Source organism: Undibacterium parvum (assembly GCF_003955735.1).
In the GTDB taxonomy this organism is placed as follows: domain Bacteria; phylum Pseudomonadota; class Gammaproteobacteria; order Burkholderiales; family Burkholderiaceae_D; genus Undibacterium; species Undibacterium parvum.
This window is the reverse complement of sequence record NZ_CP034464.1, coordinates 2,302,976-2,359,901: the sequence shown is the minus strand read 5'-3', so window position 1 is coordinate 2,359,901 and position 56,926 is coordinate 2,302,976. Positions and strand designations below refer to the sequence as shown.

Here is a 56,926-nt window from a genome sequence, read left to right as displayed (position 1 = left end):
TTGGTCTACATCGGCTACCAGACTTTTCATGCGCGTACGGTCAGCACAGCGGCGAGCGCGACCGAGGCCGCGCCCAGTAGCGCTGCATCTTTGCTCAACGGCTTCATGACCAATGCGTTCAATCCTAAAACGACCTTGTTCGTGCTCAGCACCTACACCCAAGTGTTGCATCTCGATAGCTCGATCACGCGGCAGTTGGCTTACGGCTTGTTCATCTCGTTCGCCCATTGGGCGTGGTTTAGTCTGGTGGCACTGTTCTTTTCATCGAACAGCTTGCGCGAGCGTATGCTCAGATGGCAGAGCATCTTGAATAAAATGATAGGTGTGGTGTTAGTTGCTCTAGGCATGATGTTGGCCTACCTACCGATGACACACTAAAGCTGAAGAAAATGCTGAGGGTTGTTTTAAAATTTCAGGCTTTTCAAAACCCAACACGCCATCTCCGTGCGCCAATCAAAAGCTTCAGCATCTGGATATTGCGCAGACGGTTTTTGATGGTCGACATCTCAGCTTGCTGAAGCAAGCGATAGAACCGGCCGCTATCAAGGCTTGAGCGGAGGCTTAGTTTTTCGAGTCTGCGTGCGGCAGTGCGCTTGTGTGGCGCGCATAAAACGCCTTATCATGATCAGCTCTTATGCCAAGGAAAATAGTATGAAAATTCCCAATAGTGCGCGTTTGCAGTTTGAATTGATGGACGATAATGATGCGCCATTATTGTTTGAATTGGACCAAGATCCTGTGGTCATGCGCTTTATCAATGGTGGCAGAGCCGCGACTATGGATGAAATTAAAAACGCAACCTTGCCACGTATGCGCGCGTATACCAATCCAGCGCAAGGCTGGGGTCTATGGAAGGTGACCACGCTGGCAAGCCAATTGGATAACCCGTCCTGCTTTATCGGTTGGATCTTAGTGCGCCCCATGGGCTTTTTTAGCGATACCCCTGCTTTGCATGATATAGAAATAGGCTGGCGCTTCAAGCAAATGACTTGGGGCAAAGGCTATGCCACAGAAGCGGCCAAAGCCGTTCTGCAGATGTTGGCGCAGCAAGCCGAGGTCAGCCATGTCTCGGCCATCGTCGACCCAGCGAATCTGTCATCGATTGGCGTCATGGAAAAACTCGGTATGCAATTTTTTAAACGCGATAGCTACCCTAGCCCAGACGGTCCAGAAGAAATGCTGTGCTATCAAATAGCGGTTTGACGAGCACGCGGCCTAAGCATCTCACCCAAAAGGAATTTGTATGACATTTCTATCTCGTGTACTTGGCGCGCTCGCATTGCTGCTGGCGACACTGTTACCCTCCCTGGCGAATGCTGAGAGTAAATTTATTTATGTCACCCGGCACGCCGAGAAGGCCGATGCCAGCACCGATCCGGCGCTCTCGCCTGCAGGTCTGATCAGGGCCCAGAATATTGCCGCGACACTGAAAGATGCTGGCATCGCCTACATCTTTACCACCACCTTTGAGCGCACCCGACAAACTGCCGCTCCGCTAGCCACGCTGCGCAATCTCACTACGCAAACTTACCATGCCAACACGCCCAGCGCGATGGCCGCCTTGGCCCAGCAATTGCGTGCGCTACCGGGCAACACGCTATTAGTCGGCCATTCGAATACCGTACCCGAATTGGTGCGTCTGCTCGGAGGCCAAGCTGTGCCAGCGATGGCCGAAACAGAATTCGACCGAGTGTATCAGATTGCGATCGGCACTAACGGCGATCTAAGCACCAGCTTGCTGCATTCGCTACCCATCAGTACACAGAGCAGCGCTGCGCACTAAATATTCAGTATTTTGAAACAGCTTGCGCATATCGGATGCGGCCTGCAGGCCAATATCCTGCCAGCAGCCGCATACAGCTTGCGCATACGAATTTGTGCAAGCTAAAAATCGTCAAAATTATGGCGTTTTGGATCGAGCGCTTAGCCAATAATCCAGGCTCAATATGCCAGGCTTAGCGACCATCAAGAGCGCCAGGATGATTCCCCATTCCAGATGGTCTTGCAGTGCGACAGGCATATCGCCCAGCACATGGTAGTAGGCAATCACGGCGACAATATTGAGTAAGAATAAGCCGGCAGCAGAGAGCCGGCTCATCAGGCCGAGCAACAATAAAATCGGCAGTAACAACTCGCAGCCGGTGGCCAGATAAGCCGCTAGCTCAGGTGCTAACAGCGGCACATGATATTCCTCTTCAAATAAGCCCAGCGTGCTAGCCCAGTCGCGCCATTTGCTTAAGCCCGACCAGAAAAATATTTTGGCAATATAGCCACGCGCCGCTAGTTGCACTAGTGGCGCAAGGCGGGCTTGCAGCACTGTCGCACATTTTTCAGCGTTTAAAATTGTCTCCATTATCAACATCGTGCTGCCCTCCCAGGCGTTGTGTTGTCAAGCCTATGTCAAACCTGCGCCAGCGGCTCTCGGTCATCCGATTAAAATTTATGCTGAGTCGGTGGGTGGCGCGCTCAAATGCGCTAAACCACCGGCTAGTTCGAGTGCATTCAGGTCATCGAATCCGCCTATATGCGTCTCGCCGATAAACAGTTGCGGCACGCTGCGCCTACCCGAGCGCTGCATCATTTTGCTCAATTCGCCAGGGTCACGGTCGACTAAAATTTTGTCGTAGGCGATGCCTTTTTGTTGCATCAACTGTTCTGCGCCTGCGCAGTAAGGACAGCTTAAAGTGCTGTACATGGTGATTTTGTTCATGATGCTATCTTCTTTAAAAATAGGACTTACGCAAAACCGCCCCAGCGTCGTTGTATCCGCCTTGCCGTACTGAAGTACTGTCTTCGGCGGCACGCCTAGCTGGGACAGTTTTGCGTAAGTCCTAAAATCAGTCTAGCGTGTTGCATACCAGACTGATCTTGCTTCGATAAAAGCTCTGCACTTACAGGCTATTTGGAGTTTTGTCTTTGATCGTTGGCCAGTTTCCCTGAGCGGTTTTCAGATTGCCTGGTACGTTTTCCAACCATTTTTTCTGTATGTCTTTATTCACATTCAGATACAGTTTGTTATCCACCACACGCCATGCTTGCGGGTCACCATCTAACTTTTTTTCCAAGGCGACACCCATGGCACAAAAGCCACCGAACTGCGGTGCGAAATGCTCAGGATTGGCGATAAATTTGGCACGATTTTCTGCATTCGCAAAATGGTAAGTTGCCGCACCGTGCTTAGCACTGAAGTGGGCATTGCCTAAAGTCGGTGCACCCACGCTGAAATAGGCAACTGCATCGTAACCCTTGAGCGCTATCTGTTTGGCGTCCAGGTTGATGGCGCTGGTCGACGCCTCATCATAAGCGAATGCGGTGAGTGGCACACTGGCGACAGCAGCGATCGATGCGGCAAAAACAGATAAAACCAAACGGCGAGTTAGAGAGATCTTCAACATGATGCTTCCTTTAAATTGAGTAAGAGGTTTGCGACTCCGATCCGCAATGCGTTTCGAATGAAGACACTTTAATCAATTTCAAATTAAAGGAGAATATTCTAAAATTACAATACGTTATTCCATTAATTGGAATAACGTATGCCCATCCAATAAGCTGAAAAAGACAGTCTTGATGAAAAGTGAGTCGATGCCAGCAATGATTAGTGTGACAATTTATGCATTCTGGAATACAGTCTTTAGCTGTTTGACTGACTCATCCATACACTAAAATTTAGGAGCATTCGATTGAAATTGAAAAAGCTTATTTGGACTAGCCTTGGCGTATTCGGGCTGGCAGGGCTGGCCGGTCTGGCTGCCTGGTTTAGCCTCGATATAGAAACCCAAGGGCTGCTGGCGAGCATGCCAACCAACCGCGATGTGCTGTTTTGGAGCCAGCCGCAGCGCGATGCCGCGTTTCGCGCCTTGGATCGCTTACCGATACTGGCCAAATCGCGGGTCGTCGCGGCTGCCAGCACGCCTTCTGCCCTGCCACTAGGCGCGCCCTTAAAGTTAGAGCTCGATATCGATGCGTATATGGCCATGCAGCGCAGCGCTGCGCTGATCGTGCTACAGGATGGCAAGTTACGCATGGAGCGCTATGGCTTGGGTTTTGACGCGGCCGGGCGCTGGACCAGTTTCTCGGTCGCCAAATCGTTTACTTCTACCCTACTCGGTGCCGCAATCAAGGATGGCTACATCAAGAGCATGGATGAGATGGTCAGCGCCTATGTGCCAGAGCTGAAAGGCTCGGCCTATGAGCAGGTCAGTATTCGCCAATTGCTGACCATGACATCGGGCGTCAAGTGGAATGAAGACTACGCCGACCCGAATTCCGATGTGGCGAAATTCAATAACCACAAGCCTGCCGACGGTAGCGATGCGCTGCTCAGTTATATGCGCCAATTGCCACGCGAAGTGGCGCCCGGCACGCGCTGGCACTACAGCACCGGCGAGACCAATCTAGTCGGTATTTTAATTAATCGCGCCACCAAAAAAAGTCTCGCCAGCTATCTATCTGAAAAAGTGTGGGTACCGGCCGGCATGCAGCAACCCGCCACCTGGATACTGAGTAAAACCGGGCAGGAAATAAGTGGCTGTTGCATCCAGGCTGCGGCGCGCGACTATGCGCGTTTCGGGCAATTTATTCTGAACGGTGCCATGAGTAATGGACACAGCATACTGCCAGAAGGCTGGCTGCAAGAAGCCACCAGCACGCGTATCGGCATCGGTAAGCCTGAGCGCGGTTATGGCTATCAATGGTGGACCAATAGCGATGGCAGTTTTGCTGCGCGCGGGATTTTTGGCCAAGGTATTTTCATCGACCCCCAACGCAAGCTGGTGATCGTCTCTAACGCCAACTGGGCCGGCGGCGCGCGCGATGCCACAGCGACGGCATCGCGTGATGACTTTTATCGTGCAGTACAAAAAGCGCTGGATGCGGAGGCAGGCTTAAGCGCGCAATGAGGCGTGACACAGAGCGCTGCACAGAGCGCTGCACTGCGGGCCTCTGTGTCGCACAGTCACAATGTCGTTTCCAGTCTTAAGGCGATCTTATGCATCCGCGCTTAGCCCCAGCTTTACAGGTAAGCCAGTGGTTTAATACCGAACATGCTTTGAGTCTGGAATCTTTGCGCGGCAAAGTCATCGTGCTGAGTGCCTTCCAAATGCTGTGTCCGGCTTGCGTCCATCACAGCGTGCCGCAGTTGCAGCGTATCTTTGATCTGTTTGATCCCCAAGATGTGGCGGTACTCGGTTTGCACACCGTGTTTGAAAATCATGCGCAGATGCAGCCTACGGCACTGGCTGGCTTTATCGCGCAACATCAACTCAGCATGCCAATCGCGGTCGATACACCAGACGGCCAGGCTGGTCTGCCACTCACCATGCGAGCCTACCAAATGCAGGGCACGCCCAGTTTCATGTTGATCGATAAAAATGGCCTGCTGCGCATGCATCGTTTCGGCCAAAAAGACGATCTCAGTATAGGCGCGGCGATTGGCCAGCTGTTATCCGAAGTGGCTGAAGGGCGATAAAAAACCAGCCTAAACTCTGACAGAGTATATTTTTCGGCATGCAAGCCAGCAGGCGCATAGCGCTTACACAGACCTGGCGCGCGGCGCAGAAAAAAGAGCCGCATCAATTAAAAATCGATGCGGCTCTTTTTTTGTCTACTACAAAAATAAATCTGTTCAGAGAAGCTTACTCGGAAGTCTCTAAGTCGGGAACGCTACGATCTATCTTGTTCAATCGTCCCACGCTGGTATCGAGCATGCTGATCATTTTTTTGCTGGCGCCATTAACCGCTTGCTCTAGCGTTTCTGCGGTTTCGGTAACCGACATAGGCTGTAGTCCGGAGAGGCGTACTTCGAGTAAGCAGCGCTTATCGTGAGGCCCAGGTTTTGCCGCACCATTGACGTCGCTCAGATGCGCTTCAACGCGGGTAATTCTATCGGCGAAACGATGCAGAGCGTGCTGTATGAGCGCTTCCACTTTGTGAGAGAGTGCTTCGTGGCCAGAGATATTTCTGTCGGTGTTGATCTGAATTTGCATGAGTACTTCCTCCTAGAAATCTTGTTTGAGATGGTTCGTTTGAACTTCACTTAAAACAAGTTGCTTCACGTCGGGGTGACGTTTTGTCGGGATTTTCGTCGCGAGAAATTGCTTAGCAGGGATGCTAGACAAGACTCACTTTCAGCTTAGGCTGTGCCTAATGAGAAATTAATTTATGCTGCTAAAAAAAATTTATAACAGCCAATCAATCTGGTTCCAGTATAACAAAATTTTGCAAGGATTACGAGCCTTCGCAGTTAGCGACCTTGGTAATCATGCTGGCAAAGCACAATAAAAACACACGACTACGATGGGATTTAAATTTTTTTTAAGTATGTCTTGGTACTCAAAAAAGCACAAAAAAATTCACTTATTTCTGGTATTTTTTTGCGCTTTTTTGGTTTCATCAGTACAGCCGTATGCTGCTGTCGAAGTACCAGGTTCTGCGGATTTCTATCACATCATAATCCTTGAGTAACGCCGCCGGAAATGCCGGGTAATTGACCTGACTGTAGACGATGCGGCGTATCGCTTCGTCTATCGCCGGCACGCCGCTGGAGACCGCAAAAGTGACCGACTCCACCGAGCCGTCGCTGCGCACCGCCACCATCACCATGGGATCGAGGTGCGGCTGTTTAAGCGCCTCGCGTACCATGTCTAAACTCATGCTGCGCTCTATCTTGTTGCCCCAGGTTTGCGCGTACGCGGCCAGCTCTGGGTTGGGATCGGTGCGTGCCAAAATTCTGCCGCGCCGCGCGCCGCTGGTCGAGGGTAACTTACGCAGGGCCGCAGCATCGCGCTGTGCCGCTTCTAAGTTCAACTGCCTACCGATGGCGCGCAGTTTTTCCTGACGTTGTTCGGCCTCGGCTTGCAAGGCCGCTAAGCGCTTCGCTTCCAACTCTAGCGCGAGGCGGCGGCTGCTCTCTTGTTGTGCGGCGACCTGACGAGCGCTCTCGGCTAGCGCTGCGGCTTGCCGTGCGGCGTCTTGCAATTTCGCGTCTTGCAGCTGCGCCAGTTGTTGGGCTGCGGCTTGCTCAGCGGCGAGCTTAGTTGCAAGCTTATCTGCAAGCCTGGCGGCTTCGGCACGCGCCGCTTCCTGACGGCTCGCTTCTTGCTGCGCCGCGGCCAGTTTTGCCGCTGATTGCTGGGCTAGTTGCTGGCGTTCAGTCTCTATTTTTGCGGCTTCTAAGCTTGCTGTTGCTAGCCGTGCCGCTTCGCTGCGGGCGGCTTCTAGTTGTGCCGTCTCTTGCAGCTTCGCCTGCTGTTGCGCGGCGACTTTTTTGGCTGCCTCTTGGCGCTCCGCGGCTTGCTCAGCGGCGAGCTTATCTGCAAGCCTGGCGGCTTCGACACGCGCCGCTTCCTGACGGCTAATTTCTTGCTGCGCCGCAGCCAGTTTTGCCGCTGATTGTTGGGCTAGTTGCTGGTGTTCAGTCTCTAATTTTGCGGCTGCTAAGTTTGCCGTGGCTAGCCGTGCCGCTTCGCTGCGGGCGGCCTCTAGTTGTGCCGCCTCTTGCAGCTTCGCCAGTTGTTGTGCAGCGACTTTTTTGGCTGCTTCTTGGCGCTCGGCGGCTTGCTCAGCGGCGAGCTTATCTGCAAGCTTATCTGCAAGCTTAGTTGCAAGCTTAGTTGCAAGCTTCTCTGCAAGCTTGGCGGCATCGGCACGCGCCGCTTCCTGACGGCTAATTTCTTGCTGCACCGCAGCCAGTTTTGCCGCTGTTTGCTGGGCTAGTTGCTGGCGCTCAGTTTCTATTCTCAGCGCTTCTAGCCGCGCATTTTCCTGGCGCACAGCCTCTTGTTGTGCGTCCGCCTGCTTTGCTATTTCCTGGGACTCAGCGACGCGTTTTTCAGCCTCATTTTGCGGATCTTGCGCTGGCTCGGTCAGTGCGACCGGTTCTGTTAGTGGCGGCGTGGCGACCGCACTGACAGCCGTTGGCAACTCGGGCCTAGCAGGCACGCGCCAGTTGGGTTGTTCAGCCTTCGCCAGCGCGATCAAGTCTGCGCTAGTCGTCGGTAAGCTGGGTTTTTTCAGCGCTGGCTGCTCGGCTGCTAAAGGCGCAAGCACGGCGGCACTCGCGGATGCGGCCCGCTGCTTGGCCTTGCGCGTTTTTTTCGGCGGACTCTGCGCGGCGATCGTGGCAGGCGGCAGCGCTGCGGGTGTGGCGCTGAATTGCGTGAGCGTGATCCCTTGCGGTGGCAGCGCTATTGGCGGTGCTAGCTCGGCACTCAGCAAGGGCGCAACGGGCGCAGCCAATGCTGCGGCAGGCGCAGTGAGAGCAATATGCAGAGCGGGGATTTCGTAGCGGCGCTCTGGCCAGACTGAGGCTAATCCAGCATGCCCCAGCCCCTGCGCATTGAAGGCCAGATTCAACAACAGCGCGTGTAGGCTCAGGGAGATCAGCAGCCCTAAGCTCAGGCGCTGCTGGTCAGACAGGGGCGAGATCTGGGCTGGCATGACAAGAATTTCTCATTTCCATTTAAAATCGAAACCCCTCATTTTGTGGTCGGACTGTCAGCTACTTAAGCAGAGTATTCCACGCCTAGCTTCTTGTTACAAGTAAGACTTAGGCAAAATCGCCCATCAGGCGCTGCGCTCTGCCAGCGCCTTTAGCCGGCTCAAAGTGATAGGCAGGCCAGCGTTGAGTTGCTTGCACAACATAGGGCCTAGCAGATACGACAGCAAACCTGAGAAGCTCACGCGATGGATCACCTCGGTGGCGCCGGCCAGCGGTTTTAACTCGTGCTCGAACAGCATGCCAAACAACGGTATTTTAGACACCACCGTAAAGCAGCGGTCGGGCTCCACTTGGGTCAGCAACATAGGCACCGTCATGCCCTTAGGCGGCGTGATACGGCCACGGCTACCGACCTGAAATGGGCCATCCAAAGTCGCCTGTTTGGTATCCGGATCCCAGGTATGCCAGTTCTGCACATCCTGATAAATACGGAACACCGTGGCAGGCGTGGCAGCGATGACGATACGGTGTTCAATCTGCATTTGGAGCTTTCAAAAAAGTGAAGAATGCGTATGAAATTGATTTGCTGATGGCTATATTTTTTTACTTCTAGAATTGTCCGGCGACTTAAAGTGTATCCACCAAAATAGCGGGAGCGATAGCATCCCAAAAAAAGCAAGAATCGCAATCCATGCAAATTTTTGATGTGGCAGAAAGTCTGTTGACTGAATCAGAAAAATCGAAAAAATAAGCAAGACTCCTACCCAAGTCAGCCATGCAGCTATCGCGAAGGGGAGTATGTTCAATCCATTGGCCAAAAAAAACGCGCTGTACAACAAATAAAAAGTAGATATAAGCGGCGTAAAACTCAAAACACCCAATAGATTGACTGCGCTCTTATCCATGTTTTTTGATAGCATAATTTTTCTAGGTAATGATTTTTAAGTTAGCGCTAACCGGCGCGGCTTTATCGCGCAGTGTTCAGCAACTGAACGGAGCGAGGTTGAGTGCCGAGTTAGGCATTTATCTTTATTTGGTGGCCAGTTATTTCATTTTGTGGGCCCATTTTCCACTTTTGAAATAGAAAACCAGAGTAACTAGCAACCATCCAAGCAACAAATCCCAGAATTGTTGAATAAAAATGATCGGCACGATTGGTGCGAGCAATACGATCCTCGTCCAGCCTGTGAGCGGAGCAAAACGAGATACAAAACTACCCGAAGGGCAAACTGCCGGGGAGTCAAAGCCTGGCGGCTTGCACCCCGCCATAGCAATCACTTTGTCAGAATTAACTGTACCTATGATGGGGGTTCCGAACGCGACTGAAAAAGCGATAAGACCAATAAGTGATGCCCAAAACAGTTTCAGGTAGATCTTGTCGAAGATCGGCGCAGATGCGTTGGCTAGTCCTGTGATTGAAAGCCCCCAGAGTCTGCGGATTACATTTAGGGAGTTTTGGGTTGCTGTGCCCTTAGCTAACTGTAACGGAGATGGAATTTTTTTCTTCAACAGGCCGACCATGACAAGCAGCCCTCCAAGGGGCAACGCTATGTCAAACAGTGCCACCTCAGACACATAAATCATATCGGAGGATTCTGTCCATTGGCCAAAGGCAAGAAGAGTTGCTGGGGCAACGGCTATGGCAAGTCCGATTGAGATGAGTCGGTTCATAAACGCCTATCGCAAAATTGAACGGCACGCGCTAGCGTGTCCGGCGGAACGGAGTGGAGCGATGTCGAATATCTTGTTATTCGACATACTAAATGACACCAAAGTGCTTTAAGAGTGCGAGCGAAACGAGCAATAAGAAAGTAGCCCCGAGCAAGCTTATTGTGAATGCACTAATCGTGTACGATTGCTTAATTTCTTTGCTTGATTCGTTTAAAAACATATTAAATGAAAACGTTTTTTTGAACATGTTTTGTAAACATAAAACACAGAACTGCGAGTATGACTAACAATGTTGAAATAAGGGTGATCGGTATTTTCATCTTGATGCATAAAAATTTAAGAGCAAGCTCTCAAAACCAAAGTTCAACTTGGCTTTCCAGCGATGTACTGTGAATGCGATTAGTACCAAAAAAATCGTGAAAAGCGCCATATTAACGGCTTTCATTCTACCAAAATATTGACATATTTGAAATCAAATTTCATATTTTATTAACCAGAAGTCTAGCCATTTTTACGCGCTACCAGCGGCGTCAGCGCAGCTTTCGATGCGCGTCTGGCTATGCATACTCCCCAGTGGTATTTTTAAAGTATGCAATAAATCTGTGCGAAAATGGCCTATTTTTTGAAAAAAATAGGGGAGTATCTGATTTTGAGGGATTTTTAGAAGGGACGTACTGGCTTGCTTAGGCGGCGTACAGTGGCCGCTTTGGCTTTAGTCTTGGTCACCATCAGGCGCGTTCAGACTGGCGATGCCCCAGGCTAGTAGCCATGCGATCAGCAGCCAAAAGCTGCATAGAAAAACCCAGCCGAAAACGGTGGGTGGGCACCAGCCCCAACCGCAGGCACCGTGATGTTGCAGCAGGCCGGGGATGCCTATGCTGTGGAACAAATAAATCGACAGATAGGGCAGCGCCACGATTAAACCTATCGGCGTATCCAGATACGCTGGCCACGCCAAGCCGGGCAAGGCCAGCAAAATCAGGCCGGCAATGATGGCCGCTAAAAATTTGAGTGTGCGTGGCTGTAACATGGTTTTGCCTCACTGTTGTGCGCCTGGCGCTAGCGCGGTGCAAGCCTAATCTAGTAATTTCTCATTTCCTGCGGCGCGTTCAATACAGCCGATTAAGCCGATTGTGCCCTAGGTTTGCGCTTACCTCGCTAGCTGCGGCATTTTGTATTGCTCGACCAAACCAAGTAGGAAGCACACGCCACAAAAAAACCAGACTGGGCTAGCCACCAGCTCCCATCTATCCAGATGCTGCGCCAATACTAAGTGCGCAATCCCTATGCCGCCACGCACCAGACAAAGTAAGGCGATGTTGGCGAGTGCCGATTTTAACAGGGGTATTTTACGAATTAAACCGGCAGCAGAAAATGCAAATACAGTACAGGACAAAAATAAAAGTCCAATCATAAAGGCACCTGCCGGCGCCAGTAAAGTTGCTTGTTTCACTGATTCCAAAATGATAGGCGGAGCATGGGCAAAAGCGTACCAGCTAAGACCGCCAATGATACAGAGCCAATGCCAAACTGCCGTAGCCGCGGCAATGATACCGGCGATAACTAAGAGCTTAGCTCGAATATTCATTTCCACCTTGATTCCATTTTCGTATGATGCCTAGCCAAAGCAGATCAGCCGGCCCTGCCTATAAATTGCGCAGCAAATGCGCTTATTGGAGCTGTGCAGCGACAAACAACAACACCTCAATTCGCCCCATCAAACCAAAACGGCCATGCATCGCGGTAGGTTCATCGTCTCTGCGTGGGCACAAAAATGTTCCCACCCTAGCAGGCTTGATGTTGCTTGTCCGTGTGGACCGAAAAGTTAGGTTGCAGATGCCTCATGACTCTCTCCGTACCACAATTGTTTCAATCTCCTTTTCTCGCCCCCTAAAGCCCGAACCGTCTGGCTGCTGATGAAACACCTGTTTTTCCATGAAGTGCAAGGTTATCTTTCGCACCGCCGGAATCTCCTTCATCGCGATTTCGGCAGCCTCCTTTAGCTTTCGCATGTCTTTCAGATCTGTCACTTCGTAGTAAGTGAAATGCGGGGACCCATTCACTCCAGGGCCGACATAGACTATATTTCCCGAGTGAGTTCTATCGGCATTTCGCGTGTCTGATGGTATTACTCCAGCAGCGTCTAGATACTTACCAACTCTCCCAGCAAGCTCAGAGTCCTCAGCGGAGGAAACGCAGCCGAGCCGGAGTACGGAAACAAGCGAAATGAAGAGGCGACGGATCATTCTGAAACCTAACGCCGAAATGACCGGGGCAAAGCGTCTGAGTCGATTATTGAGTTATGTGTTTTCACGTGAACATTTCTTAACTAAGCGAAATTCGTTTGGGAACATATACAGGCCACCAATGCCTACGCCGTCTGGTTCCTCCCATTGGATGGAAACGCTGACTTTCATTCCGCTTTCCACGATTTCATCAATTCGGTATTCGTTATTGATCATTGCCTCGTGATGCGGGCGCTCAACGTCTGTAAGGCAGTTCTTCAACAGATCTTCATTGATGGACAAAACACGCACAATGTCCCCGACTTCAACTTCGTTTCCATCAATATCATTCATCGTCATCACTACACATAACGTTTGAGTTGTGGGGCGCCACAGCCGTCCCACACGAACGACCAGTACGTAGGGTGGGCACAGCATCATCGTGCCCACGCGTAAGGCTTAAGCAGCAACACACCACCTTAAACCCATCAAACCAAAACGGCCATGCATAGCGGTAGGTTCATCTCTGCGTGGGCACAAAAACGTGCCCACCCTACCAGGCTAGAGAACTGATCGCTCATGAAACCATTGCCTGCGCAAATTCAGTTGGCGCTCTGAGACGCAGTTCAAGTCTAAAACTTTCGCCAGGCGAACGATCAATATTTAACAGAACCGAACTCCCAAGTAATCCAGACTTAATCTCAACGCTTCGCACGGCAGATCGAGGAACGACTATTTCAAGTCCATAAATTTCGGGAAGAAAAAACATAGTGAATGGGAAGTGCGGACGGACAATCAGTTCGTTCCGTGTAACAGCGACAAACAAGCAATTTCTTGCTCCCCCGAGGCGACTGACGAAGTTACGTAGAGATCGGCCAGACGTCCATCGCTCCATGAACAAGGAATTTTCTGGCTTCACAATACGCATTGGTTTGGATTTGATTTTGCGATATAAGACTGATGCAATAGCAACCAGAACAATCCAGCCAAAGGCAACCGTGTACAAGGCCCAGAAATTATCTTGCATAAATTGGAAGGGAAATGGCATGTATTGGTTCTCTAACTAGATATGTCCGTCACCCTGACGGGCGAAACGGACGGGTGTCGCATAAAAATTTAAGAGCAAGCTCTCAAAACCCAAATTCAGCATGGCTTTCCATCGACTTACGGTAAATGTGATCAGTAAAAAAATCGTGAAAAGCGTCATTGCTATAGTCTTTCATTTTATCAATAATATTGACACATTTGAAATTAATTTCAATATTTTATTTTCCAGAACGCTAGCCCTGTTGGTGCGCTGTCAGCTTAGCCCGCGTTGCCTTTTCGCTTCTTTCGAAACGCTGCGACTCGCGGCTTAAGCGCATACTCCCCATGGTATTTTCTAAATGCACAATAGCTATGTGGGCAAGCAGCCTGTTTTGCTTAAAAAACGGGGAGTATCTGTTTTTGCGGATTTTTTGCAGCCTGATGCGGGTGGCGCTTGCTGCGGCTTACAGTGCCACCGTGCGTAAGCCGGCGAAGATGTCCTGGCGTTGCGGCTGGAAGAAGTTGCGGTAGTGCGGATGGTGTAAGCGTGCGTGGGTGGCGAACGCGCCGCCGCGCAATTCGCTGTGCGTGCTAAACCAGGGTTGCGAGTAGTCGGCGTAGGGGCCGGCGACAAAGCCGGGGTAGGGCAGAAAGGCGTCGCTGGTCCACTCCCAGACGCTGTGCCCCCACAAAAAATCGGGCCGGGTGCTGGCTGCGTATTCCCATTCGGCAGCGGTGGGCAGGCGGCGCTTGGCCCACAGGCAATAGGCTTGTGCTTCGTAGGCATTCAGATGGATGGCGGCGGCTTGTGGCGCTAGCGGCAGCCATTCATCAAACCAGCGGGTTTGCCATGCGCCGGTTTTAGTTTTGCGCCAGTGCTTTGGATGCGTGGCGCCGCTTTGCTTGCGCCAGACTCCGGCTTGTGCTGGCCAGTAGTCGGCTTGGGTGTAGCCGCCTTGCTCGACAAAATCGGCAAACTTGCCCGCCGTCAGTGGCGCGCTATCGATCTCAAACGCGGCCAGCGTGACGCTGTGTGGCGCTTGCTCGTTATCGAAGGCAAAGCCGGGGGCATCGTGCCCGCTGCCGAGCTGGATCTGCGCGGCCGCCAGCTGCAGCGGCTGGCTAGTGGCCACCAGCGGTGGCGTGCAGCCATCGGGAGCTGGGTAGCCGAGCGCGGCGCGCATCCAGTAAAAAGCTTCGGCGTGCATGTCTTCATGCAGCAGGGCCAGTCTATGAAAATACAGGGCGGCGTCGGCGCTGCGGGCGTCCATGTTGGCGGTATCCGGGATGGCGGCCAGACAGGCGGCTAACTGCGCGGCCAAAATGTGAGCCAGTTCGGCGCGGCTAGGCATAGGCTCTTGCCAGCGTTGCGCGTGCGCTAGCCGGGCCGAATCAAACAAGCGATCCGGGCCAGCGTAGCACGGCGCTTGTTGTGCCTGGACATAGCCATCCGCAGTGCGCTGGTGCGGGCCGCGCAAGATCCAGAACTCGGCGAACCAGGCGATATGCGCGAGCTCCCAGGCCACAGGATTGACGCCGCTTTGATAGGCTGGCCGCCACTGGGCATCGCTGAGATCATCCACCAGCGCCAGCAAGCGGCGGCGGCTATCGCACAGCGCTGCGGCTAAATGCGGGCCGCTGAGCTGGCGCGCCGAGCTGAACGCGGGCGTATTTTGCGGTGAATTTGGCGGCAACATCGACATAACAAGACTCCGGTAAGCGGCGCTGTGGGTAGGCGGCGCGCTAGCAGATTAGCACAGCTTTTAGCCGAAAATAGGCTGACGTCGCTTTGTTGTGCCAGGCACGCCAGTGCAGCGCTTTGCCGCAAGTTTGTCTGGCATGCGGGCGGCGGCACGTGCATACTGCCAGCATCCGCCTTTGAAAAATAGTCTATGAAAAATCAGCACTATCGCCCCGCCATCAGCATCTGCCTAGCGCCCGCGCGCGGCCTGAATCTGTATTGGCTGCGGCTGCTGTTAGCTGGCTTGTTGCTGTTCAGTCTGAGCGCGCCTCACTCTGTGCAGGCCGCGCAGGCGCAGCTGCAGATAGGCTCGAAGCGGTTTACTGAATCGTATATTTTAGGCGAAATTTTGCGCCTAAAACTGGCGCCTGAAACGCTCGCCGAGCATCGTCAGGGCTTGGGTAATACCGCGGTGGTGTTGGCCGCCTTGCAGGCTGGCAGTATTGATATTTATCCCGATTACACCGGCACGATTAACTTTGAAGTCTTAAAACACACTAGCCCCACGCCTTTGCCGCAGATGCAGCGCGAGTTGGCACAACTGGGCTTAGGGATGGCTTTGCCGCTGGGTTTTAATAATAGCTATGCGCTGGCGATGCGCGAGCCAGATAGCCAGCGACTCGGGATACGCCGCATCAGCGATCTGCTGCGTGCGCCGCAATTACGTCTGGCGCTCTCGCCCGAATTTTTTGGGCGTAACGATGGCTGGCCGGCGCTGGCACAGCGCTACGCCCTGCCGCAGCAGCCACGCGTCTTAGAAAACGGCATCGCTTACGAGGCGCTGGCCAAGCAGCAAGTCGATCTGATCGATGTGTATGCGACTTCTTCGCAGATAGGAAAATACGGCTTGCGGGTTTTGATCGACGATCTGGCTTACTTCCCGCGTTACGATGCGGTGCTGCTCTACCGGCTCGATTTGCCTAGCCGCTACCCACAGGCTTGGGCCAGTTTGCAAAGTCTGCAAGGCGCGATTAGCGATACCCAGATGCGCGTCATGAACGCCCAGGCTGAACTGCAGGGCCAGACTTTTAGCGCGGTGGCTGCGGCATTTTTAGCCACCGCATCTGCGCCCGGCGCCGCGCCGGTATTGGCGGCCGATGCGGCATTGCCGGTGGCGCTGACCAGCCAGCCTGCCGCGCCCGCCGCCAGTTTGCTGCAGCGTTTGTTTGATGAAAAATTCTGGACGCTGAGTTGGCAGCATCTGACCCTGGTTTTCGTCTCGGTGGCACTGGCCTGTGTGGTCGCTGTGCCTTTGGGCATCTTGGCGGCCTACCGCCCGGCCTTGCGCCAACTGGTGATGGGCAGCGTAGGTGTGTTGCAGACGGTGCCGGCGCTGGCCTTACTGACCATCTTGATTGCGCTACTCGGACAAATCGGCCTGCTGCCGGCGCTATTGGCGCTGTTTGTCTACGCCTTATTGCCGATCGTGCGCAATAGCTGTACTGGCATCTTGCAAGTGCCTGGCGGCTTACGCGCGGCTGGTCTGGCGCTAGGTTTAAATAAGTGGCAAAGGCTGCGCTACATCGAACTGCCGCTGGCCTTGCCCACCATCTTGGCCGGTATTAAAACTGCAGCGGTACTCAACGTCGGTAGCGCCACCATCGCCGCCTTTATCGGCGCTGGTGGTTATGGCGAACGCATCGTCATCGGGCTGGCCATCAATGATCAAAACATGATGCTGGCCGGTGCAATTCCGGCTGCTGCTTTAGCCTTGCTGACTCAGCTTTTGTTTGAGTTAGCCGAAAAAAAATTGCCTGGCTACCGCTAATTGAGCGCTAACAATCCAGTGCAGCTGCATTCGCTCTGACGCCCGCCTGGTTCTGCCGGGTTGGCGCGGCGCAAGCTACACTCAGCATATACTGGGTGATAGTATAGGCAGAGCTAGTCATATCGCGCATATCTGATATGCGCAAACGCCATACTGTGGCACATACCCCCCCTATTTTTGCGATGTCTACGGATAATTTGGGGGCTCGATGCGCGGGTTGCTGAGCCATCCGCGCCGCCTATCATCACAAAACCTTCACGCTTTCTCCAAGCAAGCTGGGCGCTCGCTGGCTAAAATTTTATCAGCGTATCCCTCTTAACCAGCAAGGAGCCTAGCATGAACCAAACACTGTATCAGCGCCTCAGAGAAGCCGAAGGCATACGTCTGTTGGTGGACGATGTCATGGCCGCCCATCTGGCCAACCCACTCATCAAAACACGCTTTGAAAACATCAAAGATCTGGAGCGCGCCAAACGCATGGCGCGTGAATTTTTCGGCGCGGGCGCTGGTGGCCCTGCCCCTTATACCGGCAAAGACATGGTGGCAGCGCATACCGGGATGAACATCAGCGAGCAAGAATATCTGGCCGCCACCGATGACATACTCGGCGCCATGGATAAGCATCATTACGATGAAGAAACCAAGAAAGACGTGCTGGCGATTATTTATTCGCTCAAGAATCACATCATGCGCAAATGAAAAAAACTGCAGCAAGTGAAGAAACTGCGGCTAGCAGCTGGGCGCGATCAGGCGGGCCGCCTGGCGAAATAATTGCGCGCCCTGCGCATCAAAACGGAAAGCCAGGATAAATTCCTCGACCTGGTAATGCGGCTGTTGCTGGTGTAGCGTCGCCACCAGCGCGCGCGCTTGGTCGAGGGCGCCTGCCAAGGCCAGGCTATACGCAGCCAGTGCCAAAATATGGATATGCGCGTTGGGACGGGCGGCTGCCTTCACGGCCCACACTGCCGCTTCGCTGTACTGCCCCAGACGCACATGTGCAATCGCACGCGCACCCAACATACCAAACAGCAGCGGATCGAAGGGACTGAGCAGGCGCGAATGATCCGAGGCTAAAATCGCCGCATGCGGATCGCCCGCTTGCGCGTGCACAAACGCCAGCGTGTAGTGGCCCAGGGCAAAGCTAGGGCTGAGTTGTATGCTGTGCTCCAGTTCATCGACCGCGTCGGCATGTTGGCCACGCAACCAGAGTGCGCGCCCCATCGCCAGGTGCGCAGAAGGATTGCGTTGATCGGCTTCCAAACTGAGGCTGGCGGTTTGGTAGGCCAGATCAACCTGGGCGGCACGCGCCGACCAGCCCTGAAAAGCGTTTTGGAAATGGGTGAACGATAGCCCGGTGTAGGCGCGCGAAAAACTCGGGTCGAGACGCACCGCAATATCAAAAAAATGCTGGGCTTGCTGGTTGTCGTTTTGATTGAAACGATACATATGCCATAAGCCGCGGTGGTAGGCTTGCCAGGCATCGAGCGAATCGGGTGGACGCAGGATGGCGCGGTTGCGCTCGGTCAGCTCGACTTCGCTGGCCAGCGTGGCGACGATCTTGCTGCCGATCTGGTTCAAAACCAGCAGAGCATCGTCGAGCGCCTGACAAAAATTTTCCACCCAGACGATGCGGGCAGTGCCGGTCTCGGCCAATTCAAGGCTGACGCTCAAACGCTGATCTTTGAGACTTACAGACCCGCTCACGACATAATCAACCTGCAAGAGTTGGCCAGCCTCTCGTGCATCAAGCTGGCGCAGCTTGGGCGCGAACACGCTGCCCTGTGCGATCACAAACAGACTGCGCATTTGCGCTAATTGAAAGATGACATCGTGCACCAAGGCGTCGGCGATACCGGCGCGGCCCTGGCTAGCTTGCGAGAGATCGACAAAGGGCATGATCGCGATCGAGGCACGGTGCGGCTGTGGCGGCACGCCAGCCGGGTATGCGGGCTCCAATCGCAGCCTAGGGCTAAGGACGGGCGCGCTTGGCACGCACTGGGCGGCGACAAAGCGGTAGCCGCGATTTCTGACGGTGGCAATGCAGTTCTGCGCAGCCCCGCTATCACCGAGTGCCTGACGTGCGGCCTTGATGCAGCTTCTCAGGCTGGACTCGGTCACCACCTTGCCCGCCCATAAGTGAGCTAGCAACTCTTGCGCGCTGACGATGCGCTCGGGTTGCTGCGCCAGATACACGATCAGGTCGAACACCTGCGGCTCGACGCGGCTCAGCTGATCGCCAGAGCGCAAGGTGAACAAGCTGGTATCAATCTCGAAATCTCTAAAGCTGAGCAGCACTAGGTACTCCTGGAAAACAAGCATCTGGCTAGCAGTATCTCCCATGAAAGCGGTGATCACAAGCGCAATTTTGCGCGTGGCAAAGCGGCTTTTGGAGGCTACTTAATCCGGCTTGGCACCATGCGCAAGCGGTACAAAGACGGTGCCAGCTGCTCCCAGCGTTTAAAGGCGCGGCGAAAATTGGCGATGTCGCTGTAACCGAGCATGTAGGCGATTTCCTGAATGCTGAGCTGGCCAGATTTCAAATATTCTAGCGCCAAGGTATGGCGTACATCTTCGATGATTTCTTTGTACGAAGTTTGTTCTTGCAGCAAACGGCGATGCAGGGTGCGCGGTGTTAAATGCAGTAAGCGCGCCATGACGTTCAGCGATGGGAAGCCACCTTGTTTCTCCAGCATAATCCGGCGCAACTGCGTACTCAGGCTTTCACTTTTAAGCAGTTTGTCTAGCTCTCGCTGGCAAATCTGTACAGCATCTTGAAAGCTGGCCGGGTCGGCCATTTTTAAAGGCAGATCGATGCTATTGAGCGGCAGTGCAATACCGGCCCACGCTTGCCCATAGCGCAGTTCGCATTTGAACAAGTCTTGCGCCAGCGCGGCATAGTCTGGCGCATCAAAAGGGAAGGCGACTTCACTGACATTGCATGAGCCCATGGCAATATGATCGAGCAGGTTTTTGATCGTCAGTATCACCGCTTCCAGCACTGGCCTACGGATTTCGCCCAAGGGCACAGGCTCGCTAAAGACCAGGCGAAACTGATCACCGTGAATTTCATAGCTGAGTAAAACCAGAGAGGTGCGCACGCGCAAATAATGCGCAAGCAATTGCACCGCTTGCCGCAAGCTTGCGCTATTGATCGCGGCGTAGCCAAGTATGCCGTGGGTATTGGCAACCAGACGTTCTCCCACCAGCAAACCCAGCGCTGGCTCTTTAGTGCTGCTGAGTGCCGCCCCTATCAGCAGCCTTAATTCTGCGTAGGGAATTTGCAGCGAGGAGTCGGCCAGTTGTGCCTCGTCGAGCTGACTATGCGCCAGCCAGTGTTCGACATCACCGCCGATACTGCGGATTTGCTCTGCAATCTGGCGTAGGTAGAACACTGATAGCGAAAATTCTGGTGTGCTCATGGGGCTCCGTGGGAATGCAACTAAAGGCGCAACTAAGGCTAAATTGAAGGCTAAATTTAAAGACAAAACGATTGTCAATAAATGACCCATGAATGTCAATCATGCACCCCAAGATAATTCTATGGCCGTCGTACCATAGACACAAATGAGGTGCTGATTTCAAAATCCACGGAGACGACATGTTTTTTTCTAATGCGATAAAGACGCCAAGCATGGCGCATATCAATGGCACTGCCATTACGGTGCTTCCGGACGAAACCCTGCTCAATGCGGCAATACGACAAGGGATAGATTTTCCTAATAGTTGCCGGGTCGGTGGTTGCGCCACCTGTAAATGCAAACTGACCGAAGGAAAGGTCAAAGAGCATACCGAGTCCAGCTACCTACTTTCCGACGATGAAATGGACCAGGGATTTATTCTGGCCTGCCAAAGTGTCCCTTTATCCGATATCCGGATCGAGGTCGATCTTTCCCTTCAAGCTGCGCAGCACAGCGTCTGCGGCACGGTCATAGCGCAACAGCGGCTGACGCATGACATCACGCGTTTGAATGTGCAACTAGATGCACCGCTGAACTACCGCGGCGGCCAGTTCGCCAATCTCAGCATGGCGTCTTTGCCAGAGGTGCAGCGTAGCTACTCGTTTGCCACGCCCTCACAGCAGAATGCGCAAGTAAGTTTCTTTGTCCGTAAGCTGCCCGGCGGTGTGTTTTCTTCGCACATCCATGATCAGAATTTGCTGGGGCAAAGTGTCACCATTGAAGGACCGGCGGGTGACTTCTGGCTGCGTGATGCGGATGCGCCCTTGCTGCTGGTGGCGGGCGGCAGCGGCCTCGCTCCTATCCTGGCGCTATTGCAGGAAGCGCTGCAGGCGAATGTCGCGCGCTCCGCCACCGTCTTGTTTGGCGCAAGAGAAGAAAAAGATCTGTATTGTCTGGCCGAAATCGCAGAAATCGGGCGACTCTGGCATGGGGAATTTCGCTTCGTTGCTGTGCTCTCAGAAGTCAAAGACGGCGATCTCTGGCAGGGCAAGCGCGGTCTGGTGACTGAGCAGATTCCCGCCTTGCTGGAAAACGGCGCACATGCTTACCTGTGCGGCCCGCCGGGCATGATAGACAGTGCGGTGCTAACGCTAGGCCAAAACGGCGTCGCAAAAGAACACATACATGCAGACCGGTTCGTCAGCAGGATGGATGCCGCTGCCGCTCAATCACAGACCGCTAAGTCAGCGCCGACAGCCGAGCCAATTGATACCAGCACCGCCAACGTTGCCAGCGTATTCGCGTATCTGAAGTATTTTATGTTCCATCTGGTGGGCCTGTTTTCTGCCGCCGCGATTCTGGCTGGCGGCGCGTATGTTACGCTAGGTTTGCTGGCAGTCTTGTTTTTCTATATCGTCGGCGATGCGCTTCTGGGCGACGACACCTCAGTGCCAGAATTCACTCATCCACGCATACTCACCATCCAGTTGTGGTTGGCATGGCCGCTGTTATCGCTCATCGTGTTTTCTGCAGTCTGGTCGGTCAGCCCCGCTGATCCGCTCGGTTTTGGTCACTGGTTTACTCAACTTAGTGGTTATGATGTGATTGCCGCACGCAATCTCACATCATTCGGTAATCACCTTTCTGCTCTGATACTGACTGGGCTAACGATAGGCCTGATCGGCACCATTACCGGTCACGAATTGACCCATCGCACCTGGGACCCGGTCTCCATGCTGATAGGCCGCTGGTTGCTGGCGTATAGCTTTGATACCTCGTTCGCCATCGAGCACGTGTACGGTCATCATCGCTACGTCTCGACTGAACACGATCCGGCGACCGCACCGCGTGGGCGCAACGTCTACCATCACGTGCTCGCCTCTACCATCAAAGGCAATATCAGCGCCTGGAACATAGAAGCCAGACGCTTAAAACGCAAAGCCTATGCGCTGTATTCGCCGCACAATGCGGTGTTGCGCGGTTATTTGATGAGCGCCTTGCTAGTGGGCGCCGCCTGGGCGCTGGGCGGTGCTGTCGGTGCCGCGTTCTTTACGCTGTGCGCACTGTTTGGAAAATCCTTGCTAGAAATCGTCAATTACATGGAGCATTACGGCATGGTGCGTAATCCGGAGACCCCGGTGCAGCCGCGCCACTCGTGGAACACCAATCGCCGCATCAGCTCCTGGACCATGTTCAACCTGACCCGTCACTCGCATCATCACGCTCAGGGCGAAGTGCCTTACCATGAACTCAAGCCCTATCAGGATGCGCCTATGATGATCAACGGCTATCTCACCACCATTCTGGTGGCCTTGATACCGCCACTCTGGCACGCCTTAATGACGCCCAAGGTGCTGGCATGGGATCGTAACTATGCCTCCAAAGAAGAGCAAGCGCTGGCCGCCCGCGCCAACCAGCGCAGCGGCATCGCTAGCTTGATACGGGCTAACTAACATCCGAAAATCGCAGCATGGCGTGATACCGCATGTCGTGAAAACTTTCGAGGTCTTCAATTCGACTGCGCAATCCCCATGCGCCTGCTGGCACGATATTGGCCTGCAGGCCGCATCGGATATGCGCCTTGCTGTGCATTCCAATGAAAAATTTTAAAAAGTTCTGTTTGCCCATCGCAAGGCCTCTCCGCCGCGCCCATACATCGTCGTTGCCGAATCTACACATAAAATTGATATTTTTGTATAGGCTTTTATGTAATACTTGATGTTCGATCACTACGGTGGATGAATATGAAAACTTCTCATCAGCGCTATCTATTGATAGCGACAGGCATGTTTCTGGCAGCTGTTGGTAGCGTGATTTTCCTGTTCACGCATACTCCCCTGAGTGAGGCGCATGCTTCCCCGGCAGGCAGCGAAAAAGAGGCGGCGCCAGTAGCCGCTGCCAGCAACACGCTCAGCACCACAGCCTCTTCTGCCATGACAGCGAGTTCTTTTCCGATTCAGATGCCGGACGATAGCAGCCTGCCCAAAGCGGAGATGGGTGAGGCGGTTCAACTTGGCCGTAACTTAGTCCTTAATACCCAAAAATTTGCCAAAGCCTATGTCGGCAATGGCTTAAATTGCAGCTCATGTCATTTGAATGGCGGCACGGTCGCCGGTGCTGCCCCGTTTGTCGGCTTGTGGGGCGTGTTCCCTGAATACCGCAGCCGTACTGCGGCCATGGGGTCCTTGCAGGCGCGCATCAATGATTGTTTTCAACGCTCCATGAACGGCAAGGCTTTGCCGCATGACAGCGTAGAAATGAATGCGATGTTAAGTTATATCTGGTGGCTCTCTAAGGATGTGCCTACCGGCATGAGCTTGAATGGGCGCGGCTTTAAACCGGTGAAATCAGATCAGGCACCGGATCTGGCACACGGTCTAAAAGTCTACGCAGAAAAATGCGCTTCCTGCCATGGCGATAAAGGCGAGGGCCAGCAATTGCCAGATGGTGGCTATTTATTTCCTGCGCTGTGGGGCGATCGCTCTTTTAATATCGGTGCCGGGATGGCGCGCTTAAATAATGCTGCTGCGTTCGTCAAAGCGAATATGCCACTGGGCCAGGGCGGTACACTATCAGACCAAGAGGCGGTTGATGTTGCCGCCTTCTTTACCACCCAAAAGCGGCCTGATTACGCAGAAAAATCGAAGGATTGGAGTAAAGGCGGCAAGCCGAAAGATGCGCGTTATTGAAACTAGCAGTGCGTCTAGGCGATCGCTAAGCGCAAGCGATTTCAAGATTTTTGCCGCCATGCCATGCAAACTAAGCTTAATCTTATCGCTGACAGAGAGCAGATACAGCAAGATTTGTGAAACCCGCTTGTGTTAATCTGCTCGCCAAGTTCAGCGTAAGTGCTGCATTATCCTTATCCCACCGGAGCCCAATATGACTAGAAAAATTCTCGACCTCGCCAGTTTTACCGTCAGCGGTCTGGCCGTACGCACCCGCAATAGCGATGAATTTAATCCCGCCACGGCGAAAATCGGCACTATGTGGGCGCAATTTTTCAGTCAGCAATATCCAGAAAAAATACCCGGACAAATCGCGCCAGCCAGAATGCTGGGCGTGTATTCAGGCTATGAATCGGACGCCAGCGGAGCGTTTGACGTGACTGCGGGGATGGCGGTAGAAACTGCCTCGCCAGAACTTGCCACAATCGAGATACAGGCCGGACGCTATCTGGCGTTTGAATGCGAGGGCGTCATGCCGGCGGCGGTGATACAGGGGTGGGCGCAGGTGTGGACGTATTTTCAAACGAATAGCCAGCACCAGCGCCGTTTTGCGACGGACTTTGAAGATTATCTCAGCCCGCAAAAAGTGGTGATTTACATAGGGATAGAGTAGTCCCGCTGGCTAAGCCTTAGCACCCCGAAGCAGCGCAGACCCGGCTCTGAGTGCCTCGCTTACTTCTTATTCTGGCTCAGTTGCTGGCCTAGTTTCTGACTCAAATGTTTTTGCGCCTCCGGCACGCTTGCGTAGCTGGCTGGGTCGCCCGAATCATTCGGTTTCATGAAGGCGGCCTGCAATTGCGGTGAGAGTGCGAACTGCATGTTGATACCTTTGGGAGGAATCGGCTTGAGAAACCATTTCGCATAAATTGCATTGATCTCGCCCGAGGTATACACGGCGCTAACCGCCGCATCGACCATTTTTTTAAATTCAATATCATCACGGCGCAGCATGATGCCGTAGGGTTCGAGTGACAACGCTTCCTTGCTCAGCTCATAATCGTTGGCGTTTTTAGAGCCAGCGGCCAGGCTCGCCATCAAAATATCATCGATCGCAAAGGCTGCCGCGCGCCCGGTTTCCAGCATCAGAAATGATTCCGCATGATCGGTGGCGGCAACGATAGTGATGCCTAAATTTTGCTCGGCGTTCATCAAAGTAAGCTGTTTTAAGTTCGCGGTGCCAGCGGTAGAGACCACGGTTTTTCCGCGTAAATCCGCCAGACTGCGTATCTTGCTGGATTTTTTCGACATCAGCCTACCGGCGCCAAGAAACATGGTGGGCGCGAAGGCAACCTGTTTTTGGCGCTCCAGATTATTCGTGGTGGAGCCGCATTCCAGATCTATCGTTCCATTCGCCATCAAGGGGATGCGGGTGGCCGAAGTGACTGGGTTGTAGACCGTTTTAATGATAGCCACGCCGAGTTGCCGCTGCACTGCCAGCACAACTTTTTTGCACAAATCGATAGAGTAACCCTGATACGCTTGCTTATCGTCGATATACGAAAACGGGATGGAGGAGTCGCGCACACCCAAAGTAATGACGCCGCTGTCCTTGATTTTTTTTAAGGTGCCGGTTAATTCTTGCGCCTGGACTGGCAAAATACCGAGTAAAACACTGCCCATCAAGGAGGCTGACGCTAACAATAATTTCATTCTATATCCTATTTATTTGCTTCAAAATGTCTAGAAAAAGATCGGGGGCAGTACCATCGAGGCTGGCACTGAGTTTTTTAAAAGTGCGCCATTTTAACCATAAATCCTTGAATTTGACAAATCATCAAATTCTGACATAATGTTCGATATGAAACTAAGCGAAAACCAATTACTTCTCAGAGAAGGCAAGAAAATCGTAGACGCACTGGGGAAAACTTTCTTCCCCTTGGTGGAAGTGGTGTTGCACGATTTGACTGTAGAACAGCATCACGTGGTGGCGATTTCAAATAATTTGTCCGGCCGCAAGCTCGGTGACAGCACCACAGAAATCGGCCTGGCGCGCATCAGCGATCCCTCATTTCCCGAGGTGCTGCAGAACTACCCGAATCGTTTTCCGGATGGGCGCCCTGCCAAAAGTACTTCTATCGGTATCAAAAATAGCGCTGGCGACTACGTCATGGCGATCTGCCTCAACATCGATGTCTCGGTGCTGACGGCAGCAGCCGGTAGCCTGCATCAACTGATACAAACCCAGACTGCCCCGGTGGTGATCCAGGAAAATTTAGTAGCACCAAGTTTGGATCTGATACGCAGCACTTTGGAGCAGTTTGCTGCTGGCTTAAACACTACCCCGCATATGCTGAGCCGGGCGCAAAGACGTAACGCCGTGCAGCATTTGGCAGAGGCCGGGCTGATGGATTTGAAAAACGCCCAGACTATTGTCGCCAATACCCTGGGTGTGGCGCGCTCCACCGTGTACACCTATTTACCCAGCAAAGGAGATCAGGCATGAGCCAGCTGCCGATCTGCTACCAGGACATCGTGGCCGCGCATCAGCGCATAGCCGCAGTTGCCCATCGCACTCCGGTATTGAGCTCTAGTACCGCCAACCAGCTTAGCGGTGCGCAGATTTTTTTTAAATGCGAAAATTTTCAACGCTCAGGCTCATTTAAATTTCGCGGGGCCTACAACGCCATCGCGCAATTCACGCCTGAGCAAAGAGCCTGCGGCGTGGTCAGCTTTTCATCCGGCAACCATGCTCAGGGCATCGCCTTATCGGCGCGTTTGCTCGGTGTGCCAGCGGTGATCATCATGCCTAATGATGCACCTGCCATCAAAGTGGCAGCCACCCGCGGCTACGGTGCAGAAGTGGTGCTGTATGACCGTTACAACGAAGACCGCGAAGCAATCGGACGGCGCTTATCGGAACAGCGTGGCCTCACGCTAATTCCGCCTTACGATCACCCGCACGTGATGGCTGGCCAAGGTACGCTGGTCAAAGAATTGTTAGAAGAGGTGGGCGATCTGGATGTCTTGCTGGTACCGCTGGGCGGTGGTGGTCTGTTATCCGGCTGCGCCACTGCGGCACAGGCGCTCAGCCCCGCTTGCCGTGTATTCGGAGTCGAGCCGCAGGCCGGCAATGATGGCCAGCAAAGCTTGCGTTCCGGTCAGATCATGCGTATCGACACGCCGGTGACGATTGCCGACGGGGCGCAAACCCAGCAACTCGGTCAGCTCACTTTTCAGGTCATACAAAAACGGGTAGCGGATATTTTGAGCGTGGAGGATAGCGACTTGGTCGAGGCCATGAAATTTTTCGCTAGCAGCATGAAGATCTTGGTGGAGCCGACCGGCTGTCTGGGCGCCGCCGCGGCGTTTAGCCGTCAGCTAGATTTACAGGGGAAAAAAGTTGGTGTGGTGATTTCGGGTGGCAATGTCGATTTGTCGCGCTTTGCCGCCTTGATCTAAGTGACTTGTGGGCACTCAAACGAGTACCCACAAGCAAGTGCCTCTAGCCAAATATTTTAAGTGCATTTACATCGAAATTTGCCATGGTCGGCATGATCAAAGAACGATCATTGTCTTGCGCGCCAAACCATTTCGCCAGTGACCAAGCCAATTGATCGGTAGCAAAATCAGGGATAAGGCGACCCTGACCAATGTCGAAATCACCGTCTATCTCTGGCACCATTTTTTTACCAAAAATCTGTCCACCTTTAACCGCACCACCCATCACCAGATGATGACTACCCCAGCCGTGATCCGAGCCATCGCCATTCGAGGAGAGGGTACGGCCAAATTCGGAAGCAGTGAAGGTGGTGACATTATTTTGCAAGCCCAAAGCCAGCATAGAATTTTGAAACGCCAGCATTGCGTCGTTGATGCTGGTTAATAATCCCGGATGTTTTTGCATCAGATCATCGTGCAAATCGAAGCCGCCAATTTGCACCATGAAGACTTGCCGTTTATTCCCTAAAGTATCGCGCGCAGCGATCATTTTGGCGACTGCTTTGAGTTGATCGGATAAATTATTATTCGCCGGAAAACCGACAGGGTCGGCTTTTCCTACATAGGCATTGGCAACTGTGGTTGAAGTGCTGATGCCGCGATTACTAATATCGCGATAGGCATTGGCCAGTTCATTGTCCTTGCCCTTACTCATTAAATCGATCAAATCTGCGCGCAGCGTTGTATTGCCCCAGCGACTGCTGGCGCCACCGAGCAATTGCAAAGGAGTGCCTGTACCCTGAGTAAAGGCAGCGGTTTGCTGGCCGCTTAAAAATACCCGCGAGCCACCTATCAACACGCAAGTTAAGGCGGTACTGGTATTGTTTGCCATGTACAGATCGGCAATACGACCGCCCCAGCCTTTACCGGCACCTTCGCCAGCGCCAGATAACCATACATTGGTTTGATCGTTGTGCGATAACAATTTAGGCGGCAGGGGTACCGAATTGTTTTTGTATTGGGTCTTGGTGGTCGGCACTGCTAGGGTACCGATATTGCTGATTACCCCCAAACTACCTGCATCATACAAAGTTTTCAGACCCGCCCACTGCGGTGCCAAAGCCATTTGCCGGCCACCGGCATCGACCAAGCCTAATGCCGTTGCGCTCAGACTGGCCTGCGGTATTGCCAGTGCCTGACGGATCGCCGCATATTTTGCATAGTTGGCATTGTCGTAGGGGATCAGCACATTGTGGCAATCATTGCCGCCTGCCATATACAGGCAGACCAGCGCTTTGTAATCCGTTGGACTAGTGGCCGCGACCGCTTCATTGAGTATCGATAAATTCAAAGCCATGGGAGCAGCGACACCGGCGGCTCCCAGGATGCTGGCGCGTTTAAGAAATTCGCGACGGGTAAAATGATGATCCATGTGGTGCTCCTTTACTTCAGCAATTGAGTGTCTGCCGCAACCAAGACCATCAGGGCTACGGTTTTGACCAGATTAAGTTGTTTGGTGAGTAGCTTGGCCGCATCGGTATCGGTCAGCGGCATTTTACTGATGCTGGTGAGGATGATCTGCTTGCTATTGGCAGATAATTGGCCGGCCGAGAATAAGAGATTGAAGTGTTCAATCAAGGCGTCCGGTTTGCTGACCAAGCTCAATTCCAAAGCCCAATCTAATTGCAAGCCGCTGCTATCCGGATCGGATTTATAGGCCTTGGCCGCATCCTGATAATTACGGCGCGTGTACGAAGCGGAGTTGTCTAACAGCGTGGCCCACTCATTCACCTGAGTCAACACGGATTGTTCAGAAACAATTTGCAGCTCTGGCGATTGTTTGTTTTGAGTCGCCAAGGCAGTATTCGGCGGCACATATCCGGGACGGAAAAAGTTAAAAACACTAGGCGCACCGAGCGGTTGCTGCCCAAAACTTCTGGCGCGTACCAGGCGCCATTGGCCATCCGGACTTGTGAATTTCATACCGCGGAAAAAACTGCCGACGCGTACCATAGGCTCAACGATTTTACCGGCAAACAGATTGGCGGCATCCGGGGCAGTACGCGCTTCGGCATCCATCAAAATAGCTTTGACGACGGCTTTCAAATCACCGCGCACTCCCAGCCCATTGTTGGCAAATATCGCCGCAACGCGACCTACATAAGCGGCACTAGGATTACTGCTGACAAAACGCTGTATCAACTGCCGGCTGATAAAGGGCGCAACATTGGCGTGATTAAATAAGGTATCGAGCGCGATTTTCAGCGAAGCCCTGCCATCGGTATTGGCGGGTATTGTCGCACTGAGAAATTTTTTCTCTAACAGAGAGTGGGCATTTTCATCCAGGCGCATAGGTTGGCGCATGGGCTCGGGATCGGGGTCAGTCGAGGTCCAATCAAGTGTAATACTCCAACCGGTAAACACCCGCGCTAGATTGCTGACGGTGTCTTGGTTGTAGCTGTCTATAGGCTTGCCATTGGCATCGAGCTTGGCGCTGCCATCCATATTCAATTCGACTAAACCGATGGTGAACAACTGCATCACTTCGCGCGCGTAATTTTCATCAGGTCGGCGGCCGGTCTTGCTGTCTTCCTTCATATTTCTGAAGGTGCCCAGCATGCGTCCCATAGGAACGCTGAGAGTGACATCTTCTAACAACTGGCGGAAATTTCCAAAAGCATTTTTTTCCAGCATATCCATATAGCCGCACAGTGCATGCGCTTGGGTAGGCAGATCGACACCGCTAATCGTTACCACAAAAATTTCGGATAAGGCCAGCGCCATGCGCTGACGCAACATATCTGGGGCGGCGGCGATGCGCTTCCACATCATATTGTCGCGCAGCTCACTTTGCAGCGCAAAAACGCCGGGGTCACTAAGTTTGATGGCATTCATTTCATCAAATCTGGACTGCCCTAGCGGCAAAGCTTGCTGCTCATTAATCCAAGGCTCGAAACCATTGCTGATGAGTGCCTGGCGTGCCGTGGGCGCGCCACCAAAGGCGGCTTGCGCCAGGAAACGCGCGGCTTCCGCTTCATTCGCCGGTTTCGTGACCACCACGGGCGGTGGCGTGGTGCCTGGCGTGCTATTACCACCTATGCTAGAGCCACCACCGCCACAGGCACTTAATAAAGTGCTGACGGCTAAAACGCTCGCTAGCGGCAGGCTGGTATCGTCGCTGATTTTAGTATTTTGTTCCATTTTGCAATCTTTCCTTAGGGCAGGTTTCGGGATTGTATGCGGTTTTTAAAATGCTCAGATTTAAACTATGTAAGTAATTGTAATCGCCTATTTTTTCATCGAAATCGATAGGATTTTCTGTATGTTTATGCTGCTTGTTTTGCATATTTTTTAAGCAGTGTTTTTTTGATTATGACTCTTGCAGCCGGTCTATGCACTACAATGTGGGCAATATTTTCTAATGCCTGCTCGCCTTGCCTGCTTCTGCTTACTTATCTGTTAATTCATCTGCCAATTTTTCATGCACTTTGGCCTACCAGCAACAACTCCTCGCAGCTGATTTATTGTATGAATTCATCACTGGCAGCGCGCCGCCTGGACCCGACTGGCAGTTATTTGAAGTAGGCTGTGCTAGCGAGCAGGCCTACGCGGATGGCCACATCCCCACGGCTGGCTATCTCGATACCAGTTCCTTTGAGTGCCCGCCCAAATGGAACAAAATTCCCGACCCGCAATTGTTGGCAGTCTTGCTCGGCAAAGCGATTCGTCACGATCATTGTATTGTGTTGTACAGCCGCAACTCTCTGGCCGCCGCGCGCGTGGCGCATCTACTACTGTATGCCGGAGTAAAAGACGTACGTCTGCTGGACGGTGGCCTCGCGGCCTGGCTGGCGGCTGGTTTGCCCTTATCCACGCAGCCGCCCGCAGTGCGCCTAGCGTTGAACGATTTTGGCGGCGCGTTTCCTGCCCATCCCGAGTATCTGATCGATCTGCCGCAAGTTGAAGAGCTCCTGGTCAGCCGCGCTGCCACACTGGTGAGTATCCGTAGCTGGGCCGAGTATTCTGGCAAAACCTCGGCTTACAGTTACATCAGTGCCTGCGGTGAAATACCCGGTGCACGCTGGGGCCGCGCTGGTGCGGATGGCGATATTAATAGTATGAGCGCCTTCCAGTCTGCCGATGGCAGAATGAAACCGGCTGCTGAAATCTGCCAGTTCTGGCATGAGGCCGGGATTCGCCCAGATCAGCATAATGTGTTTTATTGCGGCACTGGTTGGCGCGCCTCACTGGCTTTCTTTTACGCCTGGTGCATGGGCTGGCAGCAGATCAGCGTGTACGACGGTGGTTGGATGGAATGGAGTGCCAAGCACCACGCCCAGTTACCGGCAGTCGCCTAAATTAACCTAGGTTGGCAGTCTTGGTAAATTGTCACACGCATAAACAACATTATTTTTTAACAAAAGACTATGTACAAATAGCGATGGAATAGAACACGATAGCGAGATCAATTTTCTAAGCTCAAGATTTACCCTCTTGATTTTTTGATTCGCAAAATTATCTTCGCTTGCATATCAATTTAATATTTTTTTAAATCCGCATTGCACCTGCTCGAGCGATCTCCGCACTTCCTTTCCGCCTAAAAAAGCGCTCTACTGAAGCCTCGATCCGCGTAGTACTGCGGATGCGAACATCTCATCTGCGAGCTCATTTGCAGATGGCTTTTTGAAGCCGGCACATTTAAAAAACAGTCGGCTGAGATCCCAACCCGGAGACACCAAGCAATGAAAAAACAATTACCACTGGCTATTGCCATCACACTTGCTCTTTGCAGCTTGACCCAGACTGCGCAAGCGGTGACCGTCACCACCAGCTATATCAATAAAACTGCGACTGAAATACGCGGCGTATTTGGCTCTATGGCCAACCCGACCGTGTATATCAATCAGCGTGCATGTGGCGAATCTGGCACACCAGATGCACGCGCTTGCGGCCCTTACATCATCAGCGTCGGCACCAGTTTTCTACAAACGGTAGAGAGCAATCATGGTAACTACGCCGCCAAGGCAGTGCTAGGCCATGAATGGGGTCACTCGATACAATTCACCAGAAACATCAATCAGCGTGCCCCTTACATGGAGTTGCAGGCCGATTGCGCCGGCGGATCTTTTGTGAAATATGCGGAAAGTTCCTTGCGCTATAGCCCTTTCCTGGCGGCCGCAGTCAGCAGCGCCCGCTACTACGCAGGCGGTGACCACGGCACCCCGGCCCAGCGCGACTACTACACCCGTTGGGGCTATGCCAATGGCACCTCCAAATGCTATAGCAATCTACCACGCGTCTAGTCTCTAGATCGCCAGCTCGCGCGCCGAATGTTGCCTGCTTCGGCGCGCGCCTAGATTGTTGGTTTTTTTGTGATCGTGTATGAAAAAATTATCTTATTTAATTGGACTAGTCGTCCTAGTCGGGCTGGCCGTGACGCTGATTTTGTGGCCGGTATCGCCTAGCGTATCAACTCAGCCTGGGCTTGCTCAACAATCAGAAAATGGCCAACCAGGGAGTGAAAAATTTCGCGCCGATGGCAAGCCAGACGGCACTCAGTCCATTCGGCAAAACAGCGGCAATAATCTGCATGCATCACCGTTTGAACTTGGCCCAGCAAATACCGAGACCAGCCTCAACATGCCGAATAATCAGGCCTCAAATAGTTTGGTCGAATTGCCGGAAAAAGAAGAAATATCGCCACGCGAAGCAGCCCGTCGCAAGCAGATGGAGCAGCTAGGTTATATGGTGCCACCAGAGTACTACACCAAAGATTTAAAAACCTTGCGCAAGATGGCCAAAGCGGGCGACGCCTTTGCCATGGTGCATATTGGCGAGAAATATGCGTTTGAACTGAACGGGCAAAAAGACAATCCAGAATTTGATCCCAGCATGAATTATCCCGACGCCGCCAAACAATCGTTTAAACAGGCACTGGTCGCGGGAAATATTCGTTCGGCGGGTATCATCTCCGAACTCTATTTTAATGAAAACAATGCGCTGGAAGCCTATGCCTGGCATATCGTGTCCGAGCAAATGGGCGATAGCATCAGCGCCGACTGGTTTCGTCTCAACGACATGTCAAAAAACGCCAGCCCGCAGTTAAAAACTACGGCCGCCGCCAGAGCGCTGCAAATAGTGGCCGAGCTGGATCTCTTGCGTAAAAAATAGCCGGCCTTGTAGCAAACAGCGGCGCAATATCTATGCGCCTGCTGGCGGCATTTCGGCCTGCAAGCGGCGTCGGTATTGCGTGTCGCTCACGGGGAACTTCTAAAAACCCCATACTCGAGCGCATCGCGGCGTCGATTGTTCAATGCGATCCTCGCAATACCGACGTATTGCTCCGGTTTGCGCCTTGCGCTGCATCCCGATTAAAGGGTTTTTAGAAGTTCCCTACGGGGTTTTAGAAGTGCGCTAACGCCTCAGGATGTGGCTAGACTGGTTGGAAAAATAGTGCGCCGGAGAATCGCCAAAGCTGCGCCGGAACATCGCGATAAAATTACTCGGCGTGGCATAACCTAAAGCATCCGCTACCTGCGCCACCGAGTCACCTTGCGCCAGCCGCTCCAAAGCATGGCTGAGTTTTGCCTGCTGCCGCCACTGTGCAAAACTGAGTCCGGTCTGCTCCCGGAACAGACGGCTCAGGGTGCGTGCCGATACTCCACCCCAGCTTGCCCATGCTTGCAGACTTTTGGTATCGTCCGGTTGCTGATACAAGGCATTGCTAATGCGCAGTAAGCGCCGGTCTTGCGGCAGCGGCAAATGCAGCCCTAGTTGTGGGGCCAACCGGATTTCATCCAGCAGTACTGCGGTCAAGCGTTCTTGTTCGACTTCCAATTGCTCTTGCTCAGACCAGCTGACTGCGCGCTGCACCAGGGCACGCATCACATCGCTGATACCAATCACGCAAGGCTGGCGAGGCAAATGCAGACTCGCTTGCGGTGTAATCAAAACACTCCAGCCACTCATTGCACCATTCACACTGACCTGATGCGGTATGCCCGGCGGTATCCAGCCTGCCTTATGCGGCGGCGACAGCCAGGAGCCATGCTCGGTGCGCATATGAATCAAGCCGCTTTCCACGCAAAACACCTGGCCGCGCGCATGCGCGTGCCAGTCGTACTCGCGGGTGCCGAGTCGAAAACCATTGCCAGGCTGATCCTCACCCCAAATAGCCACCACCGCAGGGCCATCGAGGCGATCTTCGATATCGGGCAAGACAGGATTAGTCGATAAACTCAATTTGGCCGCTTCTCATTATTTTTTGTCCAAACAACGTTATCAGGCTTTTGCCTCTAAGTCCAATACTGTCAGTGGCGATGAAGGCATTTATTTCCTTCCAGCCAGAATACGCAACTTAACCAACATTTCAGGATCTCTTTATGCATGCCTCCCCTACCCCGGCTGCGCTACCGGCGCAGTCCTTAATTTATCCGCACATCCCGCTCTGGGTGGCGGTCGTGATCGCCTGCGTGGCCTCTTTCATGGTGGTCATGGATGGTGCTATCGTCAATGTCGCGCTGCCAGCCATGCAGGCTGACCTGGGCCTTTCCAAGGTCCAGCAACAATGGGTGGTGGACGCCTATCTGCTGTGTCTGGGCGGTTGTATGTTGCTGGCGGCGCGCGCCAGCGATTTGTACGGACGTAAGCGCATTTTGCAATCTGGCCTGTTGGTATTTACCGCTGCCAGCCTGGCCGGAGGTCTGGCGAGCACGCCAGCGGCCTTATTGATCGCCAGGGCGATCCAGGGCTTTGGTGCCTCGGCTCTGGCAACCTCGACGCTGGCGGTAATCGTCGCGGTGTATCCTGGCGGGCCAGCCAAAGCGCGGGCGATCTCAATGTGGGCGGCATCGAGCGCGATCGCCTCCGCTTTGGGAGTGCTGATCGGTGGTCTGCTGACCGAAAAATTCGGCTGGCGCTGGGTCATGTTCGTCAATGTCCCGATAGGCTGCGCCTTAATCGCTGGCGTGGCTTTGTGCATGCAAGCGCGGGATGCCGGCAATCCACCTGCCAGACTTGATGTCTGGGGCGCGCTTAGCATTACTTTAGGAACTGCTGCCTTGTTATTTGGTATCACGCAGGCCGTCACACTTGGCTGGGGTTCTCCCACCGTGCTTGTGGCACTGGCGAGTGCCTGGCTCTTGATTATGGGATTTATCTGGATACAGGCCAAGACTAAGCATGCGCTGATACCGCTGAGTATTTTTCAGTTACACAGCGTGCGCATAGGAAATGTTGTGGTGCTCGCTCTGGGGGCAGCCTTGACCGCCTCGACTTTTTTCCTTTCCATTGTGTTACAGCAAATTCTCGGTTACAGCCCGCTAGATACCGGCCTGGCGCTGCTGCCTATGGGGACAACGCTGGCGATCGCCGCCATCGTTTCGCGCCCGCTGATGGATGGCGGATTCCGGCGCTTGCCTTTTCTGGGAGGGCTGATCAGCGCTGCCGGGTTGGCCTGGCTAAGCCGTTTGCCGCTGCAGCCGAATTATCTGAACGATATACTCGGCCCCACTTTGCTGACTGGTCTTGGTTTGGGCTTGATGCTAATGACTTCGGCGCACACCGCACTGGCCGGTGTTCCGGCCAAACTGGCGGGGCTGGCATCTGGCCTGTTCAATACATCACGTCAACTGGGCGCGGCCTTAGGCGTCGCTAGCCTGTCAACGCTAGCGCATAGCATCACTGAGGCCAATAGTCTGACACAGGCGGCAATGCCAGCGCAGTTGCTAGGCTATCAGGGCGCCTTTCTGGGCACCGCTGCACTCTGCATATTGGCTGCCTTGAGTTCTTTAAGTCTCAAAATAAAACCCGAAAATTAATATTCCTTAGACCTAGAACCCTTCACAATCAGGGTCTGGCGCCGCTTGCAAGCGGTGCCAGACCATCACAACTAAGCCCCAAAAAACTCCGCATGCACCGCTTGCAAGGCCAGTTTTCTATCCTCTTCATGCACCAGCATATACGCAGCTACTTCACTGGCACCGGCTGCTGCCAGGCAGACTCGTACACCGCCGGCTAAGGCGGCGGACAAGGCGCGGCTGGCTATCGCACTGCCTACGTCCGAGGCATCCAACACCCCATCGCCTACCACCGCCACAATCGCCACTGCGGCATTGCGGCTCACTTCCACCACGCCAGCCAGATGATGCTCTACCAATGCCGCATAAGCCGCATCGAGCTGATCGCGCGCCACCAACAGATTGATCGCCGTTTGTGCCGTCAGCACGCTCTTGATGTTGATGCCGTGCTGATCCAGGGTATTGGTTACTTGCGCCAGAATGCCGGGCTTAAAGCCGACCCCGGGGCCATGCAACTTGAGTATCGCCACGTCTTCGGTCGAGGTCACGCTTTTCACCACATCGTGCGTGACGCGGCGCTGGTCATCGATGATGGTGTAAGGCTGTAAGCCGCGCTCAGGGCGCGTGATGTTGAGGATGCGGATAGGAATATCGCGATCAAACAGCGGCTCGACCGTACGCGGATGTAAAATTTTGGCGCCAAAATACGAGAGCTCAGCCGCCTCCAGATAATTTAATTGGGCGATAGAACGCGGCGCACTCACCGTACCCGGATCGGCGCTGAGGAAACCATCCACATCTTTCCAGACGTCCAGAGATTCGGCCCCCAGACAAGCGGCGATCGAGGCAGCCGAATAATCCGAACCGCCGCGCCCGAACAAGGTGGTCTTACCGTTCTGATCGACGCCATAAAAACCAGGCACCACGATCACGCCATCACCGGCCAAAGCCTTGGCGACCTTGGCGGCGCTCAGCTCGAAATCGCAAGCGGCATTGCCGAACACACCATCGGTGATCAAACCTATCTCTTCCGGCAAGGCTTCGCGCGCCGCGATGCCACGACTCTGCAAGACCTCGGTGAGTAGCAAGCTAGACAGCCGCTCGCCATAACTGAGGATGGCATCGTTGACAAAGCTAGGTACCGCACCGATACAATGGATGCCGGTTAAATAGCGATCCAGCTGATCGAGCCGCACCGCCAGCGCCGCCTCGGTACGGGCGCGCTGCGCAGGGTCGCTGATATTCGCGGCGACGATCTGTTTCTTGAGGGCGCGCAAGGCCAGCGTATAGCTCTGACTCTCAGCCAGCGCCGCTGCGGTGCCAGCACCTTCTTTGGCAGCCTGAACGCAAGCCACCAACTCATTAGTCACCCCAAAAAACGCCGACACCACCAGCACCAGAGGCCGCTTATAGGTTTGCACCACGTTCACGATGCGGTCGATATCCTGCGGCCGGCGCAGGTTAGAACCACCAAATTTGACGACGATTTTTTTCATTACGGTTTCCAGAGTAGAGCGAGTGAGTAGGACGCTTGGGCAAATACACCCGACAGCTAGCCAGCTAGCCAGCTAGCTTACTGCAGCGCTAGTCCAGGGTCAATCCGCACTAAGCTTGAAAATAAAAAGGGAACTTCTAAAAACCTAAAAACAAAAACTTTTCTCGCCGCAGAGGCGCAGAGTACGCAGAGAAAACCTTGGTTTTTTCCTTTGCGTACTCTGCGGCAAAGCTTTTTCTTGTGAGCTGCTAGTACTGTAGGTGCGATTAGCGCAGCGTAATCGCACGCATGTCTGTACCGCCCGATTACGCTGCGCTAATCGGACCTACGCACTCAGCTTGTGCACGGCTCGCCCAATCGCTGCCTGTCATTTGATACACCGCGACCTCCATCTCATACCAACGTTCCAGGCCCTTGTAGTGCATGCCGAGTTTTTTCATGACGTGGGCTGAGCCTAGATTTTCTGGCTGACAAACCGCGCACAGCAGATCGGTTTTCAGCGTGTCGAAGGCGAAGCTGGCCATGCACTCGGCCGCTTCGGAGGCATAGCCCTGCCCCCATTTATCCTGGCGCAAACGCCAGCCAATTTCTAGCGGATTGGCAGCATCGCGCCCCAGATGCTGGATGCAACCGGCGCCGATAATTTGCTCGCTGTCCAGCTCAAAAAAACTCCACCACGAATAACCACAATCTAACCAGCGCGCCTTGACCCGCTCTATCATCGCCTGCGTATCGGCCGGCGTATCTGGCTTGCCAGTGATATAGCGCATCACGGCGGGGTCGCTATTCATCGCGAACAGACCATCAAAATGGCTATCGTTCATCGGTACCAGACGTAGTCTTGCGCTGCTCAGTATGCTCATGCGGCTCTTTCTGTTTGAGGAATAAATAGATGCTAGCAAGCTTGCCTGCCTGCCTGCTTGCCTAAGCATTAACTAGACCGGAAGTGGCGATAAAAGTTCTGTGAGCCAGTCTGTATGCCAGCCCGCGCACGCACAAAGCGACCAGCCCAGCGCTGCAAAATTTCACCTAGCGGTGGCGTACGCTTCGGCCTGAGTTAGCGGCTTCATCGCTACGATAAAATATCCGCCCAAAACAGATACTCCCCTATTTTTATAAGCGAATGCAGCTATTCGCGCATATATCCATTGCGCATTCAAAAAACACTAGGGGAGTATGTTCATAAAGTCCAAGCCAGGCGCGAACCGGAAGGTCGGCAGTTGCTACTGCTAGTAAAGCAAACGTCAGGCAGCTAAGGCTAGTATGCGGGACAATGAAATATTGAAATTAATTTCAAATATGTTAAGTTTATTGATAGAATGCAAGACAATAGCGATGCCGCTTTTATCGATTTATTTAAACCGCGCATTCATTCAGTAGAGCAGCGAAAAAATAAGCGGTAAAAGGCTGTGCGCAGAAACCCCTCCCGGTGTCCGCATTTTTGATAGCCGGATAATTTTGTAAAATGAAAATTTATAACGCGTTAAGCGTCAGAAAACCCCCATGAACCTCGCAGATAAGATCAATCTAGCTGTCGCAATCACCGGCGGTTGTTCGGCGGCCATCTCGCTCTTCGTAGCGATCGTTACCTATCAGATGGTCAAGGCGAACCGCGAAACCGTCGCTGTCATGAAGGCACAACTCGACGCCTCCACTCGCCCGTACATTCAGGTGACACCTGTCGTCCGGGCTATGAGTACCATGCTCATGCTGTCGATAAAAAATGCAGGCGGATCGTCCGCTAAAAATCTCCGGCTGAGTCTAGACAAGGACTTCTACTTCAACGCTCATCCTGACGAAGATGACAATCTCAGAAAGTACACGACATTTGTCCACCCGATCCAGTCCCTTTCACCGCAAGCCGAGATGGTCTTTTACTTGGGCGTGGGCCACAACATCTTCAGAGACTCAGAGCGCTGCCCCCAGCAGTTCACGGTCCAAGCGGAGTACGAATACCAAGACAACCGAGTTGTCGAGTCAACGACGATCGATCTTCAGCCGTTCAGGAAGTCCGCTAAACCAGTCGATCCAATCGTCGAACAACTGGAGAATATCAGCGGACACCTTTCCGAGATTCGCAGTGCTGTTTCGAGGAGTGACGCCTAACCCTTCCATAGAGCTGACGTGCCCCGGCAAGCCAGGTAGGGTGGACACGTTTTTGTGCCCACGCAGAGGTCAACCGACAGCACGCGGGCGCAACAAGCTTCATCTATTGCGCCGGATGAAATGAAAAATGGTGTATTACGGCTACGCCTAATACACTCTACGCGCTTAAATTGTTTATGCGACATACGTCCGTTTCGCCCGTCAGGGTGGCGGACATAACTAATTATGTGACTAATATTCCATCATGAGCAATGAAGAAAATAAAAAGGAAGCATCAAGAAAAAAATCACTTGGGGAACTGGGCGAACTTTTTGCAATTAAAGCACTTGTCGATAATCACTATGAAAAAATAATAAACTTAAATGATAAAAAGATGAACTTTCCTTTCGCAGACTTATATGCAGAAAAAGACGGAAAGAGATTCATCATTAGCGTTAAAGCCAGAAACAAATACCAGAAAGACCATAAGCTAAACGCTTTTTATAATCTCGGAAATGACGCATACAAAAAAGCGGCAACGGCAACCCAGGAATACTGCGCAGAACCGCATTGGATGGCAATTCAATTCGACCAATTTACATTTTCAATATATTGGGGTTCATTGGAGGAATTGAATGGAAAAAATACAATTCCGCTAGCCCAATGTGCAGAAGGAAAAATCGGTATATGTTTAGCAAAAGATAAAAAGCATTATTTCGATTTCGGTTTTTTTGGTAATGCAAAAGATGAAAAAATTACATAACCTGGGACTATATCAGTCTGGTAGGGTGGGCAGGTTTTTGTGCCCACGCGGAGATGAACCGACCGCTATGCTTGGCTGTTTCGCCTGGATCGGCTTAAGCTGATGTGTTGTTGCTTGAGCCTTAGGCGTGGGCACGATGATGCTGTGCCCACCCTACGCACTATTGCGCCGCATGGGATGAAAATGGTGTATTTCGGCTACGCCTAATACACCCTACGCGGTCTGTAGCTTTGGGATTTTGGTGTAACATCAAATGCTGTCCGCAAGATAATTCAGCTTAACAAACCGGAGACTAGCATGGCGAAAGTAACAGGCATAGGCGGTGTTTTTTTCAAGAGTCGCGCCGATAACGCGGCGCTGGCGGCGTGGTATCAACAGCACTTGGGTATGGTGCTGGAAGACTTCGGTGGCTGCATCCTCAAATGGCCAGAAGATCGCGCCGAAGATCAGGGTCTGACCGTCTGGCATGTGGCGAGCCAGGACAGCGCATGGTTCAGCCCCAGCGACGCTAGCTTCATGATCAACTATCGGGTCGATGATCTCGATGAGATGTTGAAGCAACTGCAGGCCGCTGGCACCGAGATTTTGAAGGGGCCAGAGTCGCACGAAAACGGCAAGTTCGCATGGATCATGGACCCCGAGGGCAATAAACTAGAACTGTGGCAGCCTATGCCGTGGGACGACAAAAACAAGGCGGATTGAGATCTTTTCAGGCTGCTAGAGTGGGCAGGTTTTTGCGCCCACGCGGAGATGCACCTACCTTGATGCATGGCCGTTTTGCCTGGATGGGTTTAAGCGGATGTGTTGTTGTTTGAACCTTACGCGTGGGCACGATGATGCTGTTCCCACCCTACGCACTATTAAGAGAGATCACGATGCCACTGACTAAAATTTCCGCTCCGCGCCACCTCTCCTCAAGCCAAGTGCAAGCCTTAGCCGCAGCGGTTCAAGATGGGCTGGTAAAGACTTGCAATGTCCCGCCCAAGGATCTGTTTCAATTGATAACGCGTTTCGACACCGACGAGATTATTCTTGATCCTCATTTTGGCGGCGTTAATCGTTCAAAAGATGCTTGCGTGATTGAGGTGGTTTTTCTGCTTGGACGCACTGACGATCAAAAACGTGCCTTATTTCGTCACGTTGCCGAACAAGCGAGCCTGGCGGGCTTTCGGGCAGACGACATCATGATCACCTTGATAGAAAACTCCAAAATGGATTGGTCGCTTGGCCTCGGCCTTGCTTATGCCGATCTTCATGCAAAAGCCAAGTAGCATGCCAAGGGCGCATGGGACGAGTAAATGGTGATTACGGCTACGCCAAATACACCACGCACTTGGCGCACCTGAAGCGCCGCGACTACATGTCAAATTACTAGCAATACTCCGAACGCATCGCTTACAATCCCCAGTGTGACCGCCACACAGGCGGTTCAGTCCAACAAGCTTTATCCGCCGCAAGCAGTCCGCGGATCTTATTTTTGCGTTCCGGTGCGGCGGATAAACGCTATTCGTTGGGGCTCGACTTGTATCAGCGTACTGAAATCGTAGCGTCATCGCCAAGGATCCTATGTCCAAACTATTCTTTATATTCACATTACTCGTCTTGGCAGCAACGTCTACTAATGCAGCGGACGCCATACCGCCTCACCTCGTTGGAGTATGGGCGACAGACGGCTCGGTCTTGGAAGGTCCATATCTCTTTGAAGGTCAGGCGCTCTACCTTGGTGCTGATGGCATCGGTGGTGTCCTTGTTGGCCCACCAGCAATGGGTTTTAAGATTGTCGCCACATTCGATACCAAGAAGAATATCATCGAGTCCGATATCTACGAAGGGAAGCAACGAGGCCCACACATCAGCATCGCCTACGACCCAAATGAAAAAACAATCGATTCCGGCACACCAGATAAACGTCAGCCAATGCGTCGTCGCTTTGATACTTTCACAGACGAAATGAAAAAAGTCCTCGGTCTTGAGCCATAGTTCTTGTCATGTTCTATGCTGCTCTATCGCGAGCTCAACCCTCCGGTGCAGGAGACGCTGCGCGATAAGGCACCGCGCAGCGCCCCTGTCCTTGAACGTTAAAAGGCAAAAAGATGAGTGTTGTGCCGTTCTCTCAGCTTGAAAAAAGTGCGCTTCTGCGCGTTAAGGGCGTCGGGCCAAAGCTCATCGAGCGCCTTGAACAAATGGGGTTCTCTACCCTTCGCCAGTTGGCCGACGCAGATGCGCGAGACATCCTTGCTCAAGGTGCGAAGCTAAGCGGCTCCTCTTGTTGGAAGAATAGCCCGCAGGCGAAAGCTGCGGTGGAGGCCGCCATCAGCGCAGCATTGGCGGTAACCGACGGCAACACCACAAATAGATGAGCCAGGTGAGCACGTATTGGTGCCGAGGCAAAGATGAACCGACCGCTATGCATGGCCGTTTTGCTTTGATGCGCTTAAGCTGAGGTGTGCTTGCTTGCGCCTTAGCGTGGGCACGATGCTGCTGTGCCGACCCGTCTCAAAAAGTATGGCTTCGTGTCAGATATTGTGCGCTAAGCACTCGCTACGCGACTTCGCCGCTATGGTGACCCCACAACTCAAATGCTAGTGCCATGAAATTACATTCGTCAGCAACTTATCAGCCAGAATTGGCGCAACGCTACGCGCGTGTCGCCACTAGTCTTCAGCTAATTATTCCATTTGCCAAGCTGGAACATATAGGTTCTTCTTCAGTTCCGGGGGCTATTTCCAAGGCGGACCTCGACGTTTGCATGATCGTAGACGGGGCATGCTTAGAACAAGTTGTGCAAACGCTTAAGCGACATGCTTACACCGAGAAGATGGACACTTTACGCACCGGGGAACTATGCATGTTGGAGTGCCAGCATACAGAAAATGAACATGCTGTCCAAGTGGTGGCAAGCGGATCTCAATTCGAAGAACTCTTCCTGGTTTTTCGCACGCTATTGCGGGCTAAACCTGAATTGCTGGCGCAGTACAACCAAGTCAAACTTAATTCTGTGGGCCTCGGTTCTGAGCTGTATCGCCGCGCCAAGTCAGAGTTTATTTCCGCAACACTGGCCGCTTACAGGAATACCGCGTAACTGTTCGCGAAAGCTGGTTCGCACAACCTCCGCCTTCACACATCTGGTATGCGCTGATCCCGGCAGTGAGTCGTAAAGGATATACCTGCGGCAGAGTACTTGTTTTGAGATTCCATAGGCTGAAATAGATCAAACCCCTAGCGCCCTACCGATTTGGAGTACGGTCGTCACACATAGATACCCCCATAAAATCACATACTCCCCGATTTTTAAAATCAAACCTAGCGGTTGGCGCATATAGCCATTGGGTATTTAAAAAAAACTAGGGGGAGTATGCTTAAGCATCCTAGGCCAGGCACGAAGCCAAGGATACGCTGAGGACAATTTTATCTAAGTCCTAGCTTAGAATTTATAACTGACTTCGAGCCGTACATCACGGCCCGCCTCCGGATGGCCGAGTACTTTTTTCAAGCGACCATGGTAGGCAAAGGTGGCTTGATCGTAATACTGTTGATCAAAGATATTTTTCACCGATAGTCGCAAGCTGAGTGTGTCTTTCTTGAACGGTAAGAAGTTGACATACACGTCGTTCACCCCATAACCGGCTTTGGTTAGCGTGGCATTGCTGGCTACCGGTTGATAATCGAGCGCCTCAACAAAGCGCCCTTGCCAACCCAACTGTAGGGCATAGGCAGGTATATCGTAAGTTGCATAGGTAGTCCAGCTGCGGCCATAGCTGGTGCCTAATCCCTGATCACCATCATTAAATGCGCGACCATCGCGATCTGAATTACTCTTGGCAACCGAGGCACCAAGACGCAGGCTGCCGAGTCGATATTCGGTCCGCAACTCGTAACCGGTGATGCTGGCATCGCCCACATTAGTCCGGCAATCCGCGTCGGCACTGCATTCAGCGACATCAATGAAGTTGTTGATGCGCTGTTTGAATAAATTTCCGCTGAACTTAAAGCCTTGCTGGGTAAAGACAAAGCCGATTTCTGAGATGCTGGCTTTTTCTGCTTCCAGTTTCGGGGCGTTTTTCCAATCGATCATGTCGAGTAAAAAGGCTTCATTGAGCCCCGCACCGCGTAAGGCCTGCGCATAGCCGGCTTTCAGTAATAGGCTCTCGCTCACCTGCAAGTTCAGGCCTGCGCTTGGCGAGACGCCATCGCTTTTAAAATTTTGCTGATGATTATCCGTGTAATCGTAGTGATCGTAACGCAGCCCACTCGATACATTTATTCTGCCAAAGTCGAGTAGCGCTTCCACATAAACACCGGCAATTTTGTTTTCTTCTTTGCCACTGCCGGTATTCCCATAAGGGTCGCGGATTTGATTGGTTTGTGAGTTTTCTTTACGTAAATTCACACCGTATTTAAGATAGTGATCGCCGATGGCGTTTTTTAAGCCTAGATCCAAGCCCTGGGTGGTAATCGCTTCGCCACTATAGTTACCGCGCTGATCGGTACGATCACCTTCTACCTTGGATTGATACAGGGTGCTCTCGATAGCGCTCACCGGGCCGACTCCTTTGCCCTCATATTTGAGGCTGCTGGTAGTGCGCAGCAGACTTTGTGGCATGGCCTCATTCGGCAATACCGGATGTTTAAACCCCACCATATTGGCGCGTAAATAACGCACGCCTTTATCTTCATTCGATTGATGATTAAGAGAAAGACGCTGATTTTCGGCCAAGCTCAGGCCCAATTTAAATAAGAGATTGTGCTGCTCAGAGCCTGAGTTCTGCTCTTTCACGCCATTACCGTTTTTGTAATCCGCCAGATCCAGATGGCTGGCGGAGAATAAGGCATCCACCTTGGCAAAGCGCGCCGCCACAGTTGCACCGGTTTTCAAGCCATCGTTACTCATTACGCTAGCACTCAAAATAGCCGAGATGTTCTGACCTTCTTGCAATAGATCAGCGGCATCGACGGTCAAGACCCGCATCGCGCCACCTAAAGCACCAGGGCCGGCACTCGCTGCAGCCGTGCCTTTTTCAATTTCAACACGCTTAATTAAGGCTGGATCGATCAACAGTGCGCTTTGATGGTGATACAGATGGTTATTTTGCGTGGCACCATCCACCGAGACATTGAGCAGCGCTTCTTCTAAACCCCGCACATACATTTTTTGCGTCACTGGGCTAGCGCCCCCACCGATGCTGATTTCTGCATCATTGCGAAACACATCATGTAAATCACGTGCCTGGCTGGCTTGCAGCACGCTACGCACTACCACATCATCTTGGCTGGGCGTTTGCGCTTGCACTTGCACTGTCGGTAGCTCAGCAATATGCGCTACATTCGTGCTAGCCGCGAGTGGCCGTTGGCCTAGGTTTTCGGCTGCTGCATTCTGGACAGCTGGCACCTTGGACTGGCCGTCTAAGGGCAAGTTCGATTGTGCGTGTGCCGGATGAATGAATTGTTGAATCGCCAGCGCGACCAAGAGCGCTAATGGAGTCTTTCGAATTGCCACAATACTTCCTTTTTATATCAAGAAATGGTGGCTGGCGGTCTGAAGGGTAGCGGATGAGCGCTCTGGCTTAGCTGGCTAAAGCCGCATTTTAATGCGAATGATTCGCAATTGCAACTGTGTATGTCTGCTGAAAACGCCAATTACTGTTCTGCGTGCCAATAATGCAAGAAAAACACCTGCAAAGGAGTTAGCACCGCACAGAAAAACAGATACTCCCCGATTTTTGAAGTCGAATCTAGCGGTTGGCGCATATACGTATTGGGCACTCAAAAAACACTAGGGGGAGTATGTTTAGGCAGTCCGAGCCAGACACGAGGCCCAGGAGGCGCACAGGCGCCACTAACTAAGCAGACAGCGCGCAATCGGCTGCATCTATTGCGCCGCTTGGAATGACTCTATGCTGGATTACGGGTGAGGCTAACACCACCGTACGCGGGCTAGCATTCTGGGCAATAAAAACCTGAAATTGATTTCAAATATGTCAATATTGTTGGTAAAATGAAAGACAACAGCAATGACGCTTTGACGATTTTTTAGTGCTAATCGCATTTACAGTAGATCGACGGAAAGCCAAGCTGGACTTGGTTTTGAGAGCTTGCTCTTAAATTTTTATGCGACATCCGTCCGTTTCGCCCGTAACGGTGACGGACATATCTAGTTAGAAGTCATGGCAATCCAGCTTCGACCAATGCTGGAAGAACGGTTCCTCAAAACGTTCTCTCCTCCAATGCAAGACGTCACAAAGTCCGCTGAAGAGATCGTGGACATATGGGAGTACACGGAAGCGGTTCTGTCCAGCGAATTTTCGGGGCGAGACACACAAGACTGGAATGTCGCGTACGTCTATCGGAATAGCTCGAATGCATGGCAGCACGTTCTTATCAGCACTGATGTACCAGACGCATTTGTCGTGATCGTCATTGAGGTCGCAAAGAGACAAATTCTCGGGCACCACTTTCTAAACCTGCGGCAGAAGTACGGGCTCACAAAATGACTTCAAGGAAAAAAAGCCAGGTAGGGTGAGCAAGTTTTTGTGCCCACGCGGAGATGAACCTACAGCTATGCATGGAGATTTTGGTTTGATGGGCTTAAACTGATGTGTTGTTGCTTGAGCCTTAGGCGTGGGCACGATGCTGCTGTGCCCACCCTTCGCGCTATTTATCTTTGATGCTAGCCGGGCGCCTGGCCAGGCTTAATTTACCCCTTACTGAGGTCTGCTATGCCTAGCCTGACTGGTTTGCTGACAGACGTTCGTGCTTGCACGCTGTGTGCGGCGCAGCTGCCCTTGGGGCCGCGCCCGGTGCTACAGCTGCATCCGTCCGCGCGTATCCTGATCGCTGGTCAGGCACCTGGCAGTAAGGTGCACGCCAGCGGCATACCCTTCGATGATGCCAGTGGCGAGCGCCTGCGTGCTTGGCTGGGGATCACGCGTGAGGTTTTTTATGATGCCCGGAAAATTGCCATCCTGCCTATGGGATTTTGCTTCCCCGGCACTGGTAAATCAGGCGATCTGCCGCCGCGCCCAGAATGTGCGCCGACCTGGCGTAGCCTCTTGCTGGCGCAGCTTAAAAAAGTAGAGCTGACGCTAGTAATAGGGCAATACGCGCAGGCCTATCACTTCCCCGATTCTGCACAGTCGGTCACTGAACTGGTACAGGCCTGGCGCCAGCATTGGCCGCACAGCTTGCCCCTGCCACATCCAAGTCCAAGGAATAATCTATGGCTCAAGCGCAATCCATGGTTTGAGCAAGAGCTGATACCGGTGTTGCAAAGCAGGGTCGCGCAAGTACTCGCCAAGGCCGGCTAAGCGGCCGGATACATTGCTGGCACAGCCGCCCCAATTTTTTCATCAAACTGGGCGTTGCCGCACTTACAAAAATTGCTTACAGGCGTTTTTCCAGCACCTCAAAATGCAAATCGGGGACCAGCATGACTTCTTTGCTGATCTCGCTAGGGAAGGGTTTAAATTGCCCGGTACGCTGGTAGCCGCGCCGTCCGTAATAGGCGATTAACTCATGCCTGAGCGTGATCACGGTCATCCAGATGGTCTGCACCTGCCAGCTGTGCTGCGCCAGCGTCTCGGCCTCTCGCATGAATTGCTTGCCTATGCCGCTGCCTTGTTGGGTGGGCTTGACCACGAACATGCCCAGATACGCGGCGTTTTCAGTTTTTTGCAAATGCACGCAGCCAGATAATTCTGGCTGCTGATTTTGCTGGCATAGCAAAATCAGGGATTCGTCCGCCAGTATCAGCTCACGTACCTGATCGGCGTTGATACGATCGCCTTCTAATAAATCGGCTTCGGTAGTCCAGCCCTGACGGCTAGAGTCGCCCCGATAGGCGCTGTTGACCAGACGCGCGATCGCGGCGGCATCATCGGCGACGGCTAATCGGTAACTTAAGGTGGAAGGGGTGTGCGCTGGCTCTGTCATGTTGGCATACTAAAAATGATCAAGCCCGTATTTGACCATGCCTGAGGAGTTTGCGCACGCAGCTGTAAAATTTTATGGCAAGGAGTCAAGCAGTGCGCACAGCATCTGCGCGCACTGATCTGGCGGCTGATTGTTAAGTGGCAGCGCGGGTGGTGGGCATGGTTAAGGTGAAGGTGAAGTCAGGATCTTCGACCACCTCGCCGGTGGTTTTAAGCTCGTATTTGCCGCGTCTGGCGGGTGCCAGTTCTTCGAGTATGGGCGGCATACGCCAGGTTTTGCCCTCATGCACGCCACCGAGTTCTAGTTCTATCCCTAGTGCGGTGGCATTGACGATGGTACCGTGGAGTTGCTGTTGTGTAAGTACTTTTCCCTTGTTGCCAGTGCGGGTGATCCCTATCAGCAAGTATTTGCCTATAAAACCCAGGGCAAAATCTTGGTCAAATGCAAAGTGTGGCACGTCATTCCAAGTGTTCATCGTTAGCTCCTTTAAAAAAGCTGATCCGACGCACTAGCGCGTCAGAACTATACGGAAATGTGCGGTGTAACTATGCGACTCATAAAGTTTTGACTGAGATGAAACAACAGGATAGCGGGGCATGCCAAACAGCAAGACCTACCCGCCGAGTTAAGCAGCAGCGCTGCAGCGTGGTGTGACGATTTATCATAGCCGACTATAGGAAATTTGTCCGACTATTTATTTTAGGCTGAGCGTGAGGCGATGCGCTCCTTACGTTCAAGCAAGATTAATTGCGGCGTATGCCCGAGCCTACCGGCAACTCGGCGAACCAATTGATAAAGCGCGCTACGTCTTCGCCTTGATAAATTGCGCCGTGTTGCGGGCACAGCATATCGATCTGCATAGACTGCACTCTTTGGCACCAATCGAGTTTGGCTTCGTTAGAGCCCATCCAGCGTTGGTGGAAGCCACGCGCATGGCGGATATGCTGATCAAAATTTTTGACGATCAGGGCGTCTTCACCGGGCGGCAGCAAAGCGGCACCAATGTCCCCCGAAAACAGCATCTTGGCGACAGCGTCATACAGATTGAAATTGCCTGAAGAATGCAAATAGTGCGCTGGGATCGCTTGCAAGATAAGATTGCCTAGTGGAATCTCGCCACCGCTGTCGGGCAAATTGATGAAGGTACTGGCATTGCCGCCAAAGTGGGGCACGAAAGATCCCCATAACCAGCTCAGATAACACTTTAAATCAGGATTGAAATCTAGCCATAAACCGAGTGAAGAAATGACATCAGGATCCTGATGTGAGGCAAATAAGGCGCTAATACTACGCGCATCAAATTCTGTATTGATGGCCGAGAATACTTCCGGGAAAATCTCTGAGCCACCGGGGTCGGTGAGGATCGCTTTATTCCCTTGAATAATCAGGTATTCATTGGTGTCGATTAAGTAGTCTGGTTTATCCGGATCGCGCGTCACTACCGCCCATTTATGATCGCCTTTTTCGTACAGATATTGGATTTTCTTCATGACTCGCTCTTCAGGGTGGTGTTCAGATGCTTCAAAGTCGTGATTACTTGGGTCATGATGTCTTCGATACGGCTCGCCACTTGCTGCATGTCGGCGAGCATACTGCCACCGTAAGCGGCTTCTATACGTCCATTGTGAGACAACATGGACCCGGCACTGCAGAGCGCCAGCGATCTAAAAATTTCTTTTTCTAATTGCTCCCAATCGATCTGCGCCAAGGCTTTTTTGTCTATGAATACGGTGTGTCTTTGCTGAAAACTGTGCGCCAGTCGTTCTTCAGATACGCTGTTTTTCGACATGGTGTCACTCAGCAAACTCAGGCGTTTTTCTAGTTTGCGTAGTTCGGCGACACGGTGCACCAATTGAAAAATCAGGCCACCGAGAAAACCCATCAAGTCTTCGATTTTTCGGCTGAACAGGCGCAACTCCATCGCGACGATTCTAAATCCTGCCGATTGTGGCCCGGCGCGTTTGGCAATCAAAATCGCATTCGTGGCGACGATATTGATCTGGCTGGAAATCTCTATGACTTGCTTGAGACTCTCGTTGATAGAGACCGCGCGGTTTAAACTGAGAAGTTGATCGTGCTTACTCATAAGCGCTCCGCGAGGTCAATAAGTCTGAATTAGAAGTATCACGCTGCTTGATCTGGCCTGTCTTTGATACTGATCAAGGATTTAAATAGCCTAGTCGAATTATCAATAAAATGCCAGTTAGCCCGGCGCAAATTAAACTTCAGTGGCCGCCCTTGTTGCATATTCGGCCAATTCTTCCAGCCATGTCTGCTTTTGTTCGGCACTGGCAAACGAGGCACAAAAGCTATTTTTAGCCAACTGGATTAACTCGTCACGACTCAGATCGAGGGCATCGGCGCTGGCGATGAAATTACTATTCATATAACCGCCAAAATAGGCCGGATCATCTGAGTTGATGGTGACGCAGACGCCCGCACGCAGCATTCTGGCCAAGTTATGCTGACGCATATCCTGTACGACTTTTAACTTTAAATTCGACAAAGGACAGACCGTCAGCGGCATCTGGCTGTGAATTAATTCAGCCATCAAAGCCGGGTCTTCTTCGGCCCTTACTCCGTGATCGATACGCTCGATTTTTAAATCTGCAAGCGCGCTATGGATGTAAGCCGGTGGACCTTCTTCACCGGCATGCGCCACCAGACGAAATCCTAGCTGAGAGGCTTGCGCAAAGACCCGGCTAAATTTTTCAGGAGGATTGCCAACCTCGGCAGAATCGAGGCCTATGCCATTCCACAGATCTTGATATGCTTCGCGTAAAGGCAGTGCCTCGGCGAGAGTGGCGAGGGCATCTGCTTCACTCAGATGGCGTAAAAAACACAATATCATGCTGCCAGAAAAATCATATTGCTGGCGCGCCTGGCGCAAGGCACGCGCAATCCCGCCAAATACCGTTGCCATCGCCACCCCGCGCACGGTGTGGGTCTGTGGATCGAAAAATAATTCTACATGCCGCACATTATCGGCCACTGCACGCTGTATATACGCCATCGTCAAATCATAAAAATCTTGCTCGTTCAGCAGTACTGCCGCACCGGCGTAGTACAAATCGAGGAAGGATTGCAAATCGCTAAAATCATAGGCTGCGCGTATTTGCTCTACTGAGGTATAGGGTAAGGCGATGCCGTTGCGTTGAGCCAAGGCAAACATCAGTTCCGGTTCTAGCGAACCTTCTATGTGCAAATGCAATTCGGCCTTGGGTAGGCCACGTATAAATGTGTGCAAAGGAGAGGTCATGATACTGAGCGCCTGTTAATAATTAGACACTCAGTGTACGTGGATGGCGCGGTGTCTGCAATCCCGCGCCTTTCGCTAAGAATTTAGCCGCTGATTTACTAAAAAGTGGAAAGCCTATTTAGTGTAGCAAAACCGATTGCGCCATATACAGATCAAACTGACCTAAAAATTCGTCTATCTCTTCTATACTCGGTTCGCCGGCGATCAAATCATGCACATCTTTGCGAAAATTTTCCGCTAAAGAGCCGCCGATAAACCATTCACGTCGCACCGATTTATCGGTGATCTCGTAGCCGCCAAAGCGCAGGGCTTCGTGATCGACATCGGCACCATACTCGACCACGCTGTATTGGTCGCTATTGTAAATAAGGTTCATTTTGCATCCCTTCCTGAATAATTTTTATCTTAGCCTGAACAATCTTAGTTTTCGAGATGGTGCGCTGAAGAGCTAATTTCAAGATGCTTAGTGATAATTACGGTGAGGAAACAATAAACTTTAATCCGCCTTCGCTTCAGGATCCTAGCCGTATATCCTGATCGAACTCGATTAATTCATTGTAGGGAGGCTGCTGCAAAAAATAAACTAAATTTTTTATATGCTGATTATCGGCCAGACCCAGATACAAGCGTACCGGTGGTTTTCTAAGAATACGATTGAGCGTCACGCGCATCACCAGATTGCCTATGCAACACATGCATCCGGGGGCAACTCTGTGTAAAGCAAGCAGGGGATTAGAGGTGAGCAATGGCTGACCATCCGGCAGACCTTCGAGTATCGCTGCCATGCTCAGTAGCGGTGGTTCATGCGTAAGAGCGGCGGCTATCCAGGCTTCTCGGTCTGCATAGCTGCCACCGCTTACTAGTGTTACTAAACTAGCTGCCATGCTGGCAGTTTATGATTCACCGCGTTTGGCGTACTTGACCGACTCTACACCTAACTGTTTTAGCTTGCGATACAGATGGGTGCGTTCCAGACCCGTCTTTTCTGCCACGCGGGTCATGCTGCCACCTTCACGGTTCAGATGATATTCAAAATAAATACGTTCAAACGCATCTCTGGCTTCGCGCAGTGGTAATTCAAACGACAAATTGGCAAATTGATTATTGCTCGCTGGCGCCATTACCCCTGAGCTGGCAAATTGGCGGGTTTCGAAACCTGCAGCATTGCTGCTAAAGGCATGCGTCACTGCGTTATTCGTCAACATTTCTGCCGACGCTGGCGGCAAACTAGCGACCGCAGGGCGAGCAACTTCGCTGCCCCTGCTAAGACCTTGCTGTACCGCTTTCAGTAATTTTTGCAGGGCGATAGGTTTCTCGAGAAAATTCAAGGCACCGATGCGGGTAGCTTCGACCGCAGTATCTATCGTGGCATGGCCTGACATCATAATCACAGGCATGCTCAACATACCATCACGTTGCCATTCTTTGAGTAAGGTGACGCCATCCGTATCCGGCATCCAGATGTCGAGCAAGACCAGATCCGGTCGCGACTCCAACCTCGCGGCACGGGCCTGCTGTGCATTTTCTGCCAATTGTACGACGTGTCCCTCGTCGCCCAATATCTCCGAAAGTAGCTCTCGGATTCCCATTTCGTCGTCAACAACTAATATGTTTGCCATCAATCTACCCTATTACATGCTTATTATTTTATTTAAATAAAACGTCTCTGCGGACGTCATTTTTTTCATCAGTAGAAAAATACTGAGCTACTACGAATCCGGTGCTAACTTTAACAGCAAAATCGATATTTTTGCACCGTTTGTATCACTACGATTTTGAATATCGACTCTACCGCCATGTTCATCAATGATTTTCTTCACCATCGCCAGGCCTAAACCGGTACCGCGCGGCTTGGAAGTGGCATACGGCTCAAAGGCACGCGCCAAAATTTTGCTGGAAAATCCCGGTCCATTGTCGATGATGGAAAGCCGAACCGCCGACCGGTCAGTCTTGTCGGCACTGGTATAGCGGACTATTTCGGTGACGACATCGATATGTGCGGCTTGATTGGACTTGGCATTATCGGCGACCGCGTCTTGTGCATTTTGCAGCAGATTATGGATGACCTGACGCAATTGGGTAACATCGCCCATCACATTTGGCAGCTCGGGAGCCAGATGAAGATGGATCGCATCGCGACCATCGCCTTCCATGTACAAATGTAAAACATCGTCAATTAGGGCCGATAAGTTTAAGGAGTTTAAGACCGCTGGTGGCGTTCTGGAGTAGTCACTAAAATCATCCACCATACGTTTCATCGAGGTGACTTGATTGACGATGGTGCTGGTGCTCTTATTGAGTATCAAGATATCACTCTCGCTTAACTTGCCCTGCAATTTCATTTGCAAACGTTCGGCGGATAATTGTATCGGTGTCAGAGGGTTTTTGATTTCATGCGCCAAACGGCGCGCCACTTCGCCCCAAGCGATAGAGCGCTGCGCCGAGATAATACTACTGATGTCATCAAATACCACCACATAGCCGATCGCGGCAGCCACCGGTAAATGGGAACCACGCGCCAACAAAGTGATGCGCTGATCGGATTCATTATTCACGGCGCTGATGGTTCCACTATGAGTCTCATCGTGCTTAATTGCTTGCGGCCTTGGCACTTCTATCTGCTGCTGCCAATGCTGCTGATTTTCATCTTCACCACCCGCCGCCGAATGTGCATGTTGCTCGGAAAAGGCTTGATCTATGGCCGCAGCAAAGGTCTGCATGCCATCGATCTCAGCCAAAGGTTTGCCGATTTCGGTTTCAAAACTACGCTGTAAAATCCGCTCTACCGACTCATTGCAGGTGACTAATTTGGCGCTTTGATCCAGCACCATTACCCCAGCCGACATATTTGCCAACACCGATTCTAGATAGGCCTTGGCGTTTTCCAATTCATTGCGATTTTTTTCTACCGAGGCACGGGCATCAAATAACTGGCGCGTCATGATGTTAAAAGACTGGGTCAAGCTACCCAGCTCATCAGAACTAGTGACGATAGGACGTGGCGATAAATTCCCTTCGGCGACCGCCTTGGTTCCCTCTGCCAACAACAGCAAGGGCCTGGCCAATTCGCCGGAGATCAGGAAGGCACTAGTAATCGCTGCAAAAATAGCCAGCAGCAAAGTCAGCGTCAAAGTAAAAATATACATGGTCTTGAGGCTACCACGACCTAAAGACCGGACCTGATACTCGCCCCAGGCGCTGCGCAAAGCTTCGGCATGACTGGCTAAACTTACCGGTACCGGATGTATCAGTTGCAGGTAAATAGTCTCATTTTGCAGAGACAAGCCCATGCCGGAAACTTGCAACGCCACCACCACCCTTGAACGCAGAACATTGGCCGGTTCGGCCGCCAAGACCGGCCGGCTGGCGCCGGCATTACTTGCTGGGATTTTTAGATCGGGCGCACGTAGCTCGGCATTGCCTTCGGTGGCGGCAAACACGCGTGCCACCTTGGCCTGACGTATCATGGCGGGCGTCGGTAATTCTGGCACCAGGACACTGGAGTTGGCACTGGCGGAAGTAATCAAACGCCCGCGGCCATTCACGATACTGGCTTCTTCCACTTGCATTTGCTCGCGCAGACGCGATAAGCGCAAAGCCATCGAAGTCTCGGATGGCTCGGATAATTGCGAGGCCATATCACGGGCTTTATTTTCCAGATCAGCTAGCGTGTATTCCAAGGCGCTATGGCCAAGATTTAATCCAGATTCCAAAGCGGACTCGACTTTGACATCAAACCAGGATTCAATCGAGCGTGACACAAACTGTACCGAGACCACATAGATCACCGCGCCTGGCAAGATGCCGACTAAGGCGAACAGCAGCACCAGACGCGTCATCAGACGCGAACCAAATTCGCGGGTACGGTAACGGCTGAATAATCGCCACAATAAAGCCAGCACCAAACCCAATAATGCGAGGGCCACGAAGGCATTGGCAGCAAGTAACCAGCCATAATATTGGGCAAACCGGGCTGAATTTTCTGATGCAGAGGTTAAAAAGAACAATAAGATGCTCATCAGAGCACCGCCAACAATTAAGGCATACCGCAAAAACCTGGTCACTTATCGTCAGCCTTAAAGGTAAAGCGCTTCCAGTCCGAAGACAGGCGCCAGTCACTATTGTTTAATGAAGTAATCAAAAAGGGCTTAGGCAGTTGATTGATATCGAGCTTGAGACGCACCGCCACATTGTAATTGGCGCCGGAACTGAGCGCGCTTTTGTCCGCCACCAACCACCGGCGTGGTCGTAGCACTAAGGCCATGGCGTCTTCTAAGCGTGCAAAATTTTGCTGCAGACTACCATTGATGGCTGCTGTGTATTGGCGGGTCCAGAGATTATAGGCAATCCTGACGGTCTGCTGTGAACGTATGGTTTTTTCATCCAGCCAATACCAGCGCGGTCTGGTCATTTCTACTTCGGTGGTGAAATACATAGGCACACCGCGCGTGATGGCGTCTTCGAGCCCATGACTAAGCTCGAAGGAGAAGGCGGCCACGATGCGATAACCTTCTTCTGACGATTCTATCTTCGCAGTCGTCACTTCCACTTCATTTGCCAGCGCAAGACCATGCGGCATTGCGATGAGCGTGAGCGCAGCAAATGAAGCAAACAGCAAAATCTGACGGAAAAAAGTAAAGAGGCGTCTGAGCATGTGAAAATAAAAAGCGATGCCTATATCATGTACGGGTGATCAACATGATAACTGGAAACCCGTTTCAGACTGCCGGTTTTTGAAACAAAGCGTAAAACAAGCCATCATGATCGTTGTTGCCATCCAACTGTGGTAGTAATTGCCCTGGCGCATCAAGTCGGACTGCGTCATGACGTACTCCAAACGCCGCCGCCTGAGCCTCAGACTCCATAGGCCAGATAGAACAAGTCACCAGCAGCAATTTTCCGCCGGGTTTCAGCATAGTCCAGAGATTATCCAGCAAACGCGCGGAAGAGGCCGCCAACTGCACCGCATCCATTTTGCGGCGTAACCAGCGTATATCCGGATGCCGTCTGACTATGCCGGAGGCGGTGCAAGGTACGTCGGCCAAGATACGGTCAAACGCCTGACCATCCCACCAGTTGGATTTACCGGCATCGGCGGCCCTGACATTGGCGCTCAGTTTCAACCTTGTCAGATTTTCATGGATGCGTTCGACCCGTTTAGGATCAGAATCGATGGCCAGCAAATCAAGATTGGCGATTTCCAGCAAATGGCAAGTCTTACCACC

The 56,926-nt window shown here is 52.4% G+C and carries 57 protein-coding genes (2 of these 57 cut by a window edge); 24 read left to right on the top strand and 33 right to left on the bottom strand.

What is annotated here, in order from left to right:
* From EJN92_RS10260 to EJN92_RS10250, 3 genes are all read left to right on the top strand, one after another.
* Positions 1 to 378, top strand: the 3' portion of a protein-coding gene (locus EJN92_RS10260; RefSeq protein ID WP_126127731.1) for a LysE family translocator. The gene continues 240 nt to the left of window position 1, outside the view; the window shows 378 of its 618 coding nt (coding positions 241–618); the start codon falls outside the window, past its left edge; its stop codon occupies positions 376 to 378.
* Between the two features lie 273 nt (positions 379 to 651).
* Positions 652 to 1,203, top strand: coding sequence for a GNAT family N-acetyltransferase (locus EJN92_RS10255; protein WP_126127730.1), 552 nt, complete (start codon positions 652 to 654; stop codon positions 1,201 to 1,203).
* 40 nt (positions 1,204 to 1,243) lie between these two features.
* Entirely contained in the window at positions 1,244 to 1,783 is a 540-nt protein-coding gene (locus tag EJN92_RS10250) for a SixA phosphatase family protein (protein WP_126127729.1), read from the top strand.
* 117 nt (positions 1,784 to 1,900) lie between these two features.
* Here the strand turns inward: EJN92_RS10250 and EJN92_RS10245 are convergent, their stop codons facing one another.
* From EJN92_RS10245 to EJN92_RS10235, 3 genes are all read right to left on the bottom strand, one after another.
* A complete protein-coding gene (locus EJN92_RS10245; protein WP_126127728.1) occupies positions 1,901 to 2,353 on the bottom strand; it encodes a DoxX family protein in 453 nt (150 codons plus the stop codon).
* Positions 2,354 to 2,440: 87 nt separating this feature from the next.
* Positions 2,441 to 2,710: a glutaredoxin 3 gene (gene grxC, locus EJN92_RS10240; protein WP_126127727.1), complete on the bottom strand. Its 270-nt coding sequence runs from the start codon at positions 2,708 to 2,710 to the stop codon at positions 2,441 to 2,443.
* 181 nt (positions 2,711 to 2,891) lie between these two features.
* On the bottom strand, positions 2,892 to 3,395 hold the full coding sequence (locus tag EJN92_RS10235) for a YHS domain-containing (seleno)protein (RefSeq protein WP_126127726.1): 504 nt from the start codon (positions 3,393 to 3,395) through the stop codon (positions 2,892 to 2,894).
* A 291-nt stretch (positions 3,396 to 3,686) separates the two neighbouring features.
* On the opposite strand from EJN92_RS10235, the gene EJN92_RS10230 reads away from it, so the two are divergent.
* On the top strand, positions 3,687 to 4,898 hold the full coding sequence (locus EJN92_RS10230; RefSeq protein WP_227869794.1) for a serine hydrolase domain-containing protein: 1,212 nt from the start codon (positions 3,687 to 3,689) through the stop codon (positions 4,896 to 4,898).
* Positions 4,899 to 4,987: 89 nt separating this feature from the next.
* Entirely contained in the window at positions 4,988 to 5,467 is a 480-nt protein-coding gene (locus tag EJN92_RS10225; RefSeq protein ID WP_126127725.1) for a peroxiredoxin family protein, read from the top strand.
* 166 nt (positions 5,468 to 5,633) lie between these two features.
* Here EJN92_RS10225 and EJN92_RS10220 read toward each other — a convergent pair whose 3' ends face one another.
* The 10 genes from EJN92_RS10220 to senA all read right to left on the bottom strand — a co-directional run bounded on the left by EJN92_RS10220 (position 5,634) and on the right by senA (position 15,062).
* A complete protein-coding gene (locus EJN92_RS10220) occupies positions 5,634 to 5,984 on the bottom strand; it encodes an HPF/RaiA family ribosome-associated protein (RefSeq protein WP_126127724.1) in 351 nt (116 codons plus the stop codon).
* Positions 5,985 to 6,390: 406 nt separating this feature from the next.
* Positions 6,391 to 8,436 carry a TonB C-terminal domain-containing protein gene (locus tag EJN92_RS10215; protein ID WP_126127723.1) on the bottom strand — a complete coding sequence of 682 codons (2,046 nt, stop codon included), beginning with the start codon at positions 8,434 to 8,436 and terminating at the stop codon, positions 6,391 to 6,393.
* A gap of 126 nt (positions 8,437 to 8,562) precedes the next feature.
* On the bottom strand, positions 8,563 to 8,979 hold the full coding sequence (locus EJN92_RS10210) for an SRPBCC family protein (protein WP_126127722.1): 417 nt from the start codon (positions 8,977 to 8,979) through the stop codon (positions 8,563 to 8,565).
* A 502-nt stretch (positions 8,980 to 9,481) separates the two neighbouring features.
* A complete protein-coding gene (locus EJN92_RS10205) occupies positions 9,482 to 10,108 on the bottom strand; it encodes a hypothetical protein (protein WP_126127721.1) in 627 nt (208 codons plus the stop codon).
* Positions 10,109 to 10,820: 712 nt separating this feature from the next.
* Positions 10,821 to 11,138: a hypothetical protein gene (locus EJN92_RS10200; RefSeq protein ID WP_126127720.1), complete on the bottom strand. Its 318-nt coding sequence runs from the start codon at positions 11,136 to 11,138 to the stop codon at positions 10,821 to 10,823.
* A gap of 120 nt (positions 11,139 to 11,258) precedes the next feature.
* Positions 11,259 to 11,696 carry a hypothetical protein gene (locus tag EJN92_RS10195; RefSeq protein ID WP_227869793.1) on the bottom strand — a complete coding sequence of 146 codons (438 nt, stop codon included), beginning with the start codon at positions 11,694 to 11,696 and terminating at the stop codon, positions 11,259 to 11,261.
* 712 nt (positions 11,697 to 12,408) lie between these two features.
* Positions 12,409 to 12,687, bottom strand: coding sequence for a hypothetical protein (locus EJN92_RS10190; RefSeq protein WP_126127718.1), 279 nt, complete (start codon positions 12,685 to 12,687; stop codon positions 12,409 to 12,411).
* A 223-nt stretch (positions 12,688 to 12,910) separates the two neighbouring features.
* Positions 12,911 to 13,381: a hypothetical protein gene (locus tag EJN92_RS10185; RefSeq protein WP_126127717.1), complete on the bottom strand. Its 471-nt coding sequence runs from the start codon at positions 13,379 to 13,381 to the stop codon at positions 12,911 to 12,913.
* Positions 13,382 to 13,396: 15 nt separating this feature from the next.
* A complete protein-coding gene (locus EJN92_RS21550) occupies positions 13,397 to 13,540 on the bottom strand; it encodes a hypothetical protein (protein ID WP_170174893.1) in 144 nt (47 codons plus the stop codon).
* A 283-nt stretch (positions 13,541 to 13,823) separates the two neighbouring features.
* Positions 13,824 to 15,062 carry a selenoneine synthase SenA gene (gene senA / locus EJN92_RS10180; RefSeq protein WP_126127716.1) on the bottom strand — a complete coding sequence of 413 codons (1,239 nt, stop codon included), beginning with the start codon at positions 15,060 to 15,062 and terminating at the stop codon, positions 13,824 to 13,826.
* A gap of 189 nt (positions 15,063 to 15,251) precedes the next feature.
* Between senA and EJN92_RS10175 the strand changes: the two genes are divergently transcribed.
* Together EJN92_RS10175 and EJN92_RS10170 are read left to right on the top strand one after the other, a co-directional pair.
* Positions 15,252 to 16,868, top strand: a complete 1,617-nt coding sequence (locus EJN92_RS10175) for a glycine betaine ABC transporter substrate-binding protein (protein ID WP_126127715.1) — start codon at positions 15,252 to 15,254, stop codon at positions 16,866 to 16,868.
* A 336-nt stretch (positions 16,869 to 17,204) separates the two neighbouring features.
* Positions 17,205 to 17,567: a group I truncated hemoglobin gene (locus EJN92_RS10170; RefSeq protein WP_126127714.1), complete on the top strand. Its 363-nt coding sequence runs from the start codon at positions 17,205 to 17,207 to the stop codon at positions 17,565 to 17,567.
* 30 nt (positions 17,568 to 17,597) lie between these two features.
* On the opposite strand, the gene EJN92_RS10165 is transcribed toward EJN92_RS10170, so the two are convergent.
* Complete coding sequence (locus tag EJN92_RS10165) at positions 17,598 to 19,163, bottom strand: winged helix-turn-helix domain-containing tetratricopeptide repeat protein (RefSeq protein ID WP_170174892.1); 1,566 nt, start codon at positions 19,161 to 19,163, stop codon at positions 17,598 to 17,600.
* Positions 19,164 to 19,261: 98 nt separating this feature from the next.
* Positions 19,262 to 20,287: an AraC family transcriptional regulator gene (locus EJN92_RS10160; protein ID WP_126127712.1), complete on the bottom strand. Its 1,026-nt coding sequence runs from the start codon at positions 20,285 to 20,287 to the stop codon at positions 19,262 to 19,264.
* A 179-nt stretch (positions 20,288 to 20,466) separates the two neighbouring features.
* Between EJN92_RS10160 and EJN92_RS10155 the strand changes: the two genes are divergently transcribed.
* The 3 genes from EJN92_RS10155 (at position 20,467) to EJN92_RS10145 (ending at position 24,607) form a co-directional block, all read left to right on the top strand.
* Complete coding sequence (locus EJN92_RS10155; RefSeq protein WP_126127711.1) at positions 20,467 to 22,719, top strand: fatty acid desaturase; 2,253 nt, start codon at positions 20,467 to 20,469, stop codon at positions 22,717 to 22,719.
* A 291-nt stretch (positions 22,720 to 23,010) separates the two neighbouring features.
* On the top strand, positions 23,011 to 23,955 hold the full coding sequence (locus EJN92_RS10150; RefSeq protein ID WP_227869792.1) for a c-type cytochrome: 945 nt from the start codon (positions 23,011 to 23,013) through the stop codon (positions 23,953 to 23,955).
* 193 nt (positions 23,956 to 24,148) lie between these two features.
* On the top strand, positions 24,149 to 24,607 hold the full coding sequence (locus EJN92_RS10145) for a GyrI-like domain-containing protein (RefSeq protein WP_126127710.1): 459 nt from the start codon (positions 24,149 to 24,151) through the stop codon (positions 24,605 to 24,607).
* A gap of 59 nt (positions 24,608 to 24,666) precedes the next feature.
* On the opposite strand, the gene EJN92_RS10140 is transcribed toward EJN92_RS10145, so the two are convergent.
* Positions 24,667 to 25,644, bottom strand: a complete 978-nt coding sequence (locus tag EJN92_RS10140) for an amino acid ABC transporter substrate-binding protein (protein WP_126127709.1) — start codon at positions 25,642 to 25,644, stop codon at positions 24,667 to 24,669.
* A gap of 139 nt (positions 25,645 to 25,783) precedes the next feature.
* Between EJN92_RS10140 and EJN92_RS10135 the strand changes: the two genes are divergently transcribed.
* Positions 25,784 to 26,437, top strand: coding sequence for a helix-turn-helix transcriptional regulator (locus tag EJN92_RS10135; protein WP_407701542.1), 654 nt, complete (start codon positions 25,784 to 25,786; stop codon positions 26,435 to 26,437).
* Positions 26,434 to 27,393: a threo-3-hydroxy-L-aspartate ammonia-lyase gene (locus EJN92_RS10130; protein ID WP_126127707.1), complete on the top strand. Its 960-nt coding sequence runs from the start codon at positions 26,434 to 26,436 to the stop codon at positions 27,391 to 27,393. The genes EJN92_RS10135 and EJN92_RS10130 overlap by 4 nt, the downstream gene beginning before the upstream one ends.
* 43 nt (positions 27,394 to 27,436) lie before the next feature.
* Here EJN92_RS10130 and EJN92_RS10125 read toward each other — a convergent pair whose 3' ends face one another.
* Complete coding sequence (locus tag EJN92_RS10125; RefSeq protein ID WP_126129868.1) at positions 27,437 to 28,804, bottom strand: DUF1501 domain-containing protein; 1,368 nt, start codon at positions 28,802 to 28,804, stop codon at positions 27,437 to 27,439.
* Between the two features lie 11 nt (positions 28,805 to 28,815).
* Positions 28,816 to 30,573, bottom strand: a complete 1,758-nt coding sequence (locus EJN92_RS10120; RefSeq protein ID WP_126127706.1) for a DUF1800 domain-containing protein — start codon at positions 30,571 to 30,573, stop codon at positions 28,816 to 28,818.
* Positions 30,574 to 30,860: 287 nt separating this feature from the next.
* Between EJN92_RS10120 and EJN92_RS10115 the strand changes: the two genes are divergently transcribed.
* From EJN92_RS10115 to EJN92_RS10105, 3 genes are all read left to right on the top strand, one after another.
* A complete protein-coding gene (locus EJN92_RS10115; protein WP_126127705.1) occupies positions 30,861 to 31,730 on the top strand; it encodes a sulfurtransferase in 870 nt (289 codons plus the stop codon).
* Between the two features lie 384 nt (positions 31,731 to 32,114).
* A complete protein-coding gene (locus EJN92_RS10110; RefSeq protein WP_126127704.1) occupies positions 32,115 to 32,675 on the top strand; it encodes a neutral zinc metallopeptidase in 561 nt (186 codons plus the stop codon).
* A 79-nt stretch (positions 32,676 to 32,754) separates the two neighbouring features.
* On the top strand, positions 32,755 to 33,543 hold the full coding sequence (locus EJN92_RS10105; protein WP_126127703.1) for a sel1 repeat family protein: 789 nt from the start codon (positions 32,755 to 32,757) through the stop codon (positions 33,541 to 33,543).
* Between the two features lie 243 nt (positions 33,544 to 33,786).
* Here EJN92_RS10105 and EJN92_RS10100 read toward each other — a convergent pair whose 3' ends face one another.
* Positions 33,787 to 34,614 (bottom strand): AraC family transcriptional regulator, encoded by an 828-nt coding sequence (locus EJN92_RS10100; RefSeq protein WP_227869791.1) that lies wholly within the window; start codon positions 34,612 to 34,614, stop codon positions 33,787 to 33,789.
* 140 nt (positions 34,615 to 34,754) lie between these two features.
* On the opposite strand from EJN92_RS10100, the gene EJN92_RS10095 reads away from it, so the two are divergent.
* Positions 34,755 to 36,191 carry an MFS transporter gene (locus EJN92_RS10095; protein WP_126127702.1) on the top strand — a complete coding sequence of 479 codons (1,437 nt, stop codon included), beginning with the start codon at positions 34,755 to 34,757 and terminating at the stop codon, positions 36,189 to 36,191.
* Between the two features lie 71 nt (positions 36,192 to 36,262).
* On the opposite strand, the gene EJN92_RS10090 is transcribed toward EJN92_RS10095, so the two are convergent.
* Both EJN92_RS10090 and EJN92_RS10085 read right to left on the bottom strand, forming a co-directional pair.
* Positions 36,263 to 37,666, bottom strand: coding sequence for an aspartate kinase (locus EJN92_RS10090; protein WP_126127701.1), 1,404 nt, complete (start codon positions 37,664 to 37,666; stop codon positions 36,263 to 36,265).
* A gap of 304 nt (positions 37,667 to 37,970) precedes the next feature.
* Complete coding sequence (locus tag EJN92_RS10085; RefSeq protein WP_126127700.1) at positions 37,971 to 38,528, bottom strand: GNAT family N-acetyltransferase; 558 nt, start codon at positions 38,526 to 38,528, stop codon at positions 37,971 to 37,973.
* A 640-nt stretch (positions 38,529 to 39,168) separates the two neighbouring features.
* Here EJN92_RS10085 and EJN92_RS10080 point away from each other — a divergent pair.
* The 7 genes from EJN92_RS10080 to EJN92_RS10050 all read left to right on the top strand — a co-directional run bounded on the left by EJN92_RS10080 (position 39,169) and on the right by EJN92_RS10050 (position 43,595).
* Positions 39,169 to 39,771: a hypothetical protein gene (locus tag EJN92_RS10080; RefSeq protein ID WP_126127699.1), complete on the top strand. Its 603-nt coding sequence runs from the start codon at positions 39,169 to 39,171 to the stop codon at positions 39,769 to 39,771.
* 244 nt (positions 39,772 to 40,015) lie between these two features.
* Positions 40,016 to 40,513, top strand: coding sequence for a hypothetical protein (locus EJN92_RS10075; protein ID WP_126127698.1), 498 nt, complete (start codon positions 40,016 to 40,018; stop codon positions 40,511 to 40,513).
* Positions 40,514 to 40,810: 297 nt separating this feature from the next.
* Positions 40,811 to 41,215, top strand: coding sequence for a VOC family protein (locus tag EJN92_RS10070; RefSeq protein ID WP_126127697.1), 405 nt, complete (start codon positions 40,811 to 40,813; stop codon positions 41,213 to 41,215).
* A 173-nt stretch (positions 41,216 to 41,388) separates the two neighbouring features.
* A complete protein-coding gene (locus tag EJN92_RS10065) occupies positions 41,389 to 41,784 on the top strand; it encodes a tautomerase family protein (RefSeq protein WP_157984345.1) in 396 nt (131 codons plus the stop codon).
* Positions 41,785 to 42,079: 295 nt separating this feature from the next.
* Positions 42,080 to 42,493: a hypothetical protein gene (locus tag EJN92_RS10060; protein WP_126127695.1), complete on the top strand. Its 414-nt coding sequence runs from the start codon at positions 42,080 to 42,082 to the stop codon at positions 42,491 to 42,493.
* Positions 42,494 to 42,606: 113 nt separating this feature from the next.
* Positions 42,607 to 42,873 carry a helix-hairpin-helix domain-containing protein gene (locus EJN92_RS10055; RefSeq protein ID WP_227869790.1) on the top strand — a complete coding sequence of 89 codons (267 nt, stop codon included), beginning with the start codon at positions 42,607 to 42,609 and terminating at the stop codon, positions 42,871 to 42,873.
* A gap of 230 nt (positions 42,874 to 43,103) precedes the next feature.
* Complete coding sequence (locus EJN92_RS10050; protein ID WP_126127694.1) at positions 43,104 to 43,595, top strand: GrpB family protein; 492 nt, start codon at positions 43,104 to 43,106, stop codon at positions 43,593 to 43,595.
* Positions 43,596 to 43,937: 342 nt separating this feature from the next.
* On the opposite strand, the gene EJN92_RS10045 is transcribed toward EJN92_RS10050, so the two are convergent.
* Positions 43,938 to 46,010 (bottom strand): TonB-dependent receptor domain-containing protein, encoded by a 2,073-nt coding sequence (locus EJN92_RS10045; RefSeq protein ID WP_126127693.1) that lies wholly within the window; start codon positions 46,008 to 46,010, stop codon positions 43,938 to 43,940.
* 1,219 nt (positions 46,011 to 47,229) lie between these two features.
* On the opposite strand from EJN92_RS10045, the gene EJN92_RS10035 reads away from it, so the two are divergent.
* Positions 47,230 to 47,817 (top strand): uracil-DNA glycosylase family protein, encoded by a 588-nt coding sequence (locus EJN92_RS10035; RefSeq protein ID WP_126127691.1) that lies wholly within the window; start codon positions 47,230 to 47,232, stop codon positions 47,815 to 47,817.
* Between the two features lie 76 nt (positions 47,818 to 47,893).
* Here EJN92_RS10035 and EJN92_RS10030 read toward each other — a convergent pair whose 3' ends face one another.
* From EJN92_RS10030 to rsmB, 11 genes are all read right to left on the bottom strand, one after another.
* Complete coding sequence (locus EJN92_RS10030) at positions 47,894 to 48,442, bottom strand: GNAT family N-acetyltransferase (protein ID WP_126127690.1); 549 nt, start codon at positions 48,440 to 48,442, stop codon at positions 47,894 to 47,896.
* Between the two features lie 133 nt (positions 48,443 to 48,575).
* On the bottom strand, positions 48,576 to 48,917 hold the full coding sequence (locus EJN92_RS10025) for a hypothetical protein (protein ID WP_126127689.1): 342 nt from the start codon (positions 48,915 to 48,917) through the stop codon (positions 48,576 to 48,578).
* A 268-nt stretch (positions 48,918 to 49,185) separates the two neighbouring features.
* A complete protein-coding gene (locus EJN92_RS10020) occupies positions 49,186 to 49,932 on the bottom strand; it encodes an oxygen-binding di-iron domain-containing protein (protein WP_126127688.1) in 747 nt (248 codons plus the stop codon).
* Positions 49,929 to 50,528 carry a hypothetical protein gene (locus EJN92_RS10015; protein ID WP_126127687.1) on the bottom strand — a complete coding sequence of 200 codons (600 nt, stop codon included), beginning with the start codon at positions 50,526 to 50,528 and terminating at the stop codon, positions 49,929 to 49,931. Before EJN92_RS10015 ends, EJN92_RS10020 begins: the two co-directional genes overlap by 4 nt.
* A 132-nt stretch (positions 50,529 to 50,660) precedes the next feature.
* Positions 50,661 to 51,701 carry an adenosine deaminase gene (locus EJN92_RS10010; RefSeq protein WP_126127686.1) on the bottom strand — a complete coding sequence of 347 codons (1,041 nt, stop codon included), beginning with the start codon at positions 51,699 to 51,701 and terminating at the stop codon, positions 50,661 to 50,663.
* A 118-nt stretch (positions 51,702 to 51,819) separates the two neighbouring features.
* A complete protein-coding gene (locus EJN92_RS10005) occupies positions 51,820 to 52,077 on the bottom strand; it encodes a BTH_I0359 family protein (RefSeq protein ID WP_126127685.1) in 258 nt (85 codons plus the stop codon).
* A gap of 136 nt (positions 52,078 to 52,213) precedes the next feature.
* Positions 52,214 to 52,585: a GTPase gene (locus tag EJN92_RS10000; protein WP_126127684.1), complete on the bottom strand. Its 372-nt coding sequence runs from the start codon at positions 52,583 to 52,585 to the stop codon at positions 52,214 to 52,216.
* 9 nt (positions 52,586 to 52,594) lie between these two features.
* Positions 52,595 to 53,320: a response regulator gene (locus tag EJN92_RS09995; RefSeq protein ID WP_126127683.1), complete on the bottom strand. Its 726-nt coding sequence runs from the start codon at positions 53,318 to 53,320 to the stop codon at positions 52,595 to 52,597.
* 90 nt (positions 53,321 to 53,410) lie between these two features.
* A complete protein-coding gene (locus tag EJN92_RS09990; RefSeq protein WP_126127682.1) occupies positions 53,411 to 55,765 on the bottom strand; it encodes a sensor histidine kinase in 2,355 nt (784 codons plus the stop codon).
* Positions 55,762 to 56,355, bottom strand: a complete 594-nt coding sequence (locus EJN92_RS09985) for a DUF4390 domain-containing protein (protein WP_227869789.1) — start codon at positions 56,353 to 56,355, stop codon at positions 55,762 to 55,764. The genes EJN92_RS09990 and EJN92_RS09985 overlap by 4 nt, the downstream gene beginning before the upstream one ends.
* A 64-nt stretch (positions 56,356 to 56,419) precedes the next feature.
* Positions 56,420 to 56,926, bottom strand: the 3' portion of a protein-coding gene (gene rsmB, locus EJN92_RS09980) for a 16S rRNA (cytosine(967)-C(5))-methyltransferase RsmB (RefSeq protein ID WP_126127681.1). 933 nt of this gene lie beyond the right edge of the window; only the last 507 of its 1,440 coding nucleotides appear in the window; the start codon falls outside the window, past its right edge; the stop codon is at positions 56,420 to 56,422.

Coding starts and splice junctions, on each gene's coding strand:
- EJN92_RS10145 (WP_126127710.1), top strand. CDS start 24,149: ATGACTAGAAAAATTCTCGACCTCGCCAGTTTTACCGTCAGCGGTCTG.
- EJN92_RS10030 (WP_126127690.1), bottom strand. CDS start 48,442: ATGACAGAGCCAGCGCACACCCCTTCCACCTTAAGTTACCGATTAGCC.
- EJN92_RS10025 (WP_126127689.1), bottom strand. CDS start 48,917: ATGAACACTTGGAATGACGTGCCACACTTTGCATTTGACCAAGATTTT.
- EJN92_RS10000 (WP_126127684.1), bottom strand. CDS start 52,585: ATGGCAGCTAGTTTAGTAACACTAGTAAGCGGTGGCAGCTATGCAGAC.
- EJN92_RS10015 (WP_126127687.1), bottom strand. CDS start 50,528: ATGAGTAAGCACGATCAACTTCTCAGTTTAAACCGCGCGGTCTCTATC.
- EJN92_RS10095 (WP_126127702.1), top strand. CDS start 34,755: ATGCATGCCTCCCCTACCCCGGCTGCGCTACCGGCGCAGTCCTTAATT.
- EJN92_RS10185 (WP_126127717.1), bottom strand. CDS start 13,381: ATGCCATTTCCCTTCCAATTTATGCAAGATAATTTCTGGGCCTTGTAC.
- EJN92_RS10195 (WP_227869793.1), bottom strand. CDS start 11,696: ATGAATATTCGAGCTAAGCTCTTAGTTATCGCCGGTATCATTGCCGCG.
- senA (WP_126127716.1), bottom strand. CDS start 15,062: ATGTCGATGTTGCCGCCAAATTCACCGCAAAATACGCCCGCGTTCAGC.
- EJN92_RS10090 (WP_126127701.1), bottom strand. CDS start 37,666: ATGAAAAAAATCGTCGTCAAATTTGGTGGTTCTAACCTGCGCCGGCCG.
- EJN92_RS10005 (WP_126127685.1), bottom strand. CDS start 52,077: ATGAACCTTATTTACAATAGCGACCAATACAGCGTGGTCGAGTATGGT.
- EJN92_RS10190 (WP_126127718.1), bottom strand. CDS start 12,687: ATGAATGATATTGATGGAAACGAAGTTGAAGTCGGGGACATTGTGCGT.
- EJN92_RS10200 (WP_126127720.1), bottom strand. CDS start 11,138: ATGTTACAGCCACGCACACTCAAATTTTTAGCGGCCATCATTGCCGGC.
- EJN92_RS10010 (WP_126127686.1), bottom strand. CDS start 51,701: ATGACCTCTCCTTTGCACACATTTATACGTGGCCTACCCAAGGCCGAA.
- EJN92_RS10080 (WP_126127699.1), top strand. CDS start 39,169: ATGAACCTCGCAGATAAGATCAATCTAGCTGTCGCAATCACCGGCGGT.
- EJN92_RS10075 (WP_126127698.1), top strand. CDS start 40,016: ATGAGCAATGAAGAAAATAAAAAGGAAGCATCAAGAAAAAAATCACTT.
- EJN92_RS10175 (WP_126127715.1), top strand. CDS start 15,252: ATGAAAAATCAGCACTATCGCCCCGCCATCAGCATCTGCCTAGCGCCC.
- EJN92_RS10225 (WP_126127725.1), top strand. CDS start 4,988: ATGCATCCGCGCTTAGCCCCAGCTTTACAGGTAAGCCAGTGGTTTAAT.
- EJN92_RS10070 (WP_126127697.1), top strand. CDS start 40,811: ATGGCGAAAGTAACAGGCATAGGCGGTGTTTTTTTCAAGAGTCGCGCC.
- EJN92_RS10250 (WP_126127729.1), top strand. CDS start 1,244: ATGACATTTCTATCTCGTGTACTTGGCGCGCTCGCATTGCTGCTGGCG.
- EJN92_RS10060 (WP_126127695.1), top strand. CDS start 42,080: ATGTCCAAACTATTCTTTATATTCACATTACTCGTCTTGGCAGCAACG.
- grxC (WP_126127727.1), bottom strand. CDS start 2,710: ATGAACAAAATCACCATGTACAGCACTTTAAGCTGTCCTTACTGCGCA.
- EJN92_RS10135 (WP_407701542.1), top strand. CDS start 25,784: ATGTTCGATATGAAACTAAGCGAAAACCAATTACTTCTCAGAGAAGGC.
- EJN92_RS10160 (WP_126127712.1), bottom strand. CDS start 20,287: ATGAGCACACCAGAATTTTCGCTATCAGTGTTCTACCTACGCCAGATT.
- EJN92_RS10035 (WP_126127691.1), top strand. CDS start 47,230: ATGCCTAGCCTGACTGGTTTGCTGACAGACGTTCGTGCTTGCACGCTG.
- EJN92_RS10205 (WP_126127721.1), bottom strand. CDS start 10,108: ATGAACCGACTCATCTCAATCGGACTTGCCATAGCCGTTGCCCCAGCA.
- EJN92_RS10220 (WP_126127724.1), bottom strand. CDS start 5,984: ATGCAAATTCAGATCAACACCGACAGAAATATCTCTGGCCACGAAGCA.
- EJN92_RS10065 (WP_157984345.1), top strand. CDS start 41,389: ATGCCACTGACTAAAATTTCCGCTCCGCGCCACCTCTCCTCAAGCCAA.
- EJN92_RS10020 (WP_126127688.1), bottom strand. CDS start 49,932: ATGAAGAAAATCCAATATCTGTACGAAAAAGGCGATCATAAATGGGCG.
- EJN92_RS10215 (WP_126127723.1), bottom strand. CDS start 8,436: ATGCCAGCCCAGATCTCGCCCCTGTCTGACCAGCAGCGCCTGAGCTTA.
- EJN92_RS10255 (WP_126127730.1), top strand. CDS start 652: ATGAAAATTCCCAATAGTGCGCGTTTGCAGTTTGAATTGATGGACGAT.
- EJN92_RS10150 (WP_227869792.1), top strand. CDS start 23,011: ATGAAAACTTCTCATCAGCGCTATCTATTGATAGCGACAGGCATGTTT.
- EJN92_RS09985 (WP_227869789.1), bottom strand. CDS start 56,355: ATGCTCAGACGCCTCTTTACTTTTTTCCGTCAGATTTTGCTGTTTGCT.
- EJN92_RS10170 (WP_126127714.1), top strand. CDS start 17,205: ATGAACCAAACACTGTATCAGCGCCTCAGAGAAGCCGAAGGCATACGT.
- EJN92_RS10085 (WP_126127700.1), bottom strand. CDS start 38,528: ATGAGCATACTGAGCAGCGCAAGACTACGTCTGGTACCGATGAACGAT.
- EJN92_RS10105 (WP_126127703.1), top strand. CDS start 32,755: ATGAAAAAATTATCTTATTTAATTGGACTAGTCGTCCTAGTCGGGCTG.
- EJN92_RS10245 (WP_126127728.1), bottom strand. CDS start 2,353: ATGGAGACAATTTTAAACGCTGAAAAATGTGCGACAGTGCTGCAAGCC.
- EJN92_RS10210 (WP_126127722.1), bottom strand. CDS start 8,979: ATGCAGATTGAACACCGTATCGTCATCGCTGCCACGCCTGCCACGGTG.
- EJN92_RS10125 (WP_126129868.1), bottom strand. CDS start 28,804: ATGGATCATCATTTTACCCGTCGCGAATTTCTTAAACGCGCCAGCATC.
- EJN92_RS10140 (WP_126127709.1), bottom strand. CDS start 25,644: ATGAAATTATTGTTAGCGTCAGCCTCCTTGATGGGCAGTGTTTTACTC.
- EJN92_RS10055 (WP_227869790.1), top strand. CDS start 42,607: ATGAGTGTTGTGCCGTTCTCTCAGCTTGAAAAAAGTGCGCTTCTGCGC.
- EJN92_RS10120 (WP_126127706.1), bottom strand. CDS start 30,573: ATGGAACAAAATACTAAAATCAGCGACGATACCAGCCTGCCGCTAGCG.
- EJN92_RS10110 (WP_126127704.1), top strand. CDS start 32,115: ATGAAAAAACAATTACCACTGGCTATTGCCATCACACTTGCTCTTTGC.
- EJN92_RS10235 (WP_126127726.1), bottom strand. CDS start 3,395: ATGTTGAAGATCTCTCTAACTCGCCGTTTGGTTTTATCTGTTTTTGCC.
- EJN92_RS09995 (WP_126127683.1), bottom strand. CDS start 53,320: ATGGCAAACATATTAGTTGTTGACGACGAAATGGGAATCCGAGAGCTA.
- EJN92_RS10155 (WP_126127711.1), top strand. CDS start 20,467: ATGTTTTTTTCTAATGCGATAAAGACGCCAAGCATGGCGCATATCAAT.
- EJN92_RS10130 (WP_126127707.1), top strand. CDS start 26,434: ATGAGCCAGCTGCCGATCTGCTACCAGGACATCGTGGCCGCGCATCAG.
- EJN92_RS10050 (WP_126127694.1), top strand. CDS start 43,104: ATGAAATTACATTCGTCAGCAACTTATCAGCCAGAATTGGCGCAACGC.
- EJN92_RS21550 (WP_170174893.1), bottom strand. CDS start 13,540: ATGACGCTTTTCACGATTTTTTTACTGATCACATTTACCGTAAGTCGA.